At 48.4% G+C, this 57,671-nt stretch carries 47 protein-coding genes (1 of these 47 only partly in view); 27 read left to right on the top strand and 20 right to left on the bottom strand.

Going from position 1 to position 57,671, the window contains the following annotated elements:
• Both ACYVGR_RS20975 and ACYVGR_RS20980 read right to left on the bottom strand, forming a co-directional pair.
• A protein-coding gene (locus ACYVGR_RS20975; protein ID WP_460960280.1) for a carboxy terminal-processing peptidase crosses the window boundary here: on the bottom strand, nucleotides 1–1,957 show its 5' portion. It extends 134 nt beyond the left edge of the window; 1,957 of the gene's 2,091 nt are visible here — the first part of the coding sequence; it begins with the start codon at nucleotides 1,955–1,957; its stop codon lies off the left edge, out of view.
• A 102-nt stretch (nucleotides 1,958–2,059) separates the two neighbouring features.
• Nucleotides 2,060–2,833 (bottom strand): FKBP-type peptidyl-prolyl cis-trans isomerase, encoded by a 774-nt coding sequence (locus ACYVGR_RS20980; protein ID WP_460960282.1) that lies wholly within the window; start codon nucleotides 2,831–2,833, stop codon nucleotides 2,060–2,062.
• 375 nt (nucleotides 2,834–3,208) lie between these two features.
• Between ACYVGR_RS20980 and atpA the strand changes: the two genes are divergently transcribed.
• From atpA to ACYVGR_RS21000, 4 genes are all read left to right on the top strand, one after another.
• Nucleotides 3,209–4,783: a F0F1 ATP synthase subunit alpha gene (atpA, locus tag ACYVGR_RS20985; RefSeq protein ID WP_460960283.1), complete on the top strand. Its 1,575-nt coding sequence runs from the start codon at nucleotides 3,209–3,211 to the stop codon at nucleotides 4,781–4,783.
• Between the two features lie 99 nt (nucleotides 4,784–4,882).
• Nucleotides 4,883–5,767, top strand: a complete 885-nt coding sequence (gene atpG, locus ACYVGR_RS20990) for an ATP synthase F1 subunit gamma (protein WP_460960285.1) — start codon at nucleotides 4,883–4,885, stop codon at nucleotides 5,765–5,767.
• A gap of 444 nt (nucleotides 5,768–6,211) precedes the next feature.
• Nucleotides 6,212–6,781 (top strand): DUF4136 domain-containing protein, encoded by a 570-nt coding sequence (locus tag ACYVGR_RS20995; protein WP_157590639.1) that lies wholly within the window; start codon nucleotides 6,212–6,214, stop codon nucleotides 6,779–6,781.
• Between the two features lie 95 nt (nucleotides 6,782–6,876).
• Complete coding sequence (locus ACYVGR_RS21000; protein WP_460960288.1) at nucleotides 6,877–7,197, top strand: hypothetical protein; 321 nt, start codon at nucleotides 6,877–6,879, stop codon at nucleotides 7,195–7,197.
• 333 nt (nucleotides 7,198–7,530) lie between these two features.
• Here the strand turns inward: ACYVGR_RS21000 and ACYVGR_RS21005 are convergent, their stop codons facing one another.
• From ACYVGR_RS21005 to ACYVGR_RS21020, 4 genes are all read right to left on the bottom strand, one after another.
• Nucleotides 7,531–8,061: a ferritin gene (locus ACYVGR_RS21005; protein ID WP_460960290.1), complete on the bottom strand. Its 531-nt coding sequence runs from the start codon at nucleotides 8,059–8,061 to the stop codon at nucleotides 7,531–7,533.
• Between the two features lie 112 nt (nucleotides 8,062–8,173).
• Nucleotides 8,174–8,530, bottom strand: coding sequence for a hypothetical protein (locus tag ACYVGR_RS21010; protein ID WP_460960292.1), 357 nt, complete (start codon nucleotides 8,528–8,530; stop codon nucleotides 8,174–8,176).
• 77 nt (nucleotides 8,531–8,607) lie between these two features.
• The gene (locus ACYVGR_RS21015) at nucleotides 8,608–9,981 is read right to left on the bottom strand and encodes a peptidoglycan DD-metalloendopeptidase family protein (protein WP_460960294.1); all 1,374 of its coding nucleotides are present in this window, start codon (nucleotides 9,979–9,981) and stop codon (nucleotides 8,608–8,610) included.
• A 222-nt stretch (nucleotides 9,982–10,203) separates the two neighbouring features.
• Complete coding sequence (locus ACYVGR_RS21020) at nucleotides 10,204–11,688, bottom strand: APC family permease (protein WP_460960298.1); 1,485 nt, start codon at nucleotides 11,686–11,688, stop codon at nucleotides 10,204–10,206.
• Nucleotides 11,689–12,030: 342 nt separating this feature from the next.
• Between ACYVGR_RS21020 and ACYVGR_RS21025 the strand changes: the two genes are divergently transcribed.
• A complete protein-coding gene (locus tag ACYVGR_RS21025) occupies nucleotides 12,031–12,642 on the top strand; it encodes a cupin domain-containing protein (RefSeq protein ID WP_460960300.1) in 612 nt (203 codons plus the stop codon).
• 481 nt (nucleotides 12,643–13,123) lie between these two features.
• Here the strand turns inward: ACYVGR_RS21025 and ACYVGR_RS21030 are convergent, their stop codons facing one another.
• From ACYVGR_RS21030 to ACYVGR_RS21045, 4 genes are all read right to left on the bottom strand, one after another.
• Nucleotides 13,124–13,360 (bottom strand): hypothetical protein, encoded by a 237-nt coding sequence (locus ACYVGR_RS21030; RefSeq protein WP_460960302.1) that lies wholly within the window; start codon nucleotides 13,358–13,360, stop codon nucleotides 13,124–13,126.
• A 78-nt stretch (nucleotides 13,361–13,438) separates the two neighbouring features.
• Complete coding sequence (locus tag ACYVGR_RS21035; RefSeq protein WP_460960304.1) at nucleotides 13,439–15,097, bottom strand: FAD-binding dehydrogenase; 1,659 nt, start codon at nucleotides 15,095–15,097, stop codon at nucleotides 13,439–13,441.
• Nucleotides 15,098–15,150: 53 nt separating this feature from the next.
• Nucleotides 15,151–17,343: an alpha-galactosidase gene (locus ACYVGR_RS21040; RefSeq protein WP_460960306.1), complete on the bottom strand. Its 2,193-nt coding sequence runs from the start codon at nucleotides 17,341–17,343 to the stop codon at nucleotides 15,151–15,153.
• 48 nt (nucleotides 17,344–17,391) lie between these two features.
• The gene (locus tag ACYVGR_RS21045; RefSeq protein ID WP_460960309.1) at nucleotides 17,392–19,785 is read right to left on the bottom strand and encodes a glycoside hydrolase family 20 protein; all 2,394 of its coding nucleotides are present in this window, start codon (nucleotides 19,783–19,785) and stop codon (nucleotides 17,392–17,394) included.
• A 100-nt stretch (nucleotides 19,786–19,885) separates the two neighbouring features.
• On the opposite strand from ACYVGR_RS21045, the gene ACYVGR_RS21050 reads away from it, so the two are divergent.
• Both ACYVGR_RS21050 and ACYVGR_RS21055 read left to right on the top strand, forming a co-directional pair.
• Nucleotides 19,886–20,506 carry a DUF6134 family protein gene (locus ACYVGR_RS21050; protein ID WP_460960311.1) on the top strand — a complete coding sequence of 207 codons (621 nt, stop codon included), beginning with the start codon at nucleotides 19,886–19,888 and terminating at the stop codon, nucleotides 20,504–20,506.
• Nucleotides 20,507–20,604: 98 nt separating this feature from the next.
• A complete protein-coding gene (locus tag ACYVGR_RS21055) occupies nucleotides 20,605–21,942 on the top strand; it encodes a lytic transglycosylase domain-containing protein (protein ID WP_460960313.1) in 1,338 nt (445 codons plus the stop codon).
• Between the two features lie 82 nt (nucleotides 21,943–22,024).
• Here ACYVGR_RS21055 and ACYVGR_RS21060 read toward each other — a convergent pair whose 3' ends face one another.
• Complete coding sequence (locus tag ACYVGR_RS21060) at nucleotides 22,025–22,954, bottom strand: homoserine kinase (RefSeq protein WP_460960315.1); 930 nt, start codon at nucleotides 22,952–22,954, stop codon at nucleotides 22,025–22,027.
• 100 nt (nucleotides 22,955–23,054) lie between these two features.
• Complete coding sequence (locus ACYVGR_RS21065; RefSeq protein ID WP_460960318.1) at nucleotides 23,055–23,459, bottom strand: hypothetical protein; 405 nt, start codon at nucleotides 23,457–23,459, stop codon at nucleotides 23,055–23,057.
• Nucleotides 23,460–23,693: 234 nt separating this feature from the next.
• On the opposite strand from ACYVGR_RS21065, the gene ACYVGR_RS21070 reads away from it, so the two are divergent.
• Nucleotides 23,694–24,119 (top strand): hypothetical protein, encoded by a 426-nt coding sequence (locus ACYVGR_RS21070; protein ID WP_460960320.1) that lies wholly within the window; start codon nucleotides 23,694–23,696, stop codon nucleotides 24,117–24,119.
• Nucleotides 24,120–24,185: 66 nt separating this feature from the next.
• Here ACYVGR_RS21070 and ACYVGR_RS21075 read toward each other — a convergent pair whose 3' ends face one another.
• Nucleotides 24,186–24,665, bottom strand: a complete 480-nt coding sequence (locus ACYVGR_RS21075) for a hypothetical protein (RefSeq protein ID WP_460960322.1) — start codon at nucleotides 24,663–24,665, stop codon at nucleotides 24,186–24,188.
• Nucleotides 24,666–24,809: 144 nt separating this feature from the next.
• Nucleotides 24,810–25,376: a hypothetical protein gene (locus ACYVGR_RS21080; RefSeq protein ID WP_182460361.1), complete on the bottom strand. Its 567-nt coding sequence runs from the start codon at nucleotides 25,374–25,376 to the stop codon at nucleotides 24,810–24,812.
• A 152-nt stretch (nucleotides 25,377–25,528) separates the two neighbouring features.
• On the opposite strand from ACYVGR_RS21080, the gene ACYVGR_RS21085 reads away from it, so the two are divergent.
• The 3 genes from ACYVGR_RS21085 to ACYVGR_RS21095 all read left to right on the top strand — a co-directional run bounded on the left by ACYVGR_RS21085 (nucleotide 25,529) and on the right by ACYVGR_RS21095 (nucleotide 28,657).
• Nucleotides 25,529–26,368, top strand: coding sequence for an SDR family NAD(P)-dependent oxidoreductase (locus ACYVGR_RS21085; RefSeq protein ID WP_460960324.1), 840 nt, complete (start codon nucleotides 25,529–25,531; stop codon nucleotides 26,366–26,368).
• 105 nt (nucleotides 26,369–26,473) lie between these two features.
• The gene (locus ACYVGR_RS21090; protein WP_460960326.1) at nucleotides 26,474–27,334 is read left to right on the top strand and encodes an MBL fold metallo-hydrolase; all 861 of its coding nucleotides are present in this window, start codon (nucleotides 26,474–26,476) and stop codon (nucleotides 27,332–27,334) included.
• 81 nt (nucleotides 27,335–27,415) lie between these two features.
• Entirely contained in the window at nucleotides 27,416–28,657 is a 1,242-nt protein-coding gene (locus ACYVGR_RS21095) for an FG-GAP repeat domain-containing protein (protein WP_460960328.1), read from the top strand.
• 82 nt (nucleotides 28,658–28,739) lie between these two features.
• Here the strand turns inward: ACYVGR_RS21095 and ACYVGR_RS21100 are convergent, their stop codons facing one another.
• From ACYVGR_RS21100 to ACYVGR_RS21115, 4 genes are all read right to left on the bottom strand, one after another.
• Nucleotides 28,740–29,090: a hypothetical protein gene (locus tag ACYVGR_RS21100; RefSeq protein ID WP_460960330.1), complete on the bottom strand. Its 351-nt coding sequence runs from the start codon at nucleotides 29,088–29,090 to the stop codon at nucleotides 28,740–28,742.
• A 1-nt stretch (nucleotide 29,091) separates the two neighbouring features.
• A complete protein-coding gene (locus ACYVGR_RS21105; protein WP_460960332.1) occupies nucleotides 29,092–29,442 on the bottom strand; it encodes a hypothetical protein in 351 nt (116 codons plus the stop codon).
• Nucleotides 29,443–29,504: 62 nt separating this feature from the next.
• Entirely contained in the window at nucleotides 29,505–29,852 is a 348-nt protein-coding gene (locus ACYVGR_RS21110; RefSeq protein WP_460960334.1) for a hypothetical protein, read from the bottom strand.
• Nucleotides 29,853–29,946: 94 nt separating this feature from the next.
• On the bottom strand, nucleotides 29,947–30,201 hold the full coding sequence (locus ACYVGR_RS21115) for a hypothetical protein (RefSeq protein ID WP_460960336.1): 255 nt from the start codon (nucleotides 30,199–30,201) through the stop codon (nucleotides 29,947–29,949).
• A 152-nt stretch (nucleotides 30,202–30,353) separates the two neighbouring features.
• On the opposite strand from ACYVGR_RS21115, the gene arfB reads away from it, so the two are divergent.
• The 15 genes from arfB (at nucleotide 30,354) to ACYVGR_RS21190 (ending at nucleotide 55,885) form a co-directional block, all read left to right on the top strand.
• Nucleotides 30,354–30,755 carry an alternative ribosome rescue aminoacyl-tRNA hydrolase ArfB gene (gene arfB, locus ACYVGR_RS21120; protein ID WP_460960338.1) on the top strand — a complete coding sequence of 134 codons (402 nt, stop codon included), beginning with the start codon at nucleotides 30,354–30,356 and terminating at the stop codon, nucleotides 30,753–30,755.
• Nucleotides 30,756–30,873: 118 nt separating this feature from the next.
• Nucleotides 30,874–31,563: an RNA polymerase sigma-70 factor gene (locus tag ACYVGR_RS21125; protein WP_460960340.1), complete on the top strand. Its 690-nt coding sequence runs from the start codon at nucleotides 30,874–30,876 to the stop codon at nucleotides 31,561–31,563.
• Nucleotides 31,564–31,632: 69 nt separating this feature from the next.
• Nucleotides 31,633–32,640 carry a FecR family protein gene (locus ACYVGR_RS21130; RefSeq protein WP_460960342.1) on the top strand — a complete coding sequence of 336 codons (1,008 nt, stop codon included), beginning with the start codon at nucleotides 31,633–31,635 and terminating at the stop codon, nucleotides 32,638–32,640.
• Between the two features lie 329 nt (nucleotides 32,641–32,969).
• Complete coding sequence (locus ACYVGR_RS21135; RefSeq protein WP_460960344.1) at nucleotides 32,970–36,473, top strand: SusC/RagA family TonB-linked outer membrane protein; 3,504 nt, start codon at nucleotides 32,970–32,972, stop codon at nucleotides 36,471–36,473.
• Between the two features lie 27 nt (nucleotides 36,474–36,500).
• Entirely contained in the window at nucleotides 36,501–38,096 is a 1,596-nt protein-coding gene (locus ACYVGR_RS21140; RefSeq protein ID WP_460960346.1) for a RagB/SusD family nutrient uptake outer membrane protein, read from the top strand.
• A gap of 112 nt (nucleotides 38,097–38,208) precedes the next feature.
• The gene (locus ACYVGR_RS21145) at nucleotides 38,209–39,726 is read left to right on the top strand and encodes an arylsulfatase (protein ID WP_460960348.1); all 1,518 of its coding nucleotides are present in this window, start codon (nucleotides 38,209–38,211) and stop codon (nucleotides 39,724–39,726) included.
• 142 nt (nucleotides 39,727–39,868) lie between these two features.
• Complete coding sequence (locus tag ACYVGR_RS21150; protein WP_460960350.1) at nucleotides 39,869–41,326, top strand: sulfatase family protein; 1,458 nt, start codon at nucleotides 39,869–39,871, stop codon at nucleotides 41,324–41,326.
• Between the two features lie 140 nt (nucleotides 41,327–41,466).
• Nucleotides 41,467–42,279, top strand: a complete 813-nt coding sequence (locus tag ACYVGR_RS21155; protein ID WP_460960353.1) for a DUF6597 domain-containing transcriptional factor — start codon at nucleotides 41,467–41,469, stop codon at nucleotides 42,277–42,279.
• Nucleotides 42,280–42,364: 85 nt separating this feature from the next.
• Nucleotides 42,365–43,312, top strand: a complete 948-nt coding sequence (locus ACYVGR_RS21160; RefSeq protein ID WP_460960355.1) for a nitrilase family protein — start codon at nucleotides 42,365–42,367, stop codon at nucleotides 43,310–43,312.
• A gap of 202 nt (nucleotides 43,313–43,514) precedes the next feature.
• The gene (locus ACYVGR_RS21165) at nucleotides 43,515–44,153 is read left to right on the top strand and encodes an RNA polymerase sigma factor (protein WP_460960357.1); all 639 of its coding nucleotides are present in this window, start codon (nucleotides 43,515–43,517) and stop codon (nucleotides 44,151–44,153) included.
• A gap of 72 nt (nucleotides 44,154–44,225) precedes the next feature.
• Complete coding sequence (locus ACYVGR_RS21170) at nucleotides 44,226–45,344, top strand: FecR family protein (RefSeq protein ID WP_460960359.1); 1,119 nt, start codon at nucleotides 44,226–44,228, stop codon at nucleotides 45,342–45,344.
• Between the two features lie 132 nt (nucleotides 45,345–45,476).
• The gene (locus ACYVGR_RS21175) at nucleotides 45,477–49,073 is read left to right on the top strand and encodes a TonB-dependent receptor (RefSeq protein WP_460960361.1); all 3,597 of its coding nucleotides are present in this window, start codon (nucleotides 45,477–45,479) and stop codon (nucleotides 49,071–49,073) included.
• Between the two features lie 15 nt (nucleotides 49,074–49,088).
• The gene (locus ACYVGR_RS21180) at nucleotides 49,089–50,864 is read left to right on the top strand and encodes a RagB/SusD family nutrient uptake outer membrane protein (RefSeq protein WP_460960363.1); all 1,776 of its coding nucleotides are present in this window, start codon (nucleotides 49,089–49,091) and stop codon (nucleotides 50,862–50,864) included.
• A 68-nt stretch (nucleotides 50,865–50,932) separates the two neighbouring features.
• Entirely contained in the window at nucleotides 50,933–53,083 is a 2,151-nt protein-coding gene (locus ACYVGR_RS21185; protein ID WP_460960366.1) for an outer membrane protein assembly factor BamB family protein, read from the top strand.
• Between the two features lie 168 nt (nucleotides 53,084–53,251).
• Entirely contained in the window at nucleotides 53,252–55,885 is a 2,634-nt protein-coding gene (locus ACYVGR_RS21190; protein WP_460960368.1) for a glycoside hydrolase family 78 protein, read from the top strand.
• Nucleotides 55,886–55,995: 110 nt separating this feature from the next.
• Here the strand turns inward: ACYVGR_RS21190 and ACYVGR_RS21195 are convergent, their stop codons facing one another.
• Nucleotides 55,996–56,166, bottom strand: coding sequence for a hypothetical protein (locus ACYVGR_RS21195; protein WP_460960370.1), 171 nt, complete (start codon nucleotides 56,164–56,166; stop codon nucleotides 55,996–55,998).
• Between the two features lie 109 nt (nucleotides 56,167–56,275).
• A complete protein-coding gene (locus tag ACYVGR_RS21200; RefSeq protein WP_460960372.1) occupies nucleotides 56,276–57,046 on the bottom strand; it encodes an AMP nucleosidase in 771 nt (256 codons plus the stop codon).
• A gap of 101 nt (nucleotides 57,047–57,147) precedes the next feature.
• On the opposite strand from ACYVGR_RS21200, the gene ACYVGR_RS21205 reads away from it, so the two are divergent.
• Entirely contained in the window at nucleotides 57,148–57,591 is a 444-nt protein-coding gene (locus ACYVGR_RS21205) for a type I restriction enzyme HsdR N-terminal domain-containing protein (protein ID WP_460960374.1), read from the top strand.
• Nucleotides 57,592–57,671 lie beyond the last annotated feature (80 nt).

Below are 57,671 nucleotides of genomic sequence, written 5' to 3' on the forward strand. Positions count from 1 at the left end.
TATTGGCGGCTGCACGTTTCCGTTCAGCCTCCTCGCGCTCTTTTCGGCGTTTCGATTCCTGCAACGAAACAACCGTGTTTTCTTTAGCTTTCTTGAAATCCGCTAAATCCTGCGCAAGTTGTTTCAACTCAGGATCTGATTTCAGACGTTGATCAAAGCGATCACGCAATCGTGCCAAAATTTTATCATCAAGACCATGAGATTGCTCGTAGCGGGTCGAATTGATCTGATCCCAGGGCAAGGCACTTGGTTGTGAACTTTCACCATATTCCTCCGCCGAGAAAGCCGATGGGAACTGGATATCAGGAGTTACACCTTTGTGCTGCGTGCTGCTGCCGTTTATGCGATAGAATTTTTGAATCGTCATCTTCACCTGACCTACTTTTTCGGGCTCCTTAGGTAACCATTGGTTGAGGTCAATCAGGGTTTGTACCGTTCCTTTACCGAAGGTTTGGCCACCAACGATAATGCCGCGTTTGTAATCCTGAATAGCAGCTGCAAAAATTTCGGAAGCCGATGCACTAAATCGGTTTACTAAAACGGCCAACGGACCATCGTAAGTGACAGATGGATCGGGGTCGGTATATACTTCCGTTTCACCGTTTGATTCACGTACCTGAACAACTGGACCTTTCGGGATAAATAGACCGGTAAGGTTAATGGCTTCGGTTAACGAACCACCTCCATCATCGCGTAGATCGATGACGATACCAGCTACTTTCTCTGCTTTCAGCGAATCAATGAATTTTTTGACATCGCTTGTTGTGCTGCTAAAGCCTTCTTCACGCTTGCGGGCACCCTCAAAATCGCGGTAGAACATCGGGACGTTGATAACCCCAATTTTAAACGTCTTGCCATTATCGGTCACCTCAATGACTTCTTTTTTAGCACGTTGATCTTCCAGCTTGATTTTCTCCCGAACTAGCCGAATTTCTTTAGGTGGAGCACCCGCTAATGCGTTTGGCGAAACAACCTGTAAACGTACGACCGTACCTTTGGGTCCTTTGATCAGTTTGACAACCTCATCGACCTGCCAGTTCATGGTATTCACCATAGGGCCATTGTCGCCCTGGGCTACACCCGCAATTTTGTCGTTGACCTTAACCAGGTTACTCTTAAAGGCAGGCCCGCCCGGTAAAACGCTAGTAATCTTGATATATTCGCCATCTTCCTGAAGCATAGCCCCAATCCCTTCCAGCGACTGGCTCATTTCCTGATTGAAACGGTCGGCGTTGGTCGGCGAAAAATAGTTGGTATGTGGGTCAAGGGCTTCGGCAAACGAGTTCATGTAGATCTGGAACACGTCGGCACTTTTAATCCGATTATATGCTTTGTCAAGATTGGCGTAACGCTGGGTCATAGTTGCCACAACAACGCTATCTTTTCGATTGCCTAGCTTAAGTTCTAACTCCTGGTTTTTCAGGATTTTGCGCCACAGATCATTTTGCTCTTCTACCGTTTTGGGCCAGGCTGCCTTTTCCCGATCAGTATTGAAGCTTTCATCTTCGGTGAACGAAAATGGCTTCTTGATCTGCTCCTTAATAAATGCGCTGCGTTCCTGGTACCGTTTCCGGAAAACGTTGTACAGGTCAAAAGCCGCCGTCAGATCGCCATTGACGAGTGCTTCATCGATCTGATAGCGGTACTTTTCGAAAGACGCTACATCTGAGGCTAACAGATACGTTTTGTTGCCATCAAGTTCTTTGAGGTAATTGTCCCACACCACCGACGACAGCGAATCGTTCAACCGCACTTTCCGGTAGTGGTATTGAGTCAGTATCTTAGCGACCAGTGCTTCGACTTTCTCTTGTGAAATGGATGGTTTCAGATCATCAGCAGCGTCGGCTGCTGGCAATGCCTGCAAGGACGAAACATCGCCTGGGGCACCGTTCGAAGGGGAGTCCGGCTGAAAGCTCAGCATCAGCACGGGCAATAGGGTTACCAGATACTTTTTCATCTATATTACCCAGGTTAATGGCGAAAGAACGAATGAGTGAAAGAGCGGTTTGGTAACCAGATAGTTTTCGCACTTTCACTCATTCGTTCTTTCACTCTTTAGTTATTGTTTAACAATATCAAGTAACTCAACATCGAACACTAATGTTGAGCCGGGTTTAATATCGGCACCGGCTGACCGGTCGCCATACGCTAAATCAGAGGGGATATACAGCTTCCATTTCGAGCCGACAGGCATCAGTTGGAGCGCTTCTGTCCAGCCTTTGATCACTTCAGTAACACCAAATTCGGCGGGTTGGCCGCGTTCTACGGAACTATCAAAAACTTTACCATCAATCAGCCGACCGGTGTAGTGTACTTTAACCCGATCGGTAGCGGTTGGTTTAGCACCCGTACCTTCTTTTTCAATTGAATACTGCAATCCGCTGGCAGTCGTTACAACACCTGCTTTTGTTTTGTTTTCGGCCAGAAATGCGCTGCCAATTTTTTTGTTTTCGGCAGAGGCTTTCATGCCTTCTGCATTGCGGGCTGCCATCTGCTTCTGCATGAAATTATTCATAACCTGACCACACTGCGCCTGTGTTAGCTGAGTTGGCAGATCCTTTAAGGCGTCTTCCAGCCCGCGCATTAGTAAAGCGTTGTTAAGGTCAGTAATCCCTTGTTGCTTCAGGTTCTGAGCCATAAACACACCAATACTATAACTAACGGAATCTTGGGTCGAAGCGATTGTTGCTCCTGCAGTGGCAGGTTTAGCAGCGGTGGCTGGTTTAGCCGATGCCGGCTTTTTAGCGGCAGGTTTCTTAACTTGTGCAGTCGCGGAACCAGCGACAAAAACGGCCGACGCAATACCGGCCAGCATCCATTGATTAAACTTCATGCGAAAACGAAACGTGATGTATATAAACGAACGGTAATGCTATTGAAACGTGAATGAATAGGATAAAAGTTTAGTAACAGCCTCATTCGCCAAAAAAATAGTTAGCGAAAGCCTCATTCATCATACGATAATTCTATATCGAATTCAACAATTAAAAGTAGTTGAAAATTTGGCTTATGTCAATTTTGATTGCTTAAAGTACCGTTAATTGGGATGAACGGTTTCGGATGCCTGCTCAATGGCCGATAAGTTGAGGATATTATATCGGAAAAGTCTAAGATTCAGCCATTGATTCTGTGTTTCATCGCATTTTTATTAAATTTTAGTCGTACCTTTGCGGCCGAAAAAACAACATTAAAATCTCATTATACACATATGGAATCCGTAAGACCCGACGAGATATCAGCCATTCTGCGCCAGCAACTGGCCGGAACCCAAACCGAGGCTGAACTCGAGGAAGTCGGTACGGTGCTGCAAATCGGCGACGGCGTAGCGCGTATCTACGGCCTCTCGAAGGTGCAGGCCGGCGAATTGCTGTCGTTTGACAATGGGCTTCAGGCCATGGCGCTGAACCTCGAAGAAGATAACGTCGGAGCTGTATTGCTCGGCGATTATTCGGAAATCAAAGAAGGCGATACCGTTAAACGTACTGATCAGATTGCCTACGTAAACGTGGGTGATGGCATTCTTGGCCGCGTCGTGAACACACTCGGTCAGCCAATTGATGGTATGGGCCCTATCCAGGGTGAGTTGTTCCAAATGCCGATGGAACGCAAAGCGCCGGGCGTAATCTACCGTCAGCCGGTAAATGAGCCACTGCAAACCGGTATTAAGGCTATTGATGCCATGATCCCCATTGGCCGTGGTCAGCGTGAATTGATTATCGGTGACCGTCAGACGGGTAAAACCGCTGTGGCGATTGATACAATCATCAACCAGAAAGAGTTTTTCGATAAAGGTCAGCCTGTATTCTGTATCTACGTTGCCTGCGGTCAGAAAGCATCTACTGTGAAAATGGTAGAGCAAACACTGCGTAAGGCTGGTGCTATGGACTACACGGTAATCGTAGCAGCTAATGCATCTGACCCATCGCCGATGCAGTTCTTCGCACCATTTACGGGAGCTGCTATTGGTGAATATTTCCGTGATACAGGCCGCCCTGCACTGGTTGTTTATGACGATTTGTCGAAACAAGCTGTTGCCTACCGCGAAGTATCGCTGCTGCTGCGTCGCCCACCAGGACGTGAAGCTTATCCAGGCGACGTGTTCTACCTACACAGCCGTTTGTTAGAGCGGGCCGCGAAAGTCAACGCTAACGACGACATCGCGAAAACGATGAACGATCTGCCACCAAGTCTGAAAGATAAAGTAAAAGGTGGTGGTTCATTAACCGCGTTGCCAATCATTGAAACCCAGGCTGGTGACGTATCGGCTTATATTCCGACGAACGTAATTTCAATTACGGATGGTCAGATCTTCCTGGAGTCGAACTTGTTTAACGCGGGTATCCGTCCTGCTATCAACGTAGGTATCTCGGTATCGCGGGTAGGTGGTAACGCCCAAATCAAGTCGATGAAGAAAGTGGCAGGTACACTGAAGCTGGACCAGGCTCAGTTCCGTGAATTGGAAGCCTTTGCTAAATTCGGTTCTGATCTTGATGCCTCGACGAAATTGACTATCGAACGGGGTCGTCGGAACCAGGAGATGTTGAAGCAACCACAGTACTCGCCAGTTCCGGTTGAGCAGCAAGTGGCTATTATCTACGCTTCGACGAACGGTTTGCTTGATAAAGTGCCTGTTAATAAAGTAAAAGAATTCGAAAGTGAATTCGGAATGGTATTAAGTGCACAGTACCCAGCTGTTCTGAGTGACCTACGCGCCGGTAAACTAACCGACGAAGTAACAGCAACATTGAAGAAAGTAGCTGCTGATCTTTCGGCGCAATATTAGTTTTAAGAAGTGAGTAGTTAGGAGCGAGAAGTGAGAATAGCTGATGTGTTCGGTTTTCTCCTCGCTTCTCACTTCTCGCTCCTAACTACTTAAGTAAAAATGGCCTCACTAAAAGAAGTACGCGCCCGAATTTCGTCGATTAACTCGACTCAGCAGATTACTAAAGCCATGAAAATGGTTGCAGCTGCTAAGTTGCGCCGGGCACAGGAGAATATAACACAATTACGGCCCTACGCACAGAAACTGAGCCAGATGCTCGGAACGGTTTCGGCAGGTGCAGAAACGGCTTCAGAAAGTCCTTATCAGCAACAGCGATCTGTTGAGCGTGTATTGCTCATTGTCGTCACTTCTGATCGGGGTCTTTGCGGTGCCTTTAACACCAATGCAGTGAAAGGTGCTTTAGCACTTATTGACGAAAAATATTCGTCGCAGGCTCGTTCGGGCAATGTTGAAATTATGGCCATTGGCAAGAAGGGCGCAGAAGCGTTCCAACGCCGGGGTTTTAAAGTCAACACGTCGCACGTTGATGTTTTCGGCTCGTTAAACTTTCCTCGGGTTCGGGAAGCTGCTGAAGAAGCAATGGAAGGATTTGCCAACGGGCGCTATGATGTAGTTGAAGTGATCTACAATGAGTTTAAGAACGCTGCCATGCAGATCGTTCGGGCAGAACAAATGCTCCCCATTGTAGCGACAACTCCTCCAGCCGGTTCTGCCAGCTCGATCAATTACCTATTTGAGCCTTCAGAAGTAGAAATCGTGACGGAGTTAATTCCGAAAACGATTAAAATTCAATTGTACAAAGCAGTATTGGATTCCAACGCATCGGAGCATGGTGCACGGATGACGGCAATGGACAAAGCAACGGATAACGCAGGTGAACTTCTGAAACAACTGCGTTTAGTATACAACCGTACGCGTCAGGCTGCTATTACAACAGAAATTCTCGAAATCGTAGGTGGTGCAGAGGCATTAGCAAGTGCTTAAAACCAGCTAACTATAAGTAAGCATAAGGAAGCCGTTCTCTAACCAGAGAGCGGCTTCCTTGCGTATGGAGTATATTTTTTGCATATCTATTGCAACGGTTTGCTTTACCTGAGCGTCATAGATAGGGAATCAGGAAGGATTTTTTAGGTAAGTTCGCTTACTGAAGTTCTTTGGTTAGTGAGCGCCATTTTTTACCTGGTTAACCGAAGGATTAATACGTTGAATCAGTCAGGAATTGGCTCTATAAAAGACACAGATTAATTGGTCGTTAAATTTAGTTAATTCAAATAAATAACAACTGATAATCAATAGATTGATGCTGATTGTGTAGGATTAAAATCGGAACGAATATGGCCCAGTTTTAGTTATTTCAGTGTCACATACGAATGCTCGTTTTCTCAACGTTTATTAAGCGGTTTGACAACAATTAACGACTCAAAATACATGAAATTCAAAGGCATAATCACTAGTTTGTTCGTCGTCGGTACGCTGGCGTCCTGCGCTCCAGCTATTACAGTTAAATACGACTACGATCCTAAAGTAAACGTTCGGCAATTCTCGACCTATCGGATTGAAGCCGATCGTCAACGCAATGCAGACCCAATTGTGGGTAGTAACCTGAACCAACGTCGGATTGCAGATGCGCTTGATCAGTCGCTCAAGGCACGAGGTTATAAGCCTGTAACGCAGGGAGAAGCTGATCTGGTTGTTCGGTTCTTTATGGATTCGAAAGACAAGCAGCAAATCCAGTCCAATAACATGTACTCGCCTTATTCGTGGTGGTACGGTGGTATGGGCAACAACGTATACTCGCGTCAGTATGAAGAAAACCGGGTTGTTGTTAATGTATCGGATGCCCGGACCAATGACATCATCTGGCAGGGTTGGGCAACAGGTCAGTTAAATACGCGTAACAAAGAGCGAGATCGTGATCAGGCTTTCCGGGAAACAGTAACTAGTATTATGAAAAATTTCCCTGAGAGTGCTGGCCAGGATTATGGTGCCGCTCGCTAATAGAATTAATGACTAAAGAAAAACCTGCCTTCGGTGAGACGGCAGGTTTTTTTATGGCCATAGCTTTTCGTTAAATTGCGGCTTTATGTTCTGTTATGCCTGCTGTAAGCCGAAGAATTATTTATTCGCTTATCGCAGTAGTCGTCGTACTACTGTTGGGCATTGCGGCATTGCTTAGCGTTGCCTACCAACGTCATCAACGACTCGAAGATGCGACGATTGACTTTCAGCGTAATCTCACGCAACAAGAAAATAAAATAGAGGATTTGCAGTCAAAGCTTGCTAACTGCGACACGATTCAAACCAGTGTTCCTACCCCTGCCACTCCTGTTGACCCTTCATGGGATTCAGCTGCCTCCACAGAGGCATCGGATTCGACGCAAAATGTAAGCCGATCTCCATCACCGGAATGGTGATTGATTGTTTCAAGTTCCAGGTTTAATGTTTCAAGTTCTTTAACTTGGATACTGTTCAACGTTTCAAAAACGCTCATTTTTAAAGAGGTTCTTGAAACGTTGAACAAAAATCTCTTTTAGAAATTTTTCGATTGTCTGACGGATTACCTGGCGGCTAGTGGCTGAATTGTAGGGCGTTTTCTGTGGCACGAATGGCGGTTCAGTAGAATCGGTTTTTCCTCCGCCAATCTTTAGCTGACAGGCTAAGAATGGCCCCCTTGTATCTTATGGATGATGATTTAACACAAAAGGCCCCCAAATTTGGAGGCCTTTTTTTATGTGTTCATAGGTTGGTTATTCAAAGACGTTATCTTCGTAGGTAACACTAGATAGCTTTTTATCTAAGTAATATACTTGGTCGGCTGGGATCTGATCAATCAGGTCGAGGCAACGACGAGCAATGTATTCTTCTTCCATTTGCTCTTTCACATACCACTTCAGAAGTTCTTCGGTAGCGTAGTCATTTTCCCGACGGCAGATCGTGATGATCCGATTGATTGAATCCGTTACAGCGATTTCCTGTTCCAGCGTAGCTTCGAAAACTGCTTTTAATGAATCAAATTCCTGTCCAACTGCTGGAATTTCGGGCGAGTAAGCCGTAGCGCCCTGATCGCAGAGGTAATGGAATAGTTTCATGCCGTGTTTACGCTCTTCCTCCGACTGTTTGTAGAAAAAGCCTGCGCAATAGTCAAGACCATTACGATCACACCAGCCTGCCATCGCTAAATATTTCGATGAGGCAGTCAACTCCATTTGTATTTGCTGGTTCAGAGCCAGCTCGACGCTTTCTTTTATCGAGGTGCGTAATCTTGCTAAATCTTTCATGATGCGTAACCGTTGCCGGTGAGAAATCGATATGACAAAACAACACAAAAAAACCGACCCATGTTGTAGTGTCGGTTGATTATCAGGAAATTTAGAAAAAGTCTATTTATGACTATTCAACTAATGAGCAGCCACATTCGCGAAGCATAGCGTTTAATTCCAGCATCACTTTGGCCCCGTGGAGTAGCTCACGCAGATGAACAATTTCACAAAGTGTTAGTACATAACAACGCTCGGAACGGGGAGGAGTCAGGATTTCAACGTCATGGGCAGCTGCGGTGCTTAACGCCATTTGACGAATATCGATCGTTTCGACCATGCGCCGAAACTGAACAAAATCGCGGGCAGATAATTGTGTATGTGTATCCCAAAATTCCAGAATCAGTCGATTGCTTGCATCGCACTGATAAACAACACCTCGCTCTGTTCGAAATACTTCCTGGTACGTTGCTGGTACGTTACTCGTCATGGTTACGGAAATGAATACACAAAGATATAACGTATCGGTTAATTTAGATAGTGTCTAAACAATATTTTCGTCACGATTTAACGAGTGCCTGTATTTACCGGCTTGTTGGAGGCTATTGGCAAAGACAACCAGCCTGTTTTACCATCCAGACTGCGTACTAACTGAAAGGAGTTCGTTGTAGCGAGCACATCAATTGCGGAGCCAGTAGGCAACATTTTCATAGCTCCTGCCTGGAGATTGGCAATTTCTAAGAGAGGTTGAGGATTCGACAGAGTTAAGCGATACAGTGGGCGTTTTTGGGCTTCTGTCGTCACGCTGGGGATATAACCAGTCATACCATCGGGTAACTCCACCCGTAACCAGGCTTCCGTACCGCCAACGATAGTGAGCGCCGATGATTTGGGCAATTCCCGTAAAACAGGCGAATCGCTATGCGGGGCCAACCGAACTGCTGATTTAAGGGCTGATACGCGAATCGTATCGCCCAGTCTCGACAGGGGAAGTAACGTTTGTTTGGCGGGGCCGCGGCCAAGTCGAATGTAAGGGAGTGGGTCTGTAGCGCCATCGGTGAACCCATAGATGCCAAAATGTAAATGAGGGCCGGTGGTACGCGCATTGCCCGTGTTGCCAACAAAACCAACGGTATCGCCAACGGACACATGCTGTCCGTTGCTAACATTCCAGCGGTCCAAATGGGCGTAATAAAGGCGAATATTCCGGTCGTTATCGGTCAGAAAAGCGACGTTTCCGCCAAGTGTGTTGGTGCCCACACCCGTAATGATGCCATCGACCGACGCCAGGGCAGGAGTGCCTTTAGGCGCAAAGATATCGACACCTTCATGCCGCCGACGGCCACCATCGCGGACAGCGCCGAAGTAACTGCTGATTTGACGGCTATCGCGGCCTTTCACGGGGAAAGCCAGAGCAGGCTCGCGGGTAACGTTGATGGTATAGCTGCCACTTCGTAGCAACTCAGGCTGAATGCGAATGAGATAGGATTGTGTTTTCCGTGGCTCCCAGGTTAACACGTTTGTATCAGCTTTTGAAGCCGCTGTTAAACTAAGTCGATTGCGATCGTCAAGAGAAAAAACATCTATAAACACCTGGGCTTGTTTTACTCCCTGCGTTTCAACTTTTATCAAAAAGCGGTCACCTCGCTGGGCATCCAGACGATAGCCTACTGCAAAGGCTTTATTCGCGGAGAAGTAGCCACTTTCGCGATAGGGGATAGTAATTTTCAAGGAATCGCGAAGTGCTCGTTCGCCAGCCGCGAGCCAGTCAAGACCTAAGGCCGTACGGTCGAGTTTAGCCTCCTTGAGCGACTGACCATATTGCTCATGGGGTGACGATGGTTTGAAAAGATTTGTCGTAGGACCAACGCCTGTACAGGCACTAAGCCAGCCAATGAGCAACCCTACAGAAAGAAAACGGAGCGAATAGTTGATTACCATACTTATACTATAGTACTAAACGATTTTGCTTCATTGATATTTTAAGCAGGAGTGTGAGAACAAGAATGAGGTAATACAACTGCTCATTCGTCTGCTATTGAGTTGTTTTTCAGACAAACGGTTTGACTAATCAATAAGTTATGAGCTGTATAAACACAGATGCCCTAACCATCGGTTAAGGCATCTGTGTTTATAGGGTAATGAACCAATAAGTATCGCTCATCAAGCTGTTTGCTGCCCTCGTTTCGTCAGGAGATAAACGGGAATTCCTAAACCTGCAATGAGTAGGCCCATTCCCGTATTGAATGTTTTGGTGTAGAGCAGAATACCACAGATGGTCAGCGCGGCAATGATATACAGAGCGGGGACTAAAGGATAGCCAAATGCCCGGTAAGGACGCTCAGTGTTGGGCTCGGTGCGTCGGAGACGGAACAGTCCGGCAATGGTAACCATATAAAAAACTAATGAAGCGAAGGTGCAATAGTCGAGCAAATCGCCGTATTTCCCGGAAAGACATAAAACCGAAGCCCAGATACATTGCAACCACAATGCCCGACCAGGAACCGCATTTTTGTTTAGATGAGATGCCTGCTTAATGAAAAGACCATCTTTAGCCATGGCATAATATAACCGTGCACCAGCCAGAATCAGTCCATTGTTACAACCGAAGGTCGAAATCATGATCAGAATAGCCATGACCGTAACCGCTACATTTCCGAAAACCGTTTCAACGGCGGCCGTAGCGACTCGGTCGGCGGTCGCAAACTGAATACCGCGGTTGATGATGTCGGTGCCCGATGGTGAGCCTTTCAGCGGTAATAATGATAAATAGGAAACGTTAGCCAGGAAATAGATCGTGGTGACGATCAACGTTCCGAAGAACAGCGCTAATGGGATATTTCGGCGTGGATTTTTGATCTCTCCCGCAATGAACGTCACGTTATTCCAGGCATCGGCCGAAAATAGAGAACCAATCATGGAAGTGCCAAAGGCCAGTATCAGCGCAATACCCGTCAGTGGAAGCACTTCTCCCGTTGCGGTTGTTGTGCTGGCAGCCCAGGCATCGGTAAGGTTGGTCGACAGCATACCCGTACTGAATCCAAGCGCAATGCCAATAACAATCAGCCCAAGTAAGGCAATCAACTTAGCCGAGGTAAACACATTCTGAATGAGCTTGCCACTTTGAACACCCTGACTGTTGAGCCAGGTCAGTAATACCAGGCTCGATATAGCAAAGAGAGACCCCAGCGTGACCTTGATTGGTCCAAGTGCAAGCAGAACGTTATCGGGACCGAGTGCCGGAATAAATACAGCCGTGTATTTGGTGAATGCAACGGCTACAGCCGCAATGGTACCGGTCTGGATCACGGTAAAGACTGTCCAGCCGTAAACGAAGCCCGTTAGATGGCCATAAGCCCGCTGAATATAAATGTATTGGCCGCCCGCTTTCGGCATCATGCCCGCTAGCTCGCCGTAACTGAGTGCAGCCGCTACCGTCAGTACGCCTGTTAGTACCCAAAGCATTAGCAACCAGCCCGATGAGCCAAGGTTGCGCGCCATATCGGCACTAACAATAAAAACGCCGGACCCAATCATGGAGCCGGAAACGATAAGGGTCGAGTCGATCAGACTCAGCGAACGTTTAAATTCAGTGGGTTCAGCAGCCACGTCGGCAGACGAAACAGAAAGCGGTTGGTTTTCGGCCATGAGGAAGTAAGTCGTGCAGTATATTGATTTGTATTGGGCGTTCAGAAAATGGTTGAATGAACCTCATTTCGCCCGCTATAGTCGTTTCAAAACTATCTACAAGAAGCGTTCAATTGACCAAAAAAGCAAACGGACTTTGGTAAAATTCAAAATCGTCTAGTTAAAATGAACCAATTACTAAATCTTACCTAACAAACAGGTAGGCATCTATTATTTTGCAACTTATAATCTATTTTCGACCTAACTTCTATTGGTAAACTATTGCCAGTAGTTGAACGTACCTTTTACACAGTGAAAAATCCTCACCGGAACGGCTTGGCCGATTGAAAGCTCTATTTAGCGATGCAGTTTAACGAACAGGAATATATAAGATCGGGCCTGCTTGACCAGTATGCACTAGGTGTACTGAGTCCCGGCGAAGCGAAGGAGGTAGAGCAGCTAGCGCGTAAGTACCCAATTATTAAAGCGGAGCTAGATTGGATTACAAAAACATTAGCCGAATCTGAACGGGCCGAACCGGTTGCGCCAAGACCAGGTCTGAAAGCTCAAATTATGAAGGCCCTCGGTGAACTGGAAAGAGCGCCTGCGTTTGATCTGAGTGCATTACCGTTTATCAACGAGTATTCCGACGCTGATCAATGGCAACGGACAGTGGCCTCCATCCAACCTCCTGCCGATTATCGGAACCTGTTTGGCCATGTACTCCAAAAAGATTCTCAGGTCGAGCAGTTTTTACTATGGGTCAAGCATTCGATCCGGCCGGAAGAGCATCACGATGAGCTGGAAAGCTTTCTGATTCTGGAAGGTCGTTGCGAATGCTTGATTGGTGACGAGTTGGTGCAACTATCTGCGGGCGATTATATGGCTGTACCGGTTGATCTTGAACACACGGTGCGGGTTATTTCTGACACACCCGTAAAAGCTATTTTGCAGCGATTGAAAATAGCCGTCTAAGGCAACAAAATATAGTTGAATGAGCGCCAATCTGGGAATAATCTCCGGGTTGGCGTTTTTCAGTTCAGCCACTTTTGCTTGCCGTTATAAAACAGGTCGATGGAAAGAGCTACCGCTTTATTCGGAAACAGAAATAGAAGCCTGCTCTAAGCCATAATCGATCTGAATGTGATTCCTGCATAGATAGCGCAGAGTTTGTATTTTTTATGGTGCGCCACTGGTATTCTGGCCCGCCATAAATATCGACCGTAAAGCGATGGCTTTTATAAGGCTGAAAGCCAAGAAGTACGCCCGCTAGTTTCTCCTTTATTAGTTGGACTTCATCTGATGGAGCAGCCTCATATTCATGCGATTGTAGACTCCCATAGCCTAAAAATAGGCTTACATAATAACCTCGTTTTTTTTGCTCTTGCGGATCAACGTAGTAACGATAAGCTAGATAAGCTTTCGGTCCTTGCCAAATTCATAAAATTGGTATCAATCAAATACTTCTTTCCCATTGGCTACGGCTGAGTTCAATATCTGTAATCATTTTTTGTGCTGTTTCCTTAGAAATACACCCAACAAAATCCGAAGGCTTAAGTCTTGTAGTACCCTGCTTCGGTTTTTCCAGCATCTTCAAATCCTCATGTTTAGCCGTTATGGTATTCCATTCGTCAATAGGAATTACGATGGCGGTGTGTCTACCCTCTGCATCAGAAAGATATTGTACGTTCATAATCAGACTAATTAGCTACTATGTATTTGTAAAAATAAACAAAATACCCCTGCGAAACCAACCGAACTTCACCTGTTCTCACCCAACCGCCTGAGCCGCTGCCCGCCCAGCTGTGCGGCCTGAAAAAATACAGCCACCCAGAAATGTTCCTTCCAAAGCTCGGTAGCCATGCATGCCACCACCCCCAAAACCAGCGACTTCGCCAGCCGCATATAAACCGGGAATAGGCTCTCCGTTGCTGCCTAACACGCGACTCGATAAGTCGGTTTGTAACCCCCCTAAGGTTTTGCGGGTCAAAATATGAAGTCGAACGGCAATGAGCGGTCCAGCGGTTGGATCGAGGATGGCGTGCGGCTTTGCGGTTCGGATTAATCGGTCGCCCAGGTATTGACGCGCCCCCCGAATGGCGGTAATCTGAGCATCTTTGCCGAATGAGTTAAGTAACTGCCGGTCACGGGCAACCAGTTCGCGTTCTAATGAAGGTAGGTCGATCAGGTTATCACCAGTTAGGGCATTCATGCCAGCTACGAGGTTAGGCAAATTGTCTTTCACGATGAAATCGACACCCTGATTTTTGAAGGCTTCGACCGGCGCAGGAGCCGACTTGCCAACGGCTCGGCCTAATACCTGTCGCCAGCTTTTATTGGTTAAATCCGGGTTTTGTTCTGAACCGGACAGAGCAAACTCTTTTCGGATAATAGACTGATTAAGGACAAACCAGGTGTACTCATACCCTGTTTGCATGATGTGTTTGAGCGTTCCGAGGGTATCGAAGCCGGGAAACAAAGGTACTGGCAGACGATTCCCGCGGGCATCGAACCACATAGAGGAAGGACCCGGTAAAATGCGAATGCCGTGTTTATGCCAGATAGGAGCCCAGTTTTGAATTCCTTCGGTATAATGCCACATCCGGTCGCGGTTGATCAGGTTAGCTCCGGCCGTTGCGGAGATGGCCAGCATTCGTCCATCTACATGTTCAGGCACGCCCGAGAGCATGTGTTTCGGTGGTGTGCCTAATCGTTCCGGCCAGTTCTGACGGACTAACTCATGGTTGGCTCCAATACCACCCGATGTGACAATAACTGCCTTCGCCTGAAATGTAAAATTGCCCACAACCACACGGGAGCTTTTCTCCCCGCGCCTGACGGCGCTAGGTTCCAGAATATCGCCCTGAATCCCGTCAACACACCCGTTTGTGACGATCAACTCGTTGACCCGATGGCGAAATTTTAACGTAATCAGTCCACGTTTAACAGCTTCCCGAACGCGGTGTTCGAACGGCGCCAAAACACCGGGGCCTGTACCCCAGGTTACGTGAAAGCGTGGAACCGAATTGCCGTGACCGATGGCGCCATAACCACCCCGTTCGGCCCAGCCAACAATGGGAAAGAAGCGTATGCCTTGTTGATGTAGCCAGGCACGTTTTTCGCCAGCCGCGAACCCAACGTAAGCTTCGGCCCATTTTCGGGGCCAGTAATCTTCGGGCCGATCGAAGCCTGCGCTACCCATCCAATCACTCAATGCCAGTTCGTACGAATCACGAATTTTTAGCCGACGCTGCTCTGGGCTATCTACGAGAAATAGTCCACCGAATGACCAGAAAGCCTGACCACCCAGGTTCTGTTCAGGTTCCTGGTCAACGATGATAACTCGCTTACCAGCGTCGGCCAGTTCGGCAGCAGCTACCAAGCCCGCCAAACCGGCACCAATAATGATGACATCTGTAGTTTCGCGCATAAGCATCACGTTACTATTCCATGAAAGCTATGGCATGGTTCAGACTACTGATCCTATTTTGCTTCCGTTACTTCCAGTACTACACTCGTTCGGCGGGTGTCTACTTGTGGATTAAAGCCAATGGTCATCAGGTAATTCCCTGAGTAAGTAGCTGTAGATGAGTTGATGCCTGATTTAGTACCTGGATAAACATTCAGTTCCTGAATCTTGTATGTCTTCTCTGGATTCAAGCCTTTGAGTTTGATAGGAGCAACGCTACCCGCTTTGTAACGACTGTTCACGAGGTACGTAAACCACACCGCCCGATCCTGACCCTCATTAACGAACATGGCCGATGCTACGTCATTGGTATAGGGAGAGGCTAACCGATACTGATCGCCTTGCCAGATAACGGTTTTGATTCGATCGTACGTTTTCAGAGCCTCCTGACTGAATTGTAATTCAGGTTCACTCAATTTACTAACCACAATATCGTACCCGATTTTACCCATCATGGCTACGTCAGTTCGGAATTTGATAGGCTGTTTCCCCCAGTCGGTTACGTGGTTGCAACTGGCGATGGCGGGAAAAAAATACGAGTAATTCCACTGAATGAATATCCGCTCAAGGGCATCTGTGTTGTCGCTGGGCCAGTATTCCGTGAAGTATTGCAGGGCACCATAATCGACGCGTCCACCGCCACCAGAGCAGAGCATCATAGGCAGGGTAGGATACTTGGCGCGTAGTCGTTCCAGGACCTTATAAAGCCCGTGTACATAATCGACGTAGAGATTCGACTGATTCGGATTTGTGGCCGAATAGGCATTGTAAATGACCGCGTTACAGTCCCACTTGATGTAGCCCAGCGTTGGGTTTTTTGTAAGCAAATCGTTTACTAACCCATAGACAAAATCCTGCACTTTAGGGTTTGACAAATCGAGTACGAGCTGGTTTCGGAAATAATATTCCTGCCGATTGGGGAGTTTAAGAACCCAATCGGGGTGCTTTTCGTATAGCTCGCTTTTCGGACTGACCATTTCTGGTTCTAACCAGATGCCGAATTTGACGCCAGCACTTTCGGCATCCTTTACCAGATAACCGAGTCCATGAGGTAACTTTTTAACGTTTTCCTGCCAGTCGCCCAAACCAGCGTGATCGTCGTTTCGAGGGTATTTGTTGCCAAACCAACCGTCGTCGAGCAGGAACAGATCGACACCGAGTTTTTTGCCGTCTTTGAAAAGGGCACTGAGTTTTTCCTCGTTAAAATCGAAATAAGTGGCCTCCCAGTTGTTCAGTAGGGTTAGGCGGTTGCCTTGCCCCTGTGGAATTCGATGTTTTCGGGCCCAGCGATGCAGGCTTCGGCTGGCTCCGCCTTTGCCCTTGTTGGAATAGGTAAACAGAAAAGAAGGCGTTGTAAAGTCAGTTCCAGGCGCTAACGTATAAGCCGACGCGTACGGATTGATGCCGGGTAGAATTCGCAGATTATGCAGTGGATCAACTTCAAAGGCCAGTTGGTAATTGCCTGACCAGGAGAGTGTACCCGCTATGACCTCCCCCTGATCTTCGTCGGCGGGTTGATTGAGGGCGACCAGAAAGGAGGGTGGCTGGAACAGATCTGCCCGTGTGCCTAGCTTAGAATCCAGTACTTTGATACCTTCGGTCAATAGTACTTCCGACGGGTTCATCTCATTGGCCCAATCGCCGTGAAAATGTGTCAGATAGTAGTTTTGTGCAGGAATATACAAGTTAGCCGATGCGTATTTCTGTAGCGTTACCGACTTCTTTTCGGTATGCCGGATTGATGACCATTGTTCAATGACATCTTCTTTTTGGTACGCCTTGTAGTAGAGCGTTACCTCAAACGGATATTGTGGATCTTTCAGGTAGACTTTCGTAAGCACGACCCCATCGGCCAAGGATTGGGCCTCGTGCCGAACGTACTTGAGATCGAGTGAGGGATTGCCATCGGCGTGAGTCACCTGAATAGCGGGCTCCAGTAGGTTGCGGCCCCCGGCTGGCGTGTACACCGAGTTATAAAGACCCGTATAGTCTTCACCGCGCTTACCGTTGCCGGGAATGGCGGCATATTCGGTGGCCTTTTGAAGCCGAGGACCCAGGTGGACAATAGTTGGCGTTTGATCTTTGTCAATCCGGATAACCAGTGCCGTTTGTTGGGTTTCAATGGCAATATGGCTGTCGCCGGGTGCGGCTTGCGTTGATAAGGTTATTTGAAAAAGAAGGAATAGGAACCAATAAGCCCGTTTCATGAGTAAGGAGTTTTGCCCCGCAAAATAGGCAAATTCGGTTACTATAAACTACCTCACCTCAATCTCATCAATCCCTAGCTGAGCGGCCTTGCCCGGATAACGTAACCCAACTGGAACCTTACCCACATTTCGGGCAATGATACGGATGTAGCGGGCATGGGTTGTGGTGAAATCGAACGGAAGCCGGACAATGGCTCGTTTGCCACTTTCGGCGGCATTGGTTCGGGCGGTCAGGGCAGGCTTAAAGACTTTGCCATCTTCCGAAACGGATATTTCTACCTGTTTGGGAAGGCATATATTCTTGGCCGTATATTTCAGGAAGCCAATCCGAATGCTTTCTATCGGCTCTAGTTTCCCGAGGTCAATCACAGCATTCAGGTCATTTCTGAACGCGACGACCCCCGAAATCTCGTACCCGCCAATGCCGCCGGTTGTGCCGTCGGTTAAATTATAATTGGGGTCGGGCCTGCCGCTGGTTGGCGCGTTGAGAAGTGTATACGATTTTCCGGTGGCTTTCGAGACCAGATATTCCTTTTCTAGTTTCGCCAGTTGGCTCAACGGCTTCCCATTCTGAAATGTAGCGGTTCGGACTGTGGCCGATCGGGTAAGCAGGATCGGCTTTTCGTAACGGGGCGATTCGCCCGATGGAATGCTGCCATCCAGCGTATAACGAATGTCGGGCGATAGAATATTCGGCGATAGCGTTACTTCTACGTGACCCTCCGATGTTGGTTTAGCCGAGAATTGGGCATCGTAAAACGTACGGGCGTAGTTTACGTTCAGGTGAGATAACCGTTCGAAGTGGGTCGGTAATCGGCGGGAAAAGTCATTGTAATCTTTCTGAGCTAAGGGCGTCCAGACAACCTCGGCCATAGCAGCCGCACGAGGCCAAATCATATATTCGGCCTGACCGGGTGTTGCAATGTATTCCGTCCAAACGTTCCCCTGTGCACCCAGAATGTATTTTGCCTCAGTAGGTAATAGGCCAGCGGGCGTCGGATCATACGAATACACTTTATCGATGGGTAGCGAGCCGCCGAAAGCAACTGGTTCCTGCGAAAAATCACCCTGATAAAAATTTAAATAGCAGAACTGACCCGGCGTCATAATGACATCGTGGTGCAGTTTGGCCGCCTGTATGCCACCGTTAATGCCACGCCAACTCATAACGGTGGCATTTGGCGATAGGCCGCCCTGCAAAATCTCATCCCAGCCAATAATCCGGCGTCCTTTGGCCGTCACGAACTTATCAATTCGGGTAATGATATAACTTTGGAGCTGATTTTCATTTTTAAGCTTCAGCCGCTTCATGAGTTGTTGGCAAAATGCACTTCGATGCCAGACGGTTTTCGGGCATTCATCTCCACCAATATGAATGTACTTGCTCGGAAACAGTTCGATCACCTCGGTTAGCACATCCTGTAAAAACGTAAACGTCTTTTCGGTTGGGCAGAAGACATCGTCGAACACGCCCCATTTGGTTGCTACCTGATACGGGCCTGTTGTACAAGCCAGTTCAGGGTAAGACGCCAGTGCTGCCAAGGCATGACCCGGTAGTTCGATTTCGGGTATGACATTAATGTATTTTGTGGCTGCGTACCGAATAACCTCACGAATTTCGTCCTGAGTATAAAATTCGTTATAGGGTTTGCCATCAAACACTTGCGGGTCGAAATCATCGTAATGACCCACAAGAGTCTCGCGTCGGCGGGAGCCGATCTGGGTTAGTTTCGGGTATTTTTTGATTTCGATGCGCCATCCCTGATCATCGGTCAGGTGCCAGTGGAAATTGTTGAATTTGTGAAGCGCCATCAGGTCAAGATATTTCTTGATGAAGGCTACCGAAAAGAAATGGCGGCTCACGTCAAGATTCATGCCCCGATAAACATAGCGTGGTTTATCCTGAATCCGACAGGCGGGGATGGGTAAGGCATGGAGCGTGGAGCGCGGAGCAGGGACAACGAGCGACCCCATGCCCCCTGCTCCGTGGTCCTTGCCCAACACAGCCGGAGGCAATAGCTGATAGAGCGTTTGAACTGCGTAGAAGAACCCTTTGGGGCTGGCAGCCTGGATAGTTACAAATTGAGGAGTTATGTCTAGGTGGTAGCCTTCATCACCCATTGTTGTGTCGCGTAAGGGGAGAAACTGGATTAGATTCGCGCCCGCATTTGCGCTTGATACGGGTGTTTTGTCCAGCGTTCGTAGGCTAAGACTCATGCCGCTACTGAGCTTAATCTGATTGACGAACGATTCGGCGATGGCTTTTAGGTCGGCTTGGGCAAACGGCACCATGACTGTTGTGTGCTGGCTGACAAGAAATTCGCCAGCGCGGGGTTCGAGCTGAGCCGGACGGGGAATAATTGTATAGCGATCGGTGGATTGACCAGAAGCAAATAGGAGCCGCAAACTAAACGCAGCAATAAACAATAAGCGGGTAAGCATAGGAAAATTTTGTGATTGACTACTAACTTGCCAATTCAAGCTATAAACGTGCAAAAGGCCGAACCTTGTTGTGCGCTAGCCAAACAACTCATTTGGGTACGTGAAGAAATCATTATTGGTATTATTTTTTTTGGTTTACGGCTCTTGCTCACTGGCGCAAACAACCGCAGATACTCCGCCTGCCGAAACGCATCATTATGCAATTGAAATTGCCGGAATTCGCGTTGGGACGATGACTGCCGTGCGTCAGTCACAACCCGATAATCAAACGATCTATACGCTTATCAGCGATGTAAAGGTGAATTTGCTGGTTTATACGGTGAAGATTTATTACAAGGTTATCAACCGATTTGAAGGGAAAAAGTTGATGTTTTCAACCGTAGATGTGCGTACCAATCGGGGGGAGTATACATCGAAAACAGAGTGGAAAGGAGACCATTACGATATCGTGGCCGACCAGTATAAGTACAAGCGACAGACGACCGAAATGCAAAATATTGATTTTTCAAGTTCCCTTTTGTACTTTTACGAACCAGTAGGGCGAAACAAGGTTTATGCCGAGTATTTTGGCGACTATTTCACCTTCAATAAAACCGCAGCCGGAACATACCACGCTACGGTAAGTGACCGGGAAGATGATTATATTTATCAGAATGGTCGTTTAGTAAAAATAGTGAAGCACAACTCATTAAAGAATTTTGTAGTGCGGCTGTTAGATTAGTATAGTAGAGTCAGAACAGAAGTGTGAAGCCGCTGAGTATCGAGTGCCATTCCATCTGGATGGCGTAGTAGCGTACCCACCGTAACCCATTACTGTTAATGACGAAACTATTCCTGATAGTGTCGGCTGGATTCGGCTGTTCCTTCCTCTACCTCTCTTCGGCGGTTGCACAAACCAGCCAATTGATCGCTCTAAACGTTGCGGCTCCTGTTAAGGCAATAACCAATCGGCTGGTTTCTTCTACCCTTGAGGAAAGTCCCGTTCATTTCTGTGGCGAGAACATACCCACAAACCATCCAGCTATTGTTGAACGATGGACCCGGACACTCAATCAACAAGCGGCCTTAGCGGCCGATCTGGCTATACTGAAACGTCGGGCCTCCGTTGTTTTCCCGATCATCGAACCGATTCTGAAGCAGTATCAGATTCCAATGGATTTTAAATATTTGCCGCTGCTCGAAAGTGCCGTGACCAATCGGGCTGTTTCGCGGAAGGGGGCTGCTGGTTTCTGGCAACTGATGCCGGGAACGGCCCAATCGCTTGGGCTGAGTGTATCGCATCGGCGGGATGAGCGGTTCAATCTTCTGAAAGCAACGCATGCTGCGTGCAAGTACATCAACGAACTCTATGAGCAATTGGGCTCCTGGATGCTGGTTGCAACGGCCTATAATGCTGGACCTAATTACATTCAGCAGCTTACACGCCGACATCCCGATATGCACCCAATGGCGTTGCCGTACCGGGCGGCCGAAACGAAAGCCTATCTATTTCAGACGGTTGCTATTAAAGAACTACTAACCCGCCCCAGGATTTATAGTGACCGTTTGAGTGCCCGAAATCTGGAAGCATTAAGTGAGGCTACTAACCTGGTTGCCGCTACCGAACGGGCCGCCATATTGGCTTCATTTGATATGGATGAGCGCGATGCAGCCAGAGCGACGCTAAATAGTCTGGGAGTTGACGAGCAGGCTTTAGAAAAAGGGATAACCTTTGTTACGGACTCAACAACGACCGTCGTGTTACTCGATGATGAGGAAACGGAGGAAGAAATTAGTACAGAAAAATCTGCACCTGCGCCGACACCGACCATTGCGCCGACTAAGTCAGTTGAACCAATGGCGTCCTCGGCAATTCGGTTAGTAACCCGTAGTCTGAGCGAAGGTCCATTAACTGAAGGGAAATTATGCCTGTTTCAAGTGGTGCAACCTGTTACGCTGAACGGACGAACATTTGCGGTTGGCGATATGATTCAGGCCCATATCGAAATTATTGACGCGGGCTCAAAACGGGTTTTTCTCCGCACCGACCAGTTAACTACCGCTCAAACACAGGAGAAAATCTCTATCAGATTAGTGGCTACTGAGCAACCCAAACAACCCGGCGTTACGCTACCATCGAGGCTGGAAGGCTGGCAACTGAGTTGGGAGTTGTTGTAGTTTTGAATGAATGAATTTTGAATGAGTGAATGAATGTGCTGGAAACTTATTCAATTATACATTCACTCATTCAAAATTCATTCTAAAGTACTTTCGGTCCTTGCTTATTGATTTGGGAAACGTAGGCTTCGCTGGTGATACCTACGGATAAAAATGCCTGCTGCATAGCTGCGCCAACCTGTTCGGCGGTTTGAGCATCGCGACACAGGGCAAACATCGATGGACCTGAACCCGAAATACTACAGCCCAGCGCGCCATTATCTAAAGCCGCCTGTTTGGCTTCATTAAATTCTGGAATTAGAATAGAGCGTACTGGCTCGATAATCACATCGACAAGCGAACGGCTGATCAGATCGTAATCGGGAGTCATTAAACCGGCAATCAGGCCCGCTACGTTGCCCATCTGGGTGATGGTATTTTTTAGCGAAACTTCATTTTTAAGGATAAACCGGGCATCTTTCGTATTCACCTCAATGTCGGGATGAACAAGCGTACAGAACAAATTTGCCGGCGTATCAATGCGGATAACGTCGAGTGGCTGATAGCTTCGAACCACCACAAAACCACCCAACAACGACGGCCCCACGTTATCGGCATGGGCCGATCCGCAGGCAATTCGTTCGCCTTCCATCGCAAACGGCAGTAATTTCATAATGGGCAAAGGGCGACCCAGAAGCTCGTTAGCGGCAAAAACACCCGCTACGGCACTGGCAGCACTAGAGCCCAAACCACTACCCAATGGCATTTGCTTATGCAGAATAACATCTAAACCTACATCGAGTCGGTTAATCTGTTTGAGGTAGGTTTGAATAGCAATGCTGGCTGTATTACGGCCTGCTTCGCGGGGTAAACGTCCTTCGTCACCAATAATATCGATAATTCGGACGCCTGGCTCATCGCTGGCCGTAAGGGTAATCTGGTCGCCGGGGTTATCAACGGCAAACCCAAAAATATCAAATCCGCAAGCTACATTAGCAACGGTAGCGGGAGCAAATACACGAATAGAATCCACGATATAAGAAGAGGGCAACGGAGCACAAAGGTAGAGATTTTGGCTAGAAATCAATTTTGTAACGTAGCTGTCTTCTGGTATTGTTTGCTGCTCTGGAACCCTACTTGATTCGTATAAAGCCTAAATGGCAACCCTCGACACAGGGCGGGTATAATTTCAGGGTACTGTTGCTAAGAGAAACCTGTTCTGAATAACCATTTATGCTGGGACTGAAATGGATAAGGACTACTTGATTCGTCGTGTCAAGGCGAAATTGAGTATAGAATTGATACGACCTCAACTTATCGCCCTGCGCCTGTACGCGTCTATCATCCGTAAACACCAGTATTTGTTGGGATGCTGCCGGAATTTTATCGATGATATAGCCAGCACCCGGCGAATACCCTTGTTCGACCAGTAGCCATTTCCCCGACAATCCTTGGCCATACACAGGAGTTATCGAATTGTTGGAATGGCAGTTGCTAAGTATTCCTAATAAGCTCAGTATGAGGTGCCAGCGATTCATAGTGTCTATTCTTTAAATCAATGATTCCATACACGATCGACCGGTTGGAATGACTCTTTTATTGATTAGGCATTATTACTTAGTATACTAATTATTATTAAGCTCATTATCAATAATTTACTTCTGAGTAATTGTGGATTAAATTTTTATTAAGACTGCCACGCTTTTTTTAGTAGTGGCGTATGTCTTTTTTGAAACCTAAAATGATTTTTAGTCTCTTAAACAGGTAATCTGATGAAGAAATTAATTATGGCTGGTTGCGTGGTAGCAACACTACTGGGCGGATATGCCTGTACAAAGAGTTCAGACCTTACGCCCGATGCCGCAACTGCGTCGGCTCGTGCGTCATCTACCTCATCGGGTACGGCTACCGGACCGCATAGTGGTACAGGTACCCCGCCACACAGTGGTACGGCTACTGGCCCACACAGTGGTACAAACACACCACCCCATAGCGGTACAGGTACTCCTCCAGTTGGTCCTCCGCATAGTGGTACGGCTACTGGCCCACACAGCGGCACAGATACACCACCGCACAGCGGTACGGGTACTCCTCCCCACAGCGGTACGGGTACTCCTCCACATAGTGGTACAGGTACACCCCCACAAAGCGGTACAGGTGGCCCCGGAGGTCCTCCACGTGGCCCAAAACATGGTTAACCAAGAACAAAAAATGGCCGCACGTTCGCAACGTGCGGCCATTTTTTGTTCTGATTCTATGCTTACTTATTCGCCAAAAAAACTGTTCCAAACGCCTTTGGCTTTTTCCTTGGCGGCTTCAATCTGAAGTGCGGCTTCGGCTTTTAGTTCGTCTAGTTTAACTTGAGCCGCTTCTAGTTGTACGGCTGCTTCGGCCTTCATTTCGTCAAACTTATCTTCGGCTACATCCGACAGTTCATCGGCTTTGGCAGAGGCTGCGGCAAACGCGGTTTCGGCTTGTGCCTGCAGATTGGCCAAATTCTCGGCAGTAGACGCCTTTGCTGCTTCGAAATGCTCGGTTGCTTTCGCTTTCAGACCATCAATATCAATGTCTTTTCCAAATTCCTGCGCCTGCGCTACCAACTTGTCCTTTAACTCGTCGAGTTGAGTAGCGGCTGAGTTCAGGTGCTGACTGGCTTCGGTTTTAAAGGCTTCGAGTTTTTCGGCGGTTGTTGCCTTGGCTGCCTGAACATCGGCGGCTGCTTTTGCTTTTTCGTTGTTTTCCATTGTATCTATTCGTGGGATTTTGAGTGAAGTTGAGAAAATTGGCGGAAAAACTGTGTAGAATGGGATGAAAGGGAGGCAGAGGAAGTAAAGGGGCGAAACGGAGGATGGAAAGAACAGAAATCCATTTCAGGCCTTTCTTTCCGTTCAGCCAAGCCTTCTCACAATCAGATTATTAACTAACTCAAAAAGACCCGCTGGTTTGAGTGTTCGCCAGTTGGCAATGTCGAGCGTACCACCGAAATTGATGTAATAATCAAGGTGGTATTTCTTCCATTCCCGTTCGATGAAGTCGGGCGAGTGAATAGCCGCAATCCAGCCATCTTCTACATCCTCAAACCACTCTTCATAGTAACTGTCATCGGAACCATGAAAATTGAGAATGTTCTCACTAATCAGTATAAAATACTTGATCCCCTCCTGCACGAGTGGGTCTACAACCTGACGTTTGAGGTACATAATGTCGTTGTGCAGCGTATCATTCCATTCGCCAAACAGTTCGATAACCACAAATTGCCGGTCGTAATTGGCAAATAGAATCTTACAATAGAGTGTTTCGGAGCCTATTTCATCCCATAACGGATGAATGTAATAGCCATAAATATCATTTTCATACTGCTGCATATTGTACTCCCGTTCGTGGAACGGCGACCGCTCATCTTCCGACGCGTTGTAGTACTTCTCCCAGCCATAGAAGGGTTCAATGTCCTGCATAATTCAATGAGTGAATTGATGAATGAGTGAATAAGCGGATAGGCGAGTCGAAGTTATTCGCTCATTCCTTTACTTCCTCATTCACTCATTATAAAAAACATAACGTTAACCTATAGGCGATTGTTAAGGTAGAGAATAGGTATGTTTACAGAATGAAATCTGCTCCTAAAACGATTCTGATTACTGGTGTCTCAACAGGTATCGGCTACGGTGCCGCAAAACACTTTCTCCAACGAGGTTATACTGTTTTTGGAAGCGTTCGGACGCAGGAAGATGCCGATCGATTGAAGCTAGAGTTTGGAGAGGCTTTCACTCCTTTACTCTTTGATGTAACAGATGCCGACGCTGTTGCCAAAGCCGCTCAATTTCTTACTACTCAATTGGCCGGTAGCGGTCTTGGTGGATTGATCAATAATGCGGGTATGGCCATTGGTGGACCGTTGCAGGATCAGCCAATTTCCACCATTCGCCAACATTTTGAGGTCAACGTGCTCGGATTAATTCAGGTTACACAGGCATTCCTGCCGCTGTTAGGAGCTCGTGATAATCACCCGGTTCGGCCGGGGCGGATTCTGAATATTAGTTCGGTTAATGGGCAGGTTGCCATTCCGTTTATGGGTGCTTACGTTGGGTCGAAACATGCGGTCGAGGGTTTGTCGCACAGTTTGCGCCGGGAGCTGAGTTTATTTGGAATTAAGGTGATTATTGTGGGACCGGGAGCCGTTAAAACGCCGATTTGGGGTAAAGGAACGGATATGAGTGCGTATAAAAACACGCCCTATTACCCAGCCATGCAGCGTTTTCTGAAACAGGTCGAAGTTTCCGAAAGTAAAGGGTTCTCCATCGATTACCTTGGCGAGCGCCTGGTTGAAATCTACGAAACCGACCGCCCCCGTATTCGTTATGCGCTAGTACCAGGTAAGCTTATGGGCTGGATTTTGCCCCGATTATTGCCCGCTCGCGTGCTGGACTGGGTATTGGAGCGAATTTAGACATTTTACCCTCACCCCCGGCCCCTCTCCCGCAACGGGAGAGGGATGCAAACCGGCGCACAATTCAGAACTTAACAGCCCTCCGAAAGGGACACCGTAATACATATGCTAAAACCCGCTTTTCAAAAAAACGATGCCCTTCTAGCCGATATCGAAGCGGCCCAGAATCAACAGGATGCATTACACATTTGGTGGCTTGGCCAAAGTGGTTTTTTGATCCAGTACAATGGCAAGCATCTGCTGTTCGATCCTTATCTCTCAGACTCGCTAAGTCGCAAATATGCCGATACTGATAAGCCGCACGTACGGATTTCAGAGCTTGTGATCGATCCTGCCCGATTAACGATGATCGATGTAGTAACATCGAGCCATAATCATACCGATCATCTGGATGCCGAAACACTGTTGCCGCTTATCTCGGCTAATCCGGCGATACAATTTGTGATTCCAGAGGCCAATCGCGCATTCATTGCCGATCGACTTAAAACCGATTTGGCCTGGCCTGTTGGCGTAACCGATGGACAGACAATTCCAGGTGATGACTTTGTAATTCACGGGGTTCCGGCTGCCCATAACGAATTAGAACGCGATGCCGAAGGGCGTTGCAAGTTTATGGGTTTTGTTGTTGTGATTGGTCCAGACCATGAAAGGCCTTACACGATTTACCATTCGGGCGATACGCTCTGGTATGAGGGCATGGTTGATATATTGCGCCCTTTCGAGGTAGACGTGGCATTCCTGCCTATCAATGGCAATAAACCTGAGCGACGAGTAGCCGGTAATCTCAACCCCGACGAAGCGGCTCGGTTGGGTCGGGAGATTGGTGCGAAACTGGTTATCCCGCATCACTACGATTTATTTGAATTCAACACAGCCGATCCTGCCGATTTTGTACATGCCTGCGAACTGTATAACACGCCGTACCAAGTGATACAACTGGGGGAGCGAGTGAGTATAAGTCGGTAGAAGCTGGTTTGGAATAATAGAACACAGATTTTTATGATTCATTTTCTTGCTGGAAAAAAGTTTTAATAGCCACTAACTGCCATGAAAAATGCTTTATTTTTTTGTCTGTTGGCCGTTTCGCCACTACTGGCCCAAACTGATACAACGCAATTGGCTGCACTGAATTTTAAAATTCAGGTGGTGGATAATCAGATCAGCATTGGCTACGGTATGGCCATTGGTGATGTGGATGGTGATAAAAAGCCGGATATTCTGCTGGCCGATCAGAAAGAGATTGTCTGGTATAAAAATCCGGGAGATAAAACCAGTCAATGGTCGCGATACGTGATGGCTGCGAATTTGACCCCGCAGGATAATGTTTGTATTGCTGCCCGCGATTTGACTGGTGATGGGCTCGTTGAAGTGGCCGTTGGTGCAGGCTGGAATCCCGCCGAAACTAATGATAGCACCAAATCGGGCGCGGTATTTTACCTCATTCGTCCACAGGACCCGACTCAGCGCTGGGAGCCCGTCCGTTTACCACACGAAGTGACTACCCACCGAATGCGCTGGGCGAAAGTTGGAAAAGATAGTTACCAACTGATTGTGGTACCGCTTCACGGTCTGGATAACAAAAATGGCGAGGGTAGGGGCGTTCGAATTTGGGGCTATGAATTTCCAAAAAATCCCAAAGCTGCCTGGAAACGGTACCTTGTTGATTCGACCATGCACCTTACGCACAACTTTGAGATTTGGGAAGATGGTGATAATGGTTCGGCTACGGGGGTGATTGTGGCCAGTAAAGAAGGGGGAAATATTTTCCAGTGGCGGAAAAAGAAATGGCAATCTGTCGATGATGAATCGGCGAGCAACTCATTGCCCTTATTAACCAACGACGTGGCAGGCATTGGCGAAATCAGACGCCTGGATAATGGAAAACGCATTGCGACCATCCAGCCGATGCACGGGAATTTACTTCAGGTAGAAAGCGGATTCTATTCGCTTCGAAAGCCGCGGAAACTGGTGGGCGACAAACAAATTGATGTGTTGAGCGACATGATGAGCCAGGGGCATGCTTTGGTATGCGGTGACTTTTTGGGGCTGGGAAGCGATCAGATAATAGCGGGCTGGCGTAATCCAAATGCCTACAAAAAAGTCGGTATTCGCTTGTTTAAACCCGATGAAGTCAAGAATTGGAAAGGCTATCCACTCGATGATAGCGTTCGAATGGCCTGCGAAGATTTACAAGCCGCCGATCTGGATGGCGATGGCGACTTAGATGTCATTGCCTCAGGTCGGGCTACGCTTAATGTGTTGATTTACTGGAATAACCGAATTCCTTAAACTGTTTCAGGTTTCAATGTTCCAGGTTGTGGAGCGAGATGTGGTGTCAGATGCTCACATCTGACACCACGTTCAGATAACTTTACGAATTCCCCAACTGCCCGGCCAGCGATTGAAGCGTTGAGGCTACAGCTTCGAGCCGAACAGCCATATCGCCTTCCGATCCTACCCGGGTGCTAAATTCAGTCGTTTGTGTAGCCAGCGTATCGAACAACTGAATAAGCTCAGAGGTATTGATCTCATCACTTTCCAACTGCGTTTTTACTTGTTCCAGCGTATTGGTTATTTCCTTCGCATTTTCGGTTTGGCGGAGTTGTTCAAGCCACTGATCAATAACGCCTAAGCCACTTTGTGGGGTAGCCGTTGTCAAATCGCTCTCCAGAACGTCCATGGTCGAGTCGAGGAGTTCAGCGGATTCTTCGGGAGTTAGCATATTAAATCTGGTTAGTGAAAGCACGCAGCGCAGTCGCCAGTTGCTTCAGTTGACTTTCCGTTGCCGCATCAACCGATGGTTCGTGCGAGAGTGCCAGCGTATGACTAGCCATGCTCAGTAGCCAATGGCGAATTTTTTCGCCGTCGGGTTTACCTGTTTTCAAGTGGTCGCGTAGGGCAGTTACTTCAGCAAGAATACGCTCAGCCCCAACATCGCCCGGAAGCGCGTTTAACCAGCCTTCAAGTAGTAATATGCCCTGTTCGGCAGAAAGAGTAGCATGCGTACCATCGCCCAAAGCGCCCAATGTATCATTGAGCATTCGATGTTCAAGTGTAGTTCTGGTTCCTTCCATGATTATGTAGTGAATTGTTGTTTTGTATTGGTGGTATCTTAGACTAAAAACAGGGCAGTAGGTTATGATCTACTACCAAAATCGCGTAAAATTTTTGACAAACTCTCTAGGCCACCCGTCCAGGTGCCTTCGGAGTTCGCGTCTTCGGCTACAGTCTGTGTTTTATCGGCTAAACTTAGCAGTAAATCCCGAATATACTGGTCGTCGGGGGTAGTGGCCTGTAGGGCTGTGCGAAGCTCAGCAAGCTGGCCTTTTAGCTGGTCAATATTTGGATCGCCCTGTAGCGCCTGAAGCCAACTGTCAAGCAACTTGATGCCCTGTTCGGGCGAAATAGCTTCTATATGCCCATTATGGCGGAATGCACTGAGTGTATTATCGAGCGCCTGCTCTTCCAAATTGTTCGATCCCATCGTTACTAAAGTTGCCAGTCAACTGGTTTGCTATTCTTAAAATAACCCAGTTGGGAGCCGTTTGTTTACGGATAAATTGCCTTCTGGAGCGCCATTAATATTGCGAACGCCCTCCCGACTGGCTTGAATTGGTAGAGTCGGTACCACCCGAAATACCTGAGCCATCAATTCGTGCAGTATCACTTCGGGATTTGTTATACGCTGCTGAGTGGGTGTAATCATCGCCCTGTTGCTCCTCTGTATTATCACCTTCCCCCGAAAACCGTTCGCTGGTAGGTCCTCCGTTGCTCCCCGTCGTATCGTCCATATCAACGGTAGGTTCTGTGTTTATTGGCTGGTTTTGTGTCATGGCTATCTATAGTTTTGCTGTTGAATGCGTGTCAATGACTCGTCTGTTATGAGCCATAACACCGAATGAGTTAGTTTTGAAAAAAAACTGACTCTCGTCCTGAATGTTTGTGTGGGAGAGCGGTTTTCAGTAAAAAGCCAGGTTAATTAAGTATGGATGCCACCCGTTTACAACCCGAATTGCAATACCAGTTTGCCCGTAGTGGGGGAGCTGGTGGGCAAAATGTGAATAAAGTAGCTACAAAAGCTGAATTGCGTTTCGATGTGCGGAATTCGCTTTTGCTTACCGATGACGAACGGGCCATTCTGGAAGAAAAATTAGCGACTAAACTGACTACGGAGGGCGAATTGGTACTGACTCACCAGACCGAACGTACGCAACTAGCCAACAAGGAGAAGGTCACGAAGAAGTTTTATCGACTGATTGAAAAAGCCTTCGAAGTTCCCAAACCTCGAAAAGCCACGAAACCCTCAAAAGCCTCCATTGAAGAGCGTATTGCACAGAAAAAGCAGAAAAGCGATACAAAAGTCAACCGCCGGAAAGTCGATTATTGATTCTTTTTGACTTTATTTTAGAAATAATTAAAATCAACTAAGGGGGTTTTCGCGAAAAGTTGTCTTTCCTAGTAAATGACCAACTCCACGTAAAGATGGTGTCATTTACCAATAGGCTATGCAAGTACGTCAACTGACTGATCCCTTAAACCAGCCTTTTCCAGCCAATTCGATACCCTCGAGTCTGGCCGGAGAAACCGTTGAGCCAACAGACGATAAAACCATTGCCAACGATACGGAGCTGTTCATTCGACGGACGTTTGCCGAAAACCCACAAAAAGGTTGCGAACTACTCTTCCGCCGGTATCACCAGGCGCTTTGCAGTCATGCTATCCGATTCGTCTATTCGAAAGAAACGGCCGAAGATCTGGTGAGTGATGTTTTTTGCAAGTTCTGGAAAACCAAGGCCTACGAAAATGTTACGTCGTCGTATCGCTACTATTTGTTCCGTAGTGTTCGTAACGAAGCCTACAATTACCTCCGATTAGAATTTCAGGAACTGGACGATATCGAAACCGCCGACGTTCAGGAAAGTGCCTTCGGCCAGCGCCCCGACCAGATTGTCCAGTTCGACGAAGTAATGCATCGGGTGGAAGAAATGGTTGAATCGCTTTCGCCACAATGCCGCAAAGTCTTTTTATTAAGCCGGTTTGAAGGAAAGAAATATCAAACCATTGCGAACGAATTAGGGCTGTCGATCAAAACGGTGGAAGTCCACATTAGCAAAGCACTCAACACCGTCCGGAAGGGTCTGAAAGATCACTGGTTACTCACGCTGATAACAATCGGGTATTGGCTGCCTGTCTGATTAACTGTCGGTCGGTTAGGGGAACGTTCTCCAGAAATTGTCTCATCAATAAGCAAGCTGCTACACGCCATGGAATCAGAAATTAATAAAGAGTTGATATTTAGTCATTTCGCCCGAAAAGTTTCTCCGCTTCAACGCGAACTAATAGCCCAGTGGGTTCGCGACAAAGCGAATGAGGAACAGTACTATGAGTGGCTGGAAGAGTGGGAGAGTGGACATCCGCAGTATCTGGCGCAAACGGAGCAGAGTATTGAGGCATACACAGCGTTTTTGGCTGCGAATCCGCATACGCAGGAAAACCCGTCCAGTGAAACGGCAGTCACTTATGCTGTGTCGCGGCCCTGGAATCGGCCATTTTGGTTAGTGGCAGCATCTGTTGTGTTGATTGCTAGTTTGGCTGGCCTATTGTTTCGCGACAAGCTCATTTACCAGACTTATTCAACAACGTTTGGCGAAACACGATCAATAAAACTGGTCGACGGAAGCCAGGTTATTTTGAATGCGAACTCTAGCCTTCGTGTGCCCCGCTGGGGATTTGGGCATACCACCCGCGAAGTCCTGCTGGCTGGTGAAGCCAAGTTTTCGGTTACTCACATGGCTGATGATCAAACGTTTGTGGTGAAGACCTCCAAAGGGCTAGACGTAGTTGTATTGGGCACGGAGTTTACTGTTTTTACCCGAAAACGAGGAGCTAGAGTTGTATTGAATAAGGGGAAAGTTCAGCTTCATTATCAGGAGAATAAAATCGAAAAACAGGTGACGATGAAGCCCGGTGACCTCGTTACGCTCGATCCAGAGAATCACATCGCGTTGAAAACGGTCAAACAATCGCAGTTCCCTACGGTCAGTCAGGAAAAGCGATTCGTATTTGAGGAAACCACTCTGGAAGAAGTGGCCTATATGCTGGAAGAAAATTATGGACTTCGGGTCGACATTAAAAATCAGGCACTGGCGCAACGTATACTGATGGGTTCATTTCAGGCCGATAATGTTGATCAACTTCTGTTATCCATCTCAGAACTGTTGGACATCAACGTGGTTCGCCAAGGAAATCATGTTCAAATCATGGAGAAATAGCTAAGGCGACTTAACCGCTTCAGGCTCACAGGAATGCCTTTTTTACGCTTCAGTTTGCCGTTGACTAACAGTAATTCTCGATAGACTATTAGGTAAAGCGCTGATAGTCAAAAAATTAATTTTCTCTTGGAAAAGAGATTGACTACACCAACCTTTGTCGATCAATTAACAGTACTAATTCGTTTTTTCGCTCTTCAATGCACTTGCTTAACTATTCTACCAGGCCAGCCTATGGAATTCTGGCAGGTTACTACGAATCAAAAATCCGCCACTTACTCGCCTAACCATGTCCAGAAAATGGACAATCACCAATCAATTCATTCATTATTATGACAAATCATTTACGAAACGTCTCCAATGTGAGTCTGTTATCGCTGTTGTTGCTTGTTGGGTTTCATCCCGGCTGGTCGCAGTCGGTTGTTCTGGCCAGCAATGTTCAGCAAAAGCGCCCCGAAACCAGTAAAGCGGCCAGTCGCCAGCTTAAGGATGTACTCAATGACCTGAAAAATCAGTACGGGGTAAACATTATGTTCGAATTGCGAACGGTAGATGGCCTGTCGGTATCGCCCGAAGCCCTGAATACCAAAACAACGCTCGATAAAAACCTGGAGATCCTGTTACGTCCGCTGGGTTTGCGCTACAAAAAAGTAAATGACAGCTCGTACCTGATTCTGGGCGATAAAAAGGCGAAGAAAGTAGCCTTTTTAGACGACCAACACCTGGAGTCTACCCTCAATCAGGAGCAGAATGCTCAACTGGAGTCGACCACGAAACTGCCGTCGGGTTCAGGACTGGAGCTGGCTAAAACAGAGGCCAAAGTAGCCGTTGACCAGCCGGTTACGGGTACGGTGAAAAGTGAATCTGGTGAAACCCTGCCCGGAGTCAATGTCGTTATCAAGAATACGACAAAAGGAACGACTACCGATGCTAATGGCAAGTTTACGCTCGACGTACCCGCCACGGCTATTCTGGTTTTTTCGGGTATTGGGTTTGTTACGAAAGAAGTACCCGTAAACGGTCGTAGCCGTCTTGACGTGTCGCTGGTGACCGACAATAAACAGCTCGATGAGGTGGTGGTTGTGGGTTACGGCACACAAAAGCGTGAAAGCCTGACCAATTCAGTGTCACAAATCGGGGGCGAAGAAATTGCCCGACGGCCAGTCTCCAACATCCAGCAGTCGTTGCAGGGGCAGTTGCCTGGCGTTACGGTACTCGATCAGGGTGGATCGCCCGGTCGTTCCAACACCGCCATTCGAGTTCGCGGCATTACCACCTTCAATATCAATGGCATTGGTAACACGGCAGGTACCAACAATGGATCAGGCGGTTATGACATGAGCAAAAACGATGCCCTCGTGATTGTTGATGGAATTGAGCAGCGCCTGTCGGATATTAACCCGGATGATATTGAGACCGTTAGCGTGTTGAAAGATGCGGCTTCTACAGCTATTTATGGCTCAAGGGCGACAAACGGGGTTGTGCTCGTGACAACCAAACGGGCGAAAGGCAGCAAAGTACAGGTTGAATATAATGGCTATTACGCCATCCAGAATTCGATTAACAAGCCCCATATGATGGGCATTGAAGACTACATGCGGATGCAGGTTGCTGCTTATACCAACGCTGGTTCGGCTTTGCCCGCTCGTTTCACGGAACAGTCTATCCAGGCGTATGTTACGGCCACCGACCGCGAAAAATACCCCTTGCCCAATACCTGGTTTCAGACTGTACTACACGCAGCTCCGCAGCAAAATCATACGATAGCGGTGTCGGGAGGTAATGAATCGATACGAACCCGATTAAGTATGCGGTACCAGGATCAGGCGGGTATTATCACCCATTATAGCAGCAAAATCGGTGAAATTCGCCTGAATACCGATTACACGATTTCATCGAAATTGCGTCTCAGTGGCGATATTAACTACCGTTACAACTACTCGCAGGCGCCAACCGTCGATCCCATCAATTTTCTGCTGCATGGTTCGCTCTGGGCCGTGCCCAAATATGCCGATGGCACGTATGGCTTGAGTACACAGGGCAACAATCCGTTGATGTACGCCGAAATCGGGGGCGATTCAAAACGGTCGACGGATTATCTGGCGGGTTATGTCAAAGGCGAATGGGAGATTACCGATGGGCTGACATTCTCAACGCAGATTGCGGGCCGGGGCTTTTTTACGCAGGAAAAGAATTTCGCCAATTCGTATGTCAATACGGACAAGAACACCAACATCACGAAGACAGTAGCAAACAACACCCTGACCGAAGTGCGTAATACGTTGCGGGAGTACACATTGATCAACTTGCTGACCTACGAACGGCGATTTGGCGACCACAACTTTAAGGCGCTCCTGGGGTATTCTCAAATCGGGAATACGCAAACATTCCTGAGCGCCTACCGCGAACGGTTTTATAACAACGATATCCAGTCGATTGGTCAGGGGGCAAACGATGGTACGAAGAGCAACTCTGGTAGCGATGCTATCTATGGGTTGCGGTCTTATTTCGGTCGGGTGAATTATGATTACAACGGGAAATACCTGGTTGAAGTAAACGGACGCTACGATGGTTCGTCTAAGTTCACGGGCGCCAAGCAGTATAGTTTCTTCCCGTCTTTCTCGGGAGGCTGGCGCATTTCGAAGGAAAATTTCTGGCAGAGTCTTCAGCAAACGGTGAGTGAACTGAAAGTGCGCGGTTCCTGGGGTATAACGGGTAACCAGTCTGTAAATCTGTACAGTTACTATGCCGCACTCGCGGCCAGCGGGTACGACTTCAATGGAGCTGCTGTGCAAGGGTATCGGCAGACAACATTGGCCAATACCGATTTGGGCTGGGAGTCGACCACCCAGTTGGATTTAGGGTTAGACGCGTCGTTTCTGCGCGGACGTCTGAATTTAACCGTTGACTATTACCGAAAGTTGACCAACGATATTCTGCTGAACCTCGACATCCCGGCCACCATTGGTTTGGTAGCTCCTCCCCAAAATGCTGGCTCGGTCGAAAACAAAGGCTGGGAATTTAGCCTGAATTATCGTGGGGCTAAAAGTGCATCGGGATTTCAGTATAATCTGGGAGGCAACCTGAGCATCAATAGCAATAAAGTCGTAGACCTGAAAGGTACAGGGCCTTACATCTTAGGGTCGGATATTGACCCACGCTACATCATTGCGGTTGGCCTGCCGATCAACACGTTGTGGGGTTACAAAACAGATGGATTGTTCCAGACGCAGGAGCAGATCACCAATTACAAGGCTACGTATGCAGCCAACACGAAGCCGGGCGATGTGAAATACATTGATGCAAACGGCGATGGCAAGATCGACGCGAATGACATGACGAACATCGGGAATACGTTCCCCAAATTCACGTTCGGTCTTAACTCGAATTTCTCGTACCGGAATTTTGAACTGAACCTGCTGTTTCAGGGAGCTGCCAAAGTAGCTACGCGTTTGGCGGGTGCACTGGCCGAAATGGGTAATCAGGAAGGGTTTACGCCGTCGATTTACACCAATAATTACTGGACGCCCGACCATCCCGACGCTCGCTTTCCCCGGCCCCTGAAGTTTGATTTACGGAATGTAGCCACCTCCGACCGACTGATTATCGACGGCTCGTATGTTCGATTGAAAAACATTCAGTTGGCTTATTCACTGCCATCGGCTGTTGCCTCTAAAGTGCGTCTGAATCGCATTCGAGCCTATGTGTCGGCTACGAATGTGCTTACTTTCTCGAAGTTGAATGAGTGGAATCTGGACCCGGAAGCGGGATCGGGTCGGGCGGTTTATTACCCGCAAACGTCGCTGTATACGCTCGGACTTAACCTGCAATTCTAACGCCATCCAACTACTCTCAGAAAACTCATGAAACGAATAAATTATAGTTTACTCGCGTTTGGTATCGCACTTATTGGCGTAACACTAACCGCCTGCGACCGGGAATTGTTAGATACCGTTCCGAACGATCGCTTATCGGAAAGTCTGTTCTGGAAAACCGAAAACGACGCCCGACTGGCGGCCAATTCGCTCTACACGGATCTCGACAGTACGAACCTCATTAGCTGGGATGCGATGACCGATATTGCGCATACTAATCAGCCATTCGATGTGCAGGCTTACGTTGAACTGGGCCAGTACGATGCTACGAGTGCCAAGGTTTTTGGCGAATGGGCAAAAGCATACAAGGGCATTCGGGCCTGCAATTATTTGCTGGAAAACATCGATAAAGTAACGTCGACCAACACAACGCTGATCAATCAATTCAAAGGCGAAGCGCGGGCGTTACGGGCTTATCAGTATGTAAAATTGGCCAGTTTGTTTGGCGATGTACCGCTGGTGACGAAGTCGATTTCGCTGGACGAAAGTCGTGCGCTGGCTCGCACGCCCATTTCTCAGATATGGGATTTTGTTGACAAAGAACTTTCGGATGCTGCTGGCTTATTACCTACCACCTATGCCGCTGCCGATAAAGGCCGATTTACGAAAGGAGCCGCTCTGGGGTTACGGGCGCGGGCTAATTTGCTGGCTGGCCGCTATCAGCAGGCTGCCGATGCTGCCGATCAGGTGATGAAATTAGGCGTCTATGGGCTGAACGACACGTATGAAAAGCTATTCACTGTAGCCGCCGAAAACAACAAGGAAGTCCTGCTGGATCGGCAGTTCATTAAAGATACCTATCCCATTAATGTCTTTAACCTGTTAGCGCCTTATAGTCAGAAAAGTGCCCAGAGTACCTATGTGCCGACTAAGGCACTGGTAGATATGTATGAAACAACGGCTGGAAAGCTCATTACCGATGCAACCAGCGGCTACGATCCTGCCAATCCGTACGCGAACCGCGATCCCCGTCTTAAGTTTTCCGTTTTCCTGACAGGTGATGTTTTGCCCAGCGGGATCACCTTCCGGCCAGAGCCAACCAGCGGAACCGCCGACGCGGTTGGGAATACGTACATTGCTTCTACGACGGGCTTTAACGTCAAGAAATATGTCAACGCGGAGGATTACGCCAACCCGGCCAATAATGGTATCAACATTATTCTGTTGCGTTACGCCGAAATTTTGCTGACCTATGCTGAAGCCAAAATCGAGTTGAATCAAATTGATGCGAGCGTGCTCTCGGCCATCAACACAGTTCGAAATGGCCGTACTGATGTAAAGCAGCCATCGGTCAGCAGTACCGCAACGCAGACTGAATTACGGACGATTGTTCGTCGGGAGCGAACCGTTGAATTGGCTTTTGAAGGACAGCACTTATTCGATATTCGTCGGTGGAAAACTGCTGCAACGGTAATACCAGGGCCTATTTATGGTATTACCTACAAAGATGCCAGCGGAGCCCTGGCCACGGTTCAGGTGGTGGGTATTAACCGTGTTTTTGATGCGTCCCGACATTATCTCTGGCCTATTCCACAGAAAGAACGCAATCTGACGCCAACGCTTTCGCAGAATCCAGGTTGGTGAGACTTTAGAAAATAGAACGCGGATTTTTATGATTCTCAGGATTATCAATGCAAACTCATAATAAATCGTAAGCATCATAAAAATCCGTGTTCTATTGGCAATAACGAACTTCATGAAACGAACCTCAGTCTTACTCAACGCATCTGTTCTCCTGCTAGTTGTTTGGTTATTAATGGCTTATAAGCCCCAGCAAGCAGCCCCTGTTCGGCCAAATATTATCTACATCTATGCCGATGATATGGGCTATGCTGAGTTGGGTTGCTATGGCCAGCAAAAAATCAGAACGCCAAACCTGGACCAGCTGGCTCGTGAGGGCATTCGGTTTACACAACACTATACCAGTATGCCCGTTTGCGCCCCCGCTCGCTGTATGCTGATGACAGGCAAACATGGCGGCCATTCGTACATACGGGGCAATTACGAAATGGGCGGCTTTGCCGATTCGTTGGAGGGTGGACAAATGCCATTGTATCCGGGCGCGTTTACGGTAGGCCGAATGCTCCAGCAGTCGGGCTACAAAACGGCCTGTATCGGTAAGTGGGGGATGGGGATGGCCAATACCACGGGCAATCCGAACGAGCAGGGGTTCGATTATTTCTACGGCTACTTGGATCAGAAACAGGCGCATAATTTCTACCCTACGCACCTGTGGGAAAACGGCAAACCCGATCGCCTGAATAATCCGGTCATCGATGTGCATCGAAAACTAACGCCCGAAACGGCGACCCCAGAGGCTTTCGCGTATTATCGCGGCAATGATTACGCTATTGACAAAATGGCCCAGAAAGCGCAGACCTTTGTGCGCGAGAATAAAAACCGTCCATTTTTTCTGTATTTGCCCTTCACGGTACCACATGTTTCGTTACAGGCACCAGAAACCGCCGTTAAGGAGTATATGGGTAAATTCGATGACAATCGCCCCTATTTAGGTCAACAGGGATATGCTTCAACGCCTTATCCACGAGCCACTTATGCAGGTATGATTACCTACATGGATAAGCAGATTGGGCAGTTGATGCAATTGCTGAAAGACTTGAAAATTGACGAAAACACGATTGTCATGTTCTCCAGTGATAATGGGGCTACGTTCAATGGGGGTGTAGAGGCTGCTTATTTCAATAGTGTTGCTAACCTGAGAGGCTTGAAAATGGATGTATACGAAGGTGGTATCCGGGAGCCGATGCTGGCTCGCTGGCCTGGAAAGATAAAGGCTGGTCAGGTTACGAGCCATGTTTCCGTGCAATATGATCTGCTGGCTACCCTCGCCGAATTAATCGGTTATAAGCAACCCATCACGACCGACGGCCTTTCGTTTTTGCCAACTCTACTGGGGAAAACAACTGCCCAAAAACAACATGCCTTCCTGTACTGGGAATATCCTGAAAAGGGTGGTCAACTGGCGATTCGGATGGGCAATTGGAAAGCCGTAAAAACCAACGTACGTAAGAACCGGACAGGTTCGTGGGAACTGTATGATTTGGGTAACGATATCAGCGAAAGTACCAATCTGGCAGCCCAACATCCTGAGTTGCTCCGACAGTTCGACGCTATTGTTGCTCGTGAACATAGCCCTACGCACATCAACGAATGGGAAATTGTAAACCCTAAAACGGTTGCTTTGACTAAGTAGTTAGGCACTGGCGCGGGTTTGAACCCGTGCCGTTTTATGTCGTCAGCATTCGCTGACATACTGATTGATGCGCCAGCGAATGCTGGATAGATTAAAAGGCACGAGTAAACACTCGCGCCAGATCATTTAACAAAAAAACTCTATGACTTTCATTCCAAAACGTTCATCCCGTCTCGTATTGAGTGTTTTCTCGCTGATTGGCCTTGGCTTATTGATTAGTGCCTGGGTTGAAAAACCGGCCCCAACACCTCCCAATGTCGTTCTGTTTTTCATGGACGACATGGGCTATGGCGATTTATCGGTTACGGGAGCTTTAGACTACACAACCCCCAATCTGGATCGAATGGCTGCTGAGGGGTCTCGCTTCTCGAATTTTCTGGCCGCGCAGGCCGTGTGCAGTGCCTCACGGGCGGCCCTACTGACGGGTTGCTACCCCAATCGATTAGGTATTTCGGGCGCGCTAGGACCTAATTCGCTCATTGGGCTGAATCCGAATGAAGAAACGCTGGCCGACTTACTGAAAGAGCGAGGTTATGCAACCGGGATTTTCGGAAAATGGCACTTGGGCGATAGAAAACAGTTTTTGCCGCTGCAACAAGGCTTTGATGAGTATTATGGTGTGCCTTATTCGCATGATATGTGGCCGCTGCACCCTGCTCAGGCGCAGGCCAAATACCCGCCCCTGCACTGGATCGAGGGCAACGAACCGAAGCAGGAAATCAAAGATCTGGACGATGCGGGACTGATTACCTCGACCGTTACAGATCATGCGCTGGCCTTTATTCGGAAACATAAAAGCAAGCCGTTCTTTCTGTACATACCGCACCCACTGCCACACGTCCCGTTGGCGACTTCGGCCAAGTTTAAAGGGAAAAGTGCACGGGGAATTTTCGGTGATGTTATGACGGAGCTGGATGGTGCCGTTGGGCAAGTGCTGGCTGAGTTAAAACAACAGGGACTGGACAAAAATACGCTGGTTATTTTCATTAGCGACAACGGTCCCTGGCTGAATTATGGCGATCATGCCGGTTCGGCAGGCGGTTTCCGGGAAGGGAAAGGAACATCGTTTGAAGGAGGCCACCGCGTGCCTTGTCTGGTTCGCTGGCCGGGTGTTGTGCCTGCTGGTCGAGTGAGTAATAAGCTCCTGACCACAATGGATATTCTGCCAACAGTGGCTAAACTTTGCGGAGCCCGATTGCCCAAACAGCGTATCGATGGCGTTGATTGGGTTGCCTTATTGAAGGGTGACAACACAGTAACTCCCCGCGATCATTTTTACTATTATTATCGCAAGAATAGTCTGGAGGCAGTTCGGCAGGGCGATTGGAAACTGGTATTTGCTCACCCCGGTCGTACGTACGAAGGTTTCCTGCCAGGCCAGAATGGCAAGCCCGGCCCAAGCACCGAAACGCATGAATTTCCAACGGGTTTATTCGACCTTCGTCGCGACCCAAGTGAGCGTTACGACGTTCGGGAACAACATCCCGAGATCGTTGCCAAACTGGAAAAACTAGCTGAAGAAGCTCGTGCCGACCTGGGCGACGATATTCAGAAACGAACCGGTGCCAACGTTCGTGAGCCAGGACGTGTGAGTCAGTAAGCTTTTTTGTCATTTTGGTATCCTCGGTCTGTGTCCTCACCATGAGCTTAACCTGACGGCTATGGTGAGGACACAGACCGAGGATGCGGTATATTGCGGAAATAAATGCTTCAGTAAAGAGCTAGCAACCGTGTAGCGCTATGCAAGTCAATCCATCGCCCCAACTTGCTCATCTGGTCAAGCACTACCTGATTCTGGAGAATACATCGTCGGCCGAACATACGTACCGTTTCTTCCCTGATGGCAACCCAGGGCTGGTCTTTTCGTATGCAGATCCATTCACCGAGGGGCGTGATTTTGCTGCGGCATCCAACCAATACCATAACTTTTTCTATGGGCAGGCCAATCAGTACCACGATCTGAAGGCTGGTAAAACCATTAGTTTGCTCGTTGTTGTCCTGCAACCCTGGGGATTACACGCCCTTTCGGGACTACCTGGTATTGAAACCCGAAATATGCGGCTGAGTCTGGATAATTTGTTAGCGCCAGTAGCGGTCGATGTGCAGCAAGCCAAACAGCGAGACTGTTCAGGACCACTGGAACGGATCAGGCAAATCGAAGAGTTTTTGAGCAAGCTTAGCCCGCCAGCGTTGACGCCTGAAACCCGCTTTGTTCAACAGGCAGTCCAGCAGATTTACCAAACCAATGGAATGCTGTCGATTCAACAGATACTCCAGGGATTGGGAACAACAGAACGGAGTCTGGAACGTCGTTTTGAGCAGGTAATCGGACTGCGCCCCAAGCAGTTTTCGCGCATTATTCGCTTGCAGAACAGCCTTAAAATTCATCGCCAAAAGCCCACGCTGAACTTAACCGAACTAACGTATTGCGCTGGCTATTACGACCAGGCTCATTTTATCCGGGAATTTAATCAACTCGTTGGCCTGACGCCCAAACAGTACGAAGCAAATCCCAATCGGCTAGCCGTGAATCTGATGCCAATCTATACTTGATGTAGTTCTACATCAAATTGTCGGTTTTTTACAATTTACGGCCTGCCCAAACCTCTACTTTTGCCCGACAAACTTTACAGTCGGTATGGAAACGCTTCGTATTGCAACCGCCCAGTTCGAAAATGCTAGTGGCGATAAAGCCTATAATCTGGCACAAATTCGCCGTTTAGCCGCTCAGGCTGCCCAGCAGGGAACCCAGGTGATCGCTTTTCATGAATGCTCGGTTACGGGCTATACGTTTGCCCGTCATTTATCCCGAGAGCAACTCACATCGGTGGCCGAAGTAATTCCAGATGGACCTAGTGTTCAGGCACTGATCCAGATCGCTCGTGAGTATGATATTGTGGTGCTGGCCGGGTTATTTGAAAAAGATGAACAGAATCAACTTTTTAAGGCCTATGTATGTGTCGATAAAAATGGACTGATTGCCAAGTATCGTAAGCTTCATCCCTTTATTAATCCACATCTGTTGCCCGGTGATCAATATGTAGTCTTTGATTTATTTGGGTGGAAATGCGGTATTCTGATTTGTTACGATAATAATGTCATTGAGAATGTAAGAGCCACTACGCTACTCGGGGCCGACATTATTTTCATGCCCCATGTGACAATGCTGACGCCTTCGACGCGACCAGGTGCTGGCTTTGTCGATCCAGCGCTTTGGCATAATCGGCTGAACGATCCTACGTCCTTACGATTAGAGTTTGATGGCATGAAAGGCCGTTCCTGGTTAATGAAATGGTTGCCTGCCCGCGCTTACGATAACGGGATATATGTAGTATTTTCTAATCCAATCGGCATGGATGATGATCAGCTTAAAAACGGCTGTTCGATGATTATTGACCCATTTGGGGATATTCTGGCCGAATGCCGGAATCTGAATGATGATGTCGTTATAGCAACCTGTACACCCGAAAAACTACAGCAGGCCGGAGGGTATCGCTACCGAAATGCTCGCCGACCGCAGTTGTATAAAGATATTCTGGGGCAGGAGCATACGTCCCAGCAGAAAGTAGTCTGGTTAGATCAGTAGACTCTTTACCAGACTACGGCTGACTATTTCCGCTCGCTCAAACAAACCGTAGCACGGCTTTGAACGAGCGGAAATGGTCGTTTAAATAAATTTGTATAATACTGAGTATTATTTGAATTATCTCCCCTATTAATCAGCGTGCCCACAAACATCCGTACTTGTGAGGCCACTTAGTTCAATCGCTGGTAAATCGTAGGAGACAATGCTGAAGCCCGACATAAACCATCAGCCACAAAGCATCTGGGAGAAAACCGATGAGACCTTGCTCTGGCAACAATTCAGAGAAGGGCAACAAGATGCTTTTCAGGAGCTGGTCCAGCATTTTTATCGGGACTTACACTTTTATGGCGGGCGTTTCACACGTGATTCGGATCTGTTAAAAGATTGCCTGCAAGACCTATTTCTGGACCTATGGACGTATCGGCACAAGATTGTCCAGACGCCCTATATCCGGCCTTATCTCTACAAATCGTTACGCCGGAAAATCCACCGGGAAGTACTGCGCCATTCGGCAACAATGAGCGAGGAAAGTATGGTGTTCGATGATGTTAGTTCGGAAGAAATTACCGCCGAACAAGCCTTGATTCGTACCGAATTGTCTGATTATCAAACAGCACGCTTGAATGCCTTATTAGCGCAACTGTCTGATCGCCAGCGAGAAGCCATCCACCTTAAATTCTACGCCGAACTATCGAACGATGAAATTGCCGACGTACTGGCGGTCAATAAGCAATCGGTGGCGAATCTGTTGCATCGGGGATTAACCCGGCTACGGGAAAGCTGGCCGTCGCTGCTATCGTTGGTTGGAAGCTGGCTGTTGAACGAAACGTTTACGAAATAATCCTTTTGCGCTGAGTATGACTTTCCTCCAACGCACCTATTAACGACCGAACTGATATTGCTCGTACGTGCTATGAAAACGTATCAACACTACACCGTCGAAGACTTTCTTACCGATAACTGGTTTCTGGCCTGGGTAAAACACAATCAACCCGAAGCGCGCCAGTTCTGGGAAGAATGGCAGCAACAAAATCCACAACAGCGAGATACATTGCTGTTAGCTAAGGATATGGCCGAAGCGCTTAAAAACCGTCCGCATGCCCTAACTGTAGAACAGGAGCTTCTGGAGGTAGACCGGATTGTTAAACTAACCCGCCATATAGCCTCGCCGTCGCGCTGGGTTGTTCTTAAGTCTTCGTTGTATCAGTATCGCTGGTTGGCTGCGGCTTTAGTGGCCTTGTTTGTGGGGGCAGGCTGGTGGTTCGTGGCAAGTCAGAGGTCAGGATCATCTGTTGCCCAAATAAACCAACCATTTAGTCCAGACAACTCTTCGAATGAACGCTGGGTAAACCAGATGAATGGGACATCACAACCGGTTCGACTGTCGTTGCCGGATGGGAGCCAGATGACGCTGATGCCGCATAGCCAGGCATCGTATCCCAAAGCATTCGACGCCGATAAACGGGAGATTTACCTGAAAGGTGATGCGCTGTTTTCGGTTATTCATGAAGGAAAGCGACCTTTTTTTGTCTATAGTGGCACATTAGTTACGCGCGTGCTGGGTACTCAATTTCGGGTTCAGGCTCGTCCGGGCGATGTCCGCATGATGGTGTCGGTGATCTCCGGTAAAGTATCGGTCATGGATCAGAAGGATTGGATCTCGTTCCGAAAATCGCCCAGTGTATCTAAAGCGGGCGTCGTATTAACGGCCAACCAGCAGGTAGTTTACAATGCCAGTGAGAACAGCTATCAGAAAGAACTCGTACCAAAACCTCTCCTAATACCGTCATTAGAAAATTCGGAAAACTTCAGTTTTGAAGACACACCCGCCCCAACTGTTTTCGAGCGATTAAAAAAAGCCTATGGGGTAGAAATCATCTACGATGCGTCGGCCTTGCAGCATTGCACGCTGACGGCATCGCTGGCAGGTGTTTCCTTATTCGATCAACTCCAGTTGCTATGTGCGTCTATTGGTGCTTCCTATGAGGTGATCGATACACGAATTATCATCAGCAGCAAGGGCTGCTCTTAACGAAGTACACATAAAAAGCCCGCTATGCTGCGAACATAGCGGGTACAATTGACCGATCAGGCGGCAGTTTCGGGCCATCGCCGATCGGTGTAGCTACTCCTTTGCCCGGAATAACTAAACCTACCACAAGTTATGTACAAGTTTACTAAACACGAAACGATTCGGATACTTATGCGAATCTCGCTACTCCAATTGTTGCTTACGGTTGTGCTGGTCAATGGGGCGTTGGCCGCTGAGGGGCAGGAACTCCTCGACCAGCGGGTAAGCGTGCGACTGGATAATCATACCATTCGGCAGGCGTTGCTGACGCTGGAAAAAACGGCGCATGTCAAATTTGTGTACAGCCGTCAGATTGTACAGATTGACCGGAAAGTATCGTTATCGGCCAATGAAGAAAAATTAGCCGATGTGCTTGAACGACTGCTGAAACCCTTACAACTTCGGTATGTGGTTACGGGTAGCCAGATCGCCATTGTGCGAGGCCCAGCTTCCGATGATGTTGGCGATGTTGGAACACCTGCTGCAACCGTACCCGTTGTGGCAGAGCAACCAATTTCTGGTATAGTCAAAGGCGAGACGGGTGAAGTATTGCCGGGCGTTACGGTAGTGATTAAAGGAACTACCCGTGGTACAACAACCGATGCACAGGGCGTATACCGAATTGGGGTTCCGGATGCGAACACCATTTTAACGTTCAGTTTCGTCGGTTATAACGCGAAGGATATTGTTGTAGGCAACCGGACCGAAATCAATGTTCAACTGGAAGCGAGTACTAACCAACTTACCGAGGTCGTGGTAACGGGCTATACCACTCAGCAGAAAAAAGACATTATCGGGGCCGTATCCGTCGTGAAAGCCAGCGACCTGAATGCTACCCCATCCGCTAACTTGGTCGCTCAGTTACAGGGCCGGGCAGCGGGCGTTACGGTTAGTAGCACGGGTGATCCTGGTAGCTCGGCATCCATTCGGATTCGGGGGTTTGCGTCCTATGGCAACAACAATCCACTCTATGTTATCGACGGTGTTCCAACCACCGATGCGTCGCGCATTAATCCGCAGGATGTCGAGTCGATTCAGGTGCTGAAAGATGCCTCTTCGGCTTCTATCTATGGAGCCAGAGCCGCCAATGGCGTCATCATTATAACCACCAAAGGGGGTAAAATGGGCAAAACGACGCTCACCTACGATACCTACTATGGCATTCAGTCAACGCCCCTGAACCGGATTCCCAAGCTATTAAACACGAGCGAATTACTGACGTATCTGGATAAAACGACAGCGAGCACGTTTGTGGATCCAATTTTTGGCCAGCATGGTTCGTTTGCCATTCCCGATCGCTACATCGTCAGCAATAGTTTCAAAGGGGGCGTTTCGGCGAGCGATCCCCGCGCGAATCCTGATTTATACACCATCGCCGACTACACCAATCCGTACCAGATTTTTCAGACCAGTCCGGGCACTAACTGGTTCGACGCGATGTCGCAGAAGGGCGTTATCCAAAGCCACCAACTGACCGCGAGCGGAGGCAACGACAAATCGACCTTTTCGCTGGGGCTGAATTATTTTAACCAGCAGGGCACCTTCAAATACACGGGTTATGATCGGTACTCGATGCGGCTTAATTCAAGTTTTAAAGCCACTGATTTTCTGACGATAGGCGAAAACCTTCAGGTCTCGTATGATAATCGGCGGGGCGATGCCACCGTCATTGGCGAAACCAGCGCCTGGGCGTATGCGCTTCGGAGTGCCTCATTTATACCCGTTTATGACATAAAAGGGGGGTATGGCGGCTCGCTGGTGGGCGGTACTGCCGGGGTTGGTTATAATCCGGTATCGTACCTGGAACGCCGGAAAGCCTGGGTCAATCAAAATCTGCGGGCGTTCGGAAATGTTTTCGCGCAGGTAAACATCAGCAAAGACCTGGCGCTCCGAACATCCATCGGGATTGATGCCCGCAACGGAATACTTCAGCGCGCTTTTTTAAAAGAATACGAAGCCAGCCAGTCCCGACGAGTAACTCAGTTGACCGAAGCCTCCAACAATTACCTGAGCTGGACGTGGAGCAATACGCTGACGTACCAGAAAAAGATTGGGCAGATTCATGATGTAAAGGTTTTGCTAGGCACCGAAGCCATTAAAAATACCGGGCGAGGTTTGTTTGGGGCCAAGAGCAATTACGACTTCGAATCCAACAGTTTCCTCTCGCTCAATACGGGCTTGCCGCAGTCGTTGGGCGATGTGAGTGCAAATGATGCCGATATTAACCGGAATGCACTGCTATTCAGCAACTCGCTGTTTTCGTATTTCGGTCGGCTCGATTACATCCTGAAAGACAAGTATTTGTTCAACGCTACGTTTCGCCGGGATGGGTCATCGCTCTTCGGCCCCGATGTGCGGTACGCCAATTTCCCGTCGCTGGGCGTCGGCTGGCGCATTTCCGACGAAACGTTCATGAAATCGCTTAGCTGGCTCAATGAGTTAAAACTACGCGCGGGCTGGGGGCAAATGGGCAGTATTTCCAATGTGCCCGCCTTCAATCAGTATTCAACCTACAGCGCTGCGCCGGGGAGCAATTACTACGACATCAACGGGGTTAATATTGGCTCAACGCAGGGCTATGGAGCTAGTTCTCAGGGGAATCTGCGAACCAAATGGGAAACCACCGAAACGACCAATATTGGTCTAGACGCCAGCATTCTGCAAGGAAAATGGAGTGTAGCCGTTGATGTGTACACCAAAAATACCCGTGATTTGCTGGTTCCCAGCCTACGAAATGGACTTGAACTGCTGGTAACCAAACCATTGGTAAATCTGGGGACGATGCGGAACACGGGTATCGACCTGCAAATCACAAATCAGGGACATATTACCTCTGATTTGAAGTACGATGCCACCCTGACCTTTACCCACTACAAAAACCAGCTGACCAAACTAAACAACGAGAATACGGCGCAACTGGTAGCGGCCAGCCGGATAACCAATGCCCTGATTACGACACAGGGACAGGCCGTTTCGTCCTTCTATGGGTATCAGATCGATGGCTTTTACAACAGTCAGGCCGAGGTCGATGCGGGGCCTAAAATTAACGGGGCCGCTGGTGTAGTGGGGTCCTGGAAATATAAGGACATCAACGGCGATGGCAATATCACCACCGCCGACCGAACCGTACTGGGGTCGCCCCATCCCAAATTTCAGATGGGGTTGAACCTCGGCTTTAGCTGGAAGGGCTTTGACCTGAGCAGTTTTGTGTTCTGGAATCAGGGGAACCAGCTCTATAATTACACCAAGTACTTTACCTACATGGGCGTGTTAGGTGGTTCGGTTGCTGCTGGAAAACTCTACGACGCCTGGACCCCCGCAACGGCTGCTACCGCCAAAACACCCCAATTGGGTGTAGGTGCCACCAACGGCTATACAGCTTTTGTGACGGGTAATTCGAGTTCGTTTTACGTGGAGAATGGGTCCTACCTGCGGGGTAAAACCATTCAACTGGGCTACAGCTTTCCCAAAACATGGCTGAAAACGATTAAAATGAGCAACCTGCGGGTTTATGCGCAGGCTCAGAATTTCTTCACCATCACGAAATACACCGGCGCCGACCCCGATTTAGGCTTAGTATCGGGCGCATCGGTTGAGCAAACGGCCAGCAGCGATCAGAATCTGGGCGTCGACTATTCGGGCTACCCCAATCCACGCCAGTTCCTACTGGGCTTAAATGTATCCTTCTAACCCCGCTATTCTGCCATGAAACCGATTCTAAAACATACTGCATTTACCTTGCTGCTTTCGGTGGTTACGCTGTCTGCCTGCAAGCAACAATTTCTTGACCTGGCACCCCAGGGTGTTTATAATGAAAAGGATTTGCTCAGCAAAAAGGGGATCGACGGATTTTTGATCGATGCCTATGCTACGCTGGATGGGAATTTATCGGCTAACTTCCTGGGCCTCAGCGGAACCTACAACTGGATATGGGGGAGCATTACGGGGGGCGATGCGTATAAGGGAGGTACTAACTTCACCGACCAAAGCGAAATTAATCAGGTGATGCAGTATGCCACACCCTCCACAAACTCGCAGTTGCTCGCCCGCTGGAATGGTATTTTCGATGGTATTGGCCGGGCCAATATCGTATTGCAGGAACTGGCCAAAACAACTGATCCGGCCTTAACCGATGCCCTGAAAAAACAGGTAGCCGCCGAAGCTCGTTTTCTGCGGGCCTTCCACCATTTTGAGGGAAAGAAAATCTTTGGCAACATTCCGTTTGTCGATGAAAAAGCCACCGACTACAAAATTCCCAATACGGACGCGAGTGGCAATTACCTCAACATCTGGCCCCAACTGGAAACCGACTTCAAATTCGCTTACGACAATCTGGACGAAGTGAAAACGGGTAAAGGCCGGGTCAATAAGTGGACTGCCGGGGCGTATCTGGCAAAGGCGTATCTGTATCAGAATAAATTCGCTGAAGCCAAGGCACTGTTTGATGTTATTATCGGACAAGGCAAAACCAGTCAGGGAATTAAGTTGGACTTGACCACAAGCTTTGGCGAGAATTTCCGTATCGCGACCCAGAACAGTAAAGAAGCGATGCTGGAAGTGCAAAGTGCCATTGGGGATGGCGCCAGCGATAATACGAACGGGTTTCGGGAAGCGATTCTGTGCTACCCCAACGGCATTGCCGGGGGCACAAACTCCTGGTTTTATCGACCCTCCCAAAATCTGGTCAATGCGTTTCGCACCGACGAAAACGGCCTGCCCCTGCTCGATACCTATAACGACGTAGATGTTACCTCGAATGAGACAGTGCCAGATGCCAGCCCATTCACCCCCTACGCGGGTAACCTGGACCCTCGTTTAGACCACACCGTAGGTCGCCGGGGTATACCTTATCTGGATTGGGGCCTGATGAGCGGTTTAGCTTTCACGGCTCCTCCGGGCGAGTCGATCACCAATGGCGGTCCATTTACGGGGAAGAAACACGTTTTTTCATCGACCGAGTATAGTTCGGGGCAGGTGGTTCGGGCTAGTTTCGGTATTGCCAGTGCGCTGAATTATGACCTGATGCGTTTTGCCGATGTACTGCTGATGGCGGCTGAATGCGAAGTCGAAGTCGGTAGTCTGGATAAAGCCCGTGAATACGTCAATCGGGTTCGTGCAAGAGCTGCGGCTTCAAGTATCAAAACAATAGACGGAACTGCCAATGCCGCCAACTATGTGGTTAATCCCTATACAACCGCCTGGGCGAGTCAGGCCGTTGCCCGTCAGGACGTCCGTTTTGAGCGGAGAATCGAATTAGCGATGGAAGGTCACCGCTTCTTCGATCTGGTCCGCTGGGGCATTGCCGATCAGGTTATCAACTCCGAGTACTTACCCAAAGAAAGCATCCGTCGTTCGCTGGCGCTGGGCGGTGGGGTTAAGTTTACGAAAAACAAGAGCGAATACCAGCCCATTCCAGACTATGCCATCACGCAGAGTTTCGTCAATGGACAACCAACCTTGAAACAGAATCCGGGCTATTGAACTTTAATCGTGAGATTTTTTGTGGTGTCGGTTTTGAGAAACCGACACCACAAAAAACGTCAGACCTAATGAAACGCATTCTTCTACCTGTCCTTTTCCTGTCAGCCCTTATCTTAACGGCTGCTCAGCTAACGTATACCGATCGAAAATCGGATTCGAGTACCGAGTGGCCAGAGTATTTAGGAGGGCCTGATCGCAATCATTATTCGACATTATCTCAGATCAATACAGGTAACGTTAATCAGCTTAAAGTCGCCTGGGAATACCACTCTCGCGACTCGGGGCAGGTACAGTGCAACCCCATTATTGTCGATGGCACGCTCTACGGAGTGACGGCCTCGAATCAGGTTTTTGCGCTCGATGCCGCTACGGGCCAGGAGAAGTGGCGCTATGTGGAGCCAGGTACTAAAACGTTCAATACGAACCGGGGCGTTACGTATTGGAAAAGTAATCGAGCGGATGACACCGAACCCGCGCGTATCCTGTACGCGTACGGCTCCTGGCTTTACGCGATCAATGCACAGACCGGGCAACCGATCGTCAGCTTTGGCGAGAATGGTCGGGTTAGCCTTAAGGCTGGATTAGGTGAATCGGCGAAAGATAAATTCGTTATTTCGAATACACCGGGTACACTTTTCGAGGATTTGCTGTTCATGCCTTTACGTGTTTCGGAAGGAGCGGATGGGGCTCCCGGCTCTATTCAGGCCTTTAATGTGCGAACGGGCAAACTGGCGTGGGTCTTTCACACAATTCCACATCCGGGGGAGTATGGCTATGAAACCTGGCCCAAAGAGGTCTATAAAAACACCGAAGTCGGCGCGGCTAATAACTGGGCGGGCATGGCGATTGATCGCAAACGAGGAATTCTCTACGTACCGACGGGCTCGGCCGGGTTTGATTTTTATGGCGGGAATCGCAAAGGACAGAATCTGTTTGCCAATTGCTTGCTGGCGCTGGATGCGCGAACCGGAAAACGAATCTGGCATTACCAACTGGTTCATCATGACATCTGGGATCGGGATTTACCCGCTCCACCCAACCTGATCACGCTTCGGCAGAAAGATCGGTCTGGTGCTCTGAAAACAATCGATGCTGTGACCCAGGTAACCAAGAGCGCCCACGTTTTTATTTTTGATCGTGTAACGGGGAAGCCACTTTTTCCCATTCGAGAGGTGCCCGTTCCTAAATCACCTTTACCGGATGAAGCGACCTGGCCAACGCAACCCGTTCCAGCCTTACCCGCGCCGTTTGCCCGACAAACCATTGCCGAAACGGAGTTAAGTCCCTATGCTACAAATCGTGATTCGTTGATTGCACAATATCGCCGGGCGAGAAAAGGACAGTTTCAGCCGCTGGGTAAAACACCAACGCTGCTGTTGCCGGGAGCCGATGGCGGGCCGGAATGGGGCGGTGCTGCCGTTGATCCCGACGGCATTATGTACGTCAATGCTAATGAAATGGCCTGGATGTTCAGCCTTAGCGATACTCCTAAAGTAGACGCACTGGCGCATTTAAGTCCCGGTAACCGACTGTATACGAGTTATTGTGTCGCCTGTCATGGTACTGATCGAAAAGGGAATCCATCAAGCGGCTATCCATCGTTAGTAAACATTAGTCAACGGCGCGACCGGGAGTATGTGGCCAAACTGATTACCAGCGGTAAAGGAATGATGCCGGGTTTTGCGGGAATTACGGCCGAGCAGAAGCAGGCGCTATTGGCTTTTTTGTTTAACGATGAGAAAGTGGAAACCGTCGCTACGGTTCCCGGACCAACAGCTAAACCGGGGCCTTACGTTCCGTATCGCTTCAACGGGTACACAAAATTTTTAGACAGTAAAGGATTTCCTGCTATTAAGCCACCCTGGGGCACATTAACCGCCATCAACCTCAATACGGGGCGGCAGGTTTGGCAAAAAACCTTGGGCGAGTTTACTGAACTAACCCGGCAAGGAATTCCGCCAACCGGCACGGAGAACTATGGAGGTCCGGTGATTACGAAGGGCGGGTTGTTATTGATTGCGGCTACTAAAGATGGAATGTTTCGGGCTTACGACAAGAAAACCGGACAGTTACTCTGGCAAACACAACTGCCCGCAGCCGGTTTTGCAACGCCCAGCACCTATGAAGTGAACGGGAAACAGTACATCGTCGTCGCTTGTGGAGGAACAAAATTAGGCACCCCTAAAGGCGATAGTTACGTAGCCTTTGCCCTGCCCTAAAATCGATAAACAAAGAGCTTTTTACAATAGGTTAAGGTTGGTTCGTAAAGCCCCGGTGGGATGTCTGCCGGGAGTTTTATAGTTATCCCGTTTCGCATCGATACAGGAAAGTATAGGATTCTTATTCGATTATAAACACAGAAATTGCTGCGAATTAAAAGACGCCCCATGACCCAACGGCCTTTCTTCCGAATCCTACCTCTACTATTTGTTCTATTACGATCCTTATCCGCCTTCGCAGCACCCTGCACACCCGTTGGCCTTCAATGCGAGCATTTGGTTAACCCATTGGGCATCGATGCTCTGGCCCCCCGACTAACGTGGCGGCTGGACGATACTCGAAAAGGAGCGAAGCAAACAGCCTATCAAGTATACGTTGGTACCGATTCAATGGCGGTGAGTCAGGGAAAAGGCAGTAGCTGGCAAACGACTAAACTACCATTAGATAGCCAGCTTATTACCTATGCAGGAAAATCTCTTCAGCCTTTCACAAAATACTATTGGCGAGTAGAGGTTTGGGATAAAGATGGCAAGCCGTCGGCTTCGTCGGTGGCGAGTTTCGAAACGGGTTTGATGCATAGCAAAAACTGGCAGGGTGCGTGGATTAGCGATGTCAGTGATGTGGACCTGAAACCCGCTCCCTATTTCCGGAAAGCTTTTACCGCAACGAAGAAAATTAAAACGGCGCGCGCCTACATTGCGGCTGGTGGTTTGTACGAGTTGTATCTGAACGGGCAGAAAATTGGGAACCACCGGCTCGATCCCATGTACACTCGTTTCGACCGCCGGACGTTGTACGTTACTTACGATGTGACGAACCAACTGCAAAGCGGCAAAAATGCCATTGGTGTCTTGCTCGGAAATGGCTGGTACAACCACCAATCGACGGCAGTCTGGTTTTTTGATAAAGCTCCCTGGCGGGCACGCCCTACGTTCTGCCTGGATCTGCGCATTACCTACGACGATGGCTCTGTCGAAACAATTACCTCAGGAAAAGATTGGAAAACGACCCTGAGCCCTGTCATTTTCAACAGTATCTACACGGCAGAGCACTACGATGCCCGGCTGGAGCAACCCGGTTGGAACACGGCGAATTTTGATGATTCGAAATGGAAGGAACCCATTATGCGGGCTGCTCCGTCAACGAATATCGTTGCGCAGGCCGTTCATCCAATCCGAAACGTGGAGACAATTCAGCCGAAAAGCATCACCAAAATCAACGACACCACCTTTGTTTATGACTTAGGCCGGAACATTGCTGGAGTGAGTCAATTTCGGGTGAAAGGTTCGGCGGGTACGACCTTGCGCCTGAAACATGCCGAACGATTGTACAAAGATGGTCATGTCGATCAGTCGAATATCGATGCACACTACCGCCCGGTCGGTACCAGCGATCCGTTCCAGACTGACATCTTTATCCTGAATGGGAAAGGCGAAGAAACTTTCATGCCACACTTCAATTATAAAGGCTTCCAGTACGTAGAGGTAACCAGCAATACCCCCATTGGCTTAGTTAAAGAAAACCTGATGGGTTATTTCATGCACAGCGATGTTCCTAGTGCGGGGCAAGTGAAATCGGCCAACCCAACGCTGGACAAAATCTGGTGGGCTACTAATAATTCGTATTTGTCTAATCTCTTTGGTTACCCAACCGATTGCCCACAACGGGAGAAAAACGGTTGGACGGGCGATGGGCAAATTGCGATTGAAACGGGTCTGTATAATTTCGACGGGATTACAATCTACGAAAAATGGCTGGCCGATCACCGCGACGAACAACAGCCGAATGGTGTACTGCCGGCCATTATCCCAACCGGCGGCTGGGGTTACGAATGGGCCAATGGTCCCGACTGGACAAGTACCATCGCCATTATTCCCTGGAACATCTATCTGTTCTATGGCGACAAAAAGATACTGGCCGATAACTACGACAACATCAAACGGTACGTCGACCATATCAACGAGCAAAGCCCATCGGGGCTGACATCCTGGGGTTTAGGCGACTGGGTGCCGGTAAAATCGAAATCACCGGTAGAATTTACGTCATCAATCTATTACTTCACCGATGCTTCGATTCTGGCGAAGACGGCGAAACTGCTGGGCAAACAGAGTGATGCGGCTATGTATTTGGCATTGGCGACGAAGATCAAAAATGCGATCAATGCGAAGTACCTGAATAAGGAGACGGGAAACTACGGAACAGGTTTGCAAACCGAACTGAGCGTGCCCTTGCAGTGGGGCATAGTACCCGATGAACTGAAAACCAAAGTAGCGGCTAATCTGGCCAAACGGGTGGAAGCCGACAACTCGCACATCGATGTTGGCCTTTTAGGAACCAAAGCAATTCTGAACGCCCTCAGCGAAAACGGTCATGCCGATCTGGCTTATAAAGTGGCTTCGCAGGAAACGTTTCCCTCCTGGGGCTGGTGGATTGCCAATGGCGCTACAACGCTCTATGAAAACTGGCCGATTGACGCGAAAAGCGATATTTCGATGAACCATATCATGTTTGGCGAAATCGGAGCCTGGTATTACAAAGCCCTCGGTGGTATCAAACCTGATCCCGCGCATCCGGGCTTTAAAAACGTATTGCTGGAGCCCCATTTCGTGGCGGGTCTCGATCACTTTGAGGCTACACACGACAGCCCGTACGGAACCATTCGATCGTCCTGGAAACGGGTATGGCAGGGCGTCTCGTATTCCGTAACTGTTCCACCTAACTCGACCGCTACGCTCAAATTGCCGGGTTCGTCAATGGCTCAAAAATTACAGGCCGGGACGTATCAGTTTGAGGTGAAGTAATTTGTTTGGCATTCTTAGGTAATCAAGGAGATTTAAAGTGGGCTATATTTTGTGTGACCCCATCGGGGTCACACTTCTTTTATGGCGATGTATTTCCTTCTGAAACCTATTTAGTCATCTGCCAAATCTTTTTCCCTATCATCTAAATTATCCGTTTTGGTACTCATATTGGCCAAACTCTCTACCGTAGTATCCATAGTCTGATCAGGGCGCGTAAATACTGCTAAAATTTTTGCCTGCCCCTCAAGAATCTGGTCAAGTTTTTGAGACATTTCAATCATTTGCGACTTAAAAGGTCAATTCTTTGATCAGTTGTCATAAAACAAATATAGAAGCGGTCATTTAGTTGCCAGCCAAAAATCAACTTAAACTTAGGTCACTAAAATAGGCCTACTCAAACCGCAAATGCTTCACCGAATCACCTGAGGACTCAAGTTCAAGAAGGGCATCGATGCCTATATCGAGGTGAACGTTGACAAACTGACCCGTCACTTTTTTGTCGCTTTCTTCGGTTTTTACACCTTCAGGTACCAGTGGATTATCAGATACGAGCAGCAGGGCACCGTGTGGAATGGAATTGACAAAACCTACCGTAAAAATAGTAGCCGTTTCCATATCGATGGCCATGGTACGGAGTTCACGCAGGTAATCTTTGAATGGTTCGTCGTGCTCCCAAATTCGTCGGTTGGTGGTATACACTGTGCCTGTCCAATAATCCAACTCGTATCGTTTGATGGTTGACGACACGGCCCGTTGCAATCGGAATGAGGGAAGGGCCGGAATTTCGGGCCGCATGTAATCATTGCTGGTACCTTCACCTCGTATGGCGGCAATCGGTAGCACTAAATCGCCGACCTGTGTTTTTTTCAGGCCACCACATTTCCCTAAAAATAAAACTGCTTTCGGGTTGACTGCCGAAAGCAGATCCATAACGGTAGCCGCCATAGCGCTACCCATCCCGAAGTTGATAATAGTGATGTTGTTGGCCGTAGCTGTTTGCATAGCCCGTCCGATACCAAAAATCTCTACATCGAATTTCTTGGCAAATAATTCGACGTAATTGATAAAGTTGGTTAGCAAAATGTATTCGCCAAATTGCTCAATGGGTGTTCCTGTGTAGCGTGGCAGCCAGTTCTGAACGATTTCTTCTTTTGTTTTCATAGATTCAAGGAGTGAATGACCGGGCCGCCGGTACGATGAATTCGTGAGTAAACGAATGATCGATTAAAAAGATTCACGCGTTCACGCTTTATCTTTGAGGTATGGACCCATTGAACCTTCCTCCTTTTGACTATAAAACGAAGCAAGTCGAAGGAAAACCGTATATTTTTGACTTGTTACGCCGAAAGTACGTCCGGCTATCGCCCGAGGAGTGGGTTCGTCAGCACGTTGTGAACCTACTGTTGACACATTATGCCTACCCTAAAGCCCTCATCCGTTCGGAAGGAGGGCTAACGTTGAATCAGACTCAAAAGAGAACGGATGTTGTCGTCTTTGATCGGCAAGGACAGCCTTTTTTACTTGTTGAGTGTAAAGCACCCCATATCGCACTCACCCAAACGGTTGTTGACCAGACTGCCCGCTACAATCATGTTCATCGCGCCCCTTATGTAGTTATTTCTAATGGGCTGGTGCATTATTGCTGGTGTGTAAACCACGACACCGCGGAGGTGCAATTTATGGACGACTTCCCTGCATTTGTGTAATGCCAAAGGAGGCCTAGAAGGTTTGGAAGACGTTTATCGCAAGCTTTTATGTACAAAAAAATCCCCGACACCAGTAGGCG

The sequence above is a fragment of the Spirosoma litoris genome, from assembly GCF_054776755.1.

Excerpts from the sequence above, each read along its gene's own strand:
- ACYVGR_RS21175 (WP_460960361.1), top strand. The coding sequence starts at position 45,477 with ATGTACAAGTTTACTAAACACGAAACGATTCGGATACTTATGCGAATC.
- ACYVGR_RS21030 (WP_460960302.1), bottom strand. The coding sequence starts at position 13,360 with ATGAACGTACAATATCTTTCTGATGCAGAGGGTAGACACACCGCCATC.
- ACYVGR_RS21025 (WP_460960300.1), top strand. The coding sequence starts at position 12,031 with ATGCAGTTTAACGAACAGGAATATATAAGATCGGGCCTGCTTGACCAG.
- ACYVGR_RS21015 (WP_460960294.1), bottom strand. The coding sequence starts at position 9,981 with ATGGTAATCAACTATTCGCTCCGTTTTCTTTCTGTAGGGTTGCTCATT.
- atpG (WP_460960285.1), top strand. The coding sequence starts at position 4,883 with ATGGCCTCACTAAAAGAAGTACGCGCCCGAATTTCGTCGATTAACTCG.
- ACYVGR_RS21080 (WP_182460361.1), bottom strand. The coding sequence starts at position 25,376 with ATGCAGGACATTGAACCCTTCTATGGCTGGGAGAAGTACTACAACGCG.
- ACYVGR_RS21085 (WP_460960324.1), top strand. The coding sequence starts at position 25,529 with ATGAAATCTGCTCCTAAAACGATTCTGATTACTGGTGTCTCAACAGGT.
- ACYVGR_RS21125 (WP_460960340.1), top strand. The coding sequence starts at position 30,874 with ATGCAAGTACGTCAACTGACTGATCCCTTAAACCAGCCTTTTCCAGCC.
- ACYVGR_RS21100 (WP_460960330.1), bottom strand. The coding sequence starts at position 29,090 with ATGCTAACTCCCGAAGAATCCGCTGAACTCCTCGACTCGACCATGGAC.
- ACYVGR_RS21130 (WP_460960342.1), top strand. The coding sequence starts at position 31,633 with ATGGAATCAGAAATTAATAAAGAGTTGATATTTAGTCATTTCGCCCGA.
- ACYVGR_RS21135 (WP_460960344.1), top strand. The coding sequence starts at position 32,970 with ATGACAAATCATTTACGAAACGTCTCCAATGTGAGTCTGTTATCGCTG.
- ACYVGR_RS21105 (WP_460960332.1), bottom strand. The coding sequence starts at position 29,442 with ATGGAAGGAACCAGAACTACACTTGAACATCGAATGCTCAATGATACA.
- ACYVGR_RS21195 (WP_460960370.1), bottom strand. The coding sequence starts at position 56,166 with ATGATTGAAATGTCTCAAAAACTTGACCAGATTCTTGAGGGGCAGGCA.
- arfB (WP_460960338.1), top strand. The coding sequence starts at position 30,354 with ATGGATGCCACCCGTTTACAACCCGAATTGCAATACCAGTTTGCCCGT.
- ACYVGR_RS21205 (WP_460960374.1), top strand. The coding sequence starts at position 57,148 with ATGGACCCATTGAACCTTCCTCCTTTTGACTATAAAACGAAGCAAGTC.
- ACYVGR_RS21165 (WP_460960357.1), top strand. The coding sequence starts at position 43,515 with ATGCTGAAGCCCGACATAAACCATCAGCCACAAAGCATCTGGGAGAAA.
- ACYVGR_RS21065 (WP_460960318.1), bottom strand. The coding sequence starts at position 23,459 with ATGAATCGCTGGCACCTCATACTGAGCTTATTAGGAATACTTAGCAAC.
- ACYVGR_RS21145 (WP_460960348.1), top strand. The coding sequence starts at position 38,209 with ATGAAACGAACCTCAGTCTTACTCAACGCATCTGTTCTCCTGCTAGTT.
- ACYVGR_RS21070 (WP_460960320.1), top strand. The coding sequence starts at position 23,694 with ATGAAGAAATTAATTATGGCTGGTTGCGTGGTAGCAACACTACTGGGC.
- ACYVGR_RS21000 (WP_460960288.1), top strand. The coding sequence starts at position 6,877 with ATGCCTGCTGTAAGCCGAAGAATTATTTATTCGCTTATCGCAGTAGTC.
- ACYVGR_RS21040 (WP_460960306.1), bottom strand. The coding sequence starts at position 17,343 with ATGAAACGGGCTTATTGGTTCCTATTCCTTCTTTTTCAAATAACCTTA.
- ACYVGR_RS21115 (WP_460960336.1), bottom strand. The coding sequence starts at position 30,201 with ATGACACAAAACCAGCCAATAAACACAGAACCTACCGTTGATATGGAC.
- ACYVGR_RS21170 (WP_460960359.1), top strand. The coding sequence starts at position 44,226 with ATGAAAACGTATCAACACTACACCGTCGAAGACTTTCTTACCGATAAC.
- ACYVGR_RS21045 (WP_460960309.1), bottom strand. The coding sequence starts at position 19,785 with ATGCTTACCCGCTTATTGTTTATTGCTGCGTTTAGTTTGCGGCTCCTA.
- ACYVGR_RS20980 (WP_460960282.1), bottom strand. The coding sequence starts at position 2,833 with ATGAAGTTTAATCAATGGATGCTGGCCGGTATTGCGTCGGCCGTTTTT.
- ACYVGR_RS21150 (WP_460960350.1), top strand. The coding sequence starts at position 39,869 with ATGACTTTCATTCCAAAACGTTCATCCCGTCTCGTATTGAGTGTTTTC.
- ACYVGR_RS21090 (WP_460960326.1), top strand. The coding sequence starts at position 26,474 with ATGCTAAAACCCGCTTTTCAAAAAAACGATGCCCTTCTAGCCGATATC.
- ACYVGR_RS21155 (WP_460960353.1), top strand. The coding sequence starts at position 41,467 with ATGCAAGTCAATCCATCGCCCCAACTTGCTCATCTGGTCAAGCACTAC.
- ACYVGR_RS21140 (WP_460960346.1), top strand. The coding sequence starts at position 36,501 with ATGAAACGAATAAATTATAGTTTACTCGCGTTTGGTATCGCACTTATT.
- ACYVGR_RS21190 (WP_460960368.1), top strand. The coding sequence starts at position 53,252 with ATGACCCAACGGCCTTTCTTCCGAATCCTACCTCTACTATTTGTTCTA.
- ACYVGR_RS21055 (WP_460960313.1), top strand. The coding sequence starts at position 20,605 with ATGACGAAACTATTCCTGATAGTGTCGGCTGGATTCGGCTGTTCCTTC.
- ACYVGR_RS21020 (WP_460960298.1), bottom strand. The coding sequence starts at position 11,688 with ATGGCCGAAAACCAACCGCTTTCTGTTTCGTCTGCCGACGTGGCTGCT.
- ACYVGR_RS20995 (WP_157590639.1), top strand. The coding sequence starts at position 6,212 with ATGAAATTCAAAGGCATAATCACTAGTTTGTTCGTCGTCGGTACGCTG.
- ACYVGR_RS21075 (WP_460960322.1), bottom strand. The coding sequence starts at position 24,665 with ATGGAAAACAACGAAAAAGCAAAAGCAGCCGCCGATGTTCAGGCAGCC.
- atpA (WP_460960283.1), top strand. The coding sequence starts at position 3,209 with ATGGAATCCGTAAGACCCGACGAGATATCAGCCATTCTGCGCCAGCAA.
- ACYVGR_RS21200 (WP_460960372.1), bottom strand. The coding sequence starts at position 57,046 with ATGAAAACAAAAGAAGAAATCGTTCAGAACTGGCTGCCACGCTACACA.
- ACYVGR_RS21035 (WP_460960304.1), bottom strand. The coding sequence starts at position 15,097 with ATGCGCGAAACTACAGATGTCATCATTATTGGTGCCGGTTTGGCGGGC.
- ACYVGR_RS21010 (WP_460960292.1), bottom strand. The coding sequence starts at position 8,530 with ATGACGAGTAACGTACCAGCAACGTACCAGGAAGTATTTCGAACAGAG.
- ACYVGR_RS21005 (WP_460960290.1), bottom strand. The coding sequence starts at position 8,061 with ATGAAAGATTTAGCAAGATTACGCACCTCGATAAAAGAAAGCGTCGAG.
- ACYVGR_RS21185 (WP_460960366.1), top strand. The coding sequence starts at position 50,933 with ATGAAACGCATTCTTCTACCTGTCCTTTTCCTGTCAGCCCTTATCTTA.
- ACYVGR_RS21180 (WP_460960363.1), top strand. The coding sequence starts at position 49,089 with ATGAAACCGATTCTAAAACATACTGCATTTACCTTGCTGCTTTCGGTG.
- ACYVGR_RS21160 (WP_460960355.1), top strand. The coding sequence starts at position 42,365 with ATGGAAACGCTTCGTATTGCAACCGCCCAGTTCGAAAATGCTAGTGGC.
- ACYVGR_RS21110 (WP_460960334.1), bottom strand. The coding sequence starts at position 29,852 with ATGGGATCGAACAATTTGGAAGAGCAGGCGCTCGATAATACACTCAGT.
- ACYVGR_RS21095 (WP_460960328.1), top strand. The coding sequence starts at position 27,416 with ATGAAAAATGCTTTATTTTTTTGTCTGTTGGCCGTTTCGCCACTACTG.